This window comes from Protofrankia sp. Cj5 (genome assembly GCF_917627405.1).
In the GTDB taxonomy this organism is placed as follows: Bacteria; Actinomycetota; Actinomycetes; order Frankiales; family Frankiaceae; genus Protofrankia.
In genome coordinates this window covers 1-46923 of record NZ_CAKJTO010000031.1, presented here as the reverse complement: position 1 = coordinate 46923, position 46923 = coordinate 1, and the positions used below count along the sequence as shown (strand labels likewise).

The following is a 46923-nucleotide window of genomic DNA, read 5'->3' as shown; positions in this document are numbered from 1 at the left end:
GAGTGTCCCGTCCATGAAGGCGGTCCGCGCCAGCGTCGTCCGGGTGATCTCGGCGGTGACCGCCGGTGGCGGTGAGCTGGCCGGGGATGCTGCCGAGGGACGCCGCGCGACGTGCACGGCCACCGCGCCGGCGGCGAGGACGAGCGCGGCCACCACCGCGCCGGTACCAAGGCCGGTGCTTCTCTTCATCGGGCCGCACCATCCCCGCGGGCGGCTGGCCCCACCTGCTGCTGGCAGGTCCGCAGGGCCGACGCCAGGCTCGGGTCGTCCTTGAGCCGGGCAGCCAGCTGATCACCGATGCGCAGGTCACCGGTCACCGGATCGGGGTCCGGATATTCCGGCACGCCGTGTCCGCGCAGACACTCCGCAAGCCTGCGCCGGGCCTGGACCATCGCCTGATCGGGCCTTGGCGCGTCGACAGCCGCCGGCAGGTACGGGCGGCACCTCTCCTGGCCGGTGGCGAGTACGTCGATGTTCGTACGTTCCTTGTCGATCTGCGGCATGCCCTCGACGTTCAGCTGGTCGAGCAGGGTGACACCGTTGCCCAGCAGGCAGTCGCGGTACCGCCTGAGCTGAGCGCCGCGGTCGGCACTGGCCTGGATGGCCGGCGGCGAACCGGTCGAGACGGACACCACGCGCGGTGTGCCATCCCCGTCAGCGCAGCCGGCCAGAAAGGCCACGGCCGCCAGTACGACCGCGGCCACCGGGGCGATCAGCGGACTGCGACACCGGCCCCTGGCCGGACTTTTCGTGTTCGTCATGGCAGGGATTGAACACGGACGGCTATAAAATCACCGTCAGCGATGATGCTTACCCAGTTCTTATACGGATTCGTTCACCATCTCCGCAGGGCCGCGGACCGGTCGAGGGGAGAGCTCTTATGCGGGTGCTGGTCGCCGAGGACGAGGAGCTGCTGGCCGGCGCCATCGCCGAGGGCCTCCGCCGGGAGGCGATCGCGGTCGACGTCGTCTACGACGGCGCCGAGGCGCTGGCATGGCTGGAGATCAACGACTACGACGTCCTGGTGCTCGACCGGGACCTACCGATCGTGCACGGCGACGACGTGTGCCGCAGCCTCGTCGGGTCGCACGCGGCCACCCGGGTGCTGATGCTCACCGCGTCCGGCGAGGTGAGTGACCGGGTCGCCGGCCTGTCCCTCGGCGCCGACGACTACCTGCCGAAACCGTTCGCCTTCCCGGAGTTCGTCGCCCGGGTGCGCGCCCTGGCGCGGCGGGCGCGGCCCGCCGCGCCCCCGGTGCTGCGCCGGGCAGGGGTCGAACTTGACCCGGCACGCTGGCAGGTGACCCGGGACGGTCGCTTCGTCGCCCTGTCCCGCAAGGAGTTCGGGGTGCTCCAGGAGCTTCTCCTCGCCGACGGGGCAGTGGTGAGCGTCGAGCGGCTCCTGGCGAAGGCCTGGGACGAGAACATCGATCCGCTGACCAACGTCGTCCGGGTGACGGTGATGACGCTACGGCGCAAGCTCGGCGAGCCGCCGCTGGTGGAGACCGTCGCCGGAGTGGGGTACCGGCTGCCATGACCAGACTGTCTGTCCGCACCCGGCTGGCCCTGCTCATCGGCTGCCTGGGACTGGTCGTGGGCGGGGTGACGCTGCTCGTCGCCTACCTGGCGGTCGACCACGCCATCGCGCGGCAGCCGATCGATGTCCCCGCCGCGGTGGAGACGATGCCGAGCCCCGAGGAGGCCCCGCAGTTCAAGGCCCAGCTGCTGGCCACGGGGCAGGACATCCGGGAACGGCTGCGCGCGCAGACCCTGGGCCCATTGGTGGATCACGGGCTGGTCCTGACGGCCGGGCTGGCCGCCGCCAGCCTGGCCGCCGGCTGGTTCGTCGGGGGGGTGACGCTGCGTCCGTTACGTCAGATCACCGCCACCGCACGCCGGATCGCGGATCGTAGCCTGCACGAGCGGGTCGCGTTAACCGGTGCCCGGGACGAGTGGTGGGAGCTGGGTTCCGCGATCAACGCCATGCTGTCCCGGCTCGACGCGGCCTTCGCGGCCCAACGGCAGTTCGTCGGCAACGCCTCGCACGAACTCAAGACGCCGTTGGCGATCAATCAGACCCTGCTCGAGGTGGCGATGGGCCGCTCCGACGCCCCGCCCGAGCTGATCCGTCTCGGCGAGATCATGCTGGAGGTGAACGCCCGGCACGAACGGCTGGTGGACGGGCTGCTGGCCCTGGCTCGGGCCGAGCACGGCATCACGGACCCGCGGCCGGTTGACCTCGCCGAGGTCGTCGGGGGCGTGCTCACCCTGCTGCGGCCGGATGCCGATCGGCTGCGGCTGCGGGTCACCGCCGAGGCCAGCCCAGTCGTCGTCGACGGCGACCGCGTCCTGCTTGACCGGCTTGTGCAGAACCTGCTGCAGAACGCCATCCGGCACAACGTCGCCAGCGGCTGGTTACGGCTCGCCGCCGGCCCTGTCGACGGCGACGCCCGGCTCACCGTGGTCAACAGCGGCCCGGTCATCGCTCCGGCGAACGTGCCCGAGCTGTTCGAGCCGTTCCAGCGTGCGGCGAACCGCGTGCACTCGGCTCGGGGCACCGGCCTGGGGCTGTCAATTGTGCGATCGGTCGCGCAGGCCCACGGCGGCACGGTGAACGCCGTCGCCCGCAACGAAGGCGGCCTGGAAGTGGTGGTGACGATCCCCCGCAGCCGGCAACAATCAGACAGCAATGATCAAATGGATTTAATAACAGATCAACTATAGCGAGTCAAGACACGAAACCTCGTGACTACTCCCGCTCTCTACCTTAATGAAGGATTAACCGTGTCAACCGGCCCCTTCGTAAGGGAGAGCAACGAACATGGCAACGAGCATCAAGCGAGGGCTCATCATCGCGCTGGCGGCGATCGCCGCCTGCCTCGGCGTCGGGCTGGGGGTGGCTAGCCCGGCCAGCGCGACTGGCAAGAACGGGGCGCTGGAGGCTGGCGAACTCGGCCTCTACTATTTCACGGGCCAGTCAGGGTACCTGTTTGACCTGTACCTGTCCGACCCGGACTTCAGCAACGACGTGTTCCCCGGAACCAGCATCAGCGCCAACAACAACACCGAGTCCTGGCGGAACCTGGACACCTACTGGTGGCGTGTGTTCACCGGCGCGAACTACACCGGTTCAGGCCTTGACCTAGCTCCGTTCTCCGCCTACAACTTCCCGACGACGTTCTTCAACACGATTTCGTCAGCGTACTACTACACGCCCTGACCACCTGTTTCGGAGTGACCGCCGTTCCGCCCATTGATGCTGGGCGGAACGGCGGTCAGCGTAATGGTAGCGCCGCGACCGGCAGCGCACAGCCTGCCCGATCCACACCGTCGTTCTGGAGACGAATCTATGGCCTTGAAGCGCCGGTGCACCGGAGCCGGTACCGCGCTCGCCGCGCTGCTGGCGCTGGCCGGCTGCGCAGCCCCAGCAGCCAGCACCGAGCCAGCCGAACCAGCCATCGGCGCGGTGCCGCAGCTGCTGGAAAGCGTGGCGCTACGGCTGCCGGTGGAAGATTACCTGCCCAGCCGGGAACAGAACGAGCGCCTCACCAAAGCCAATCTGGCGCTGATCCAGCGGTGCATGAGCCGGTTCGGTATCACGTACGACGTCAAGCCGGTACCCAGGGGCGACTACGGCCCGATCAGCCTGACCGATCGGCGGTACGGCATCACGGACGCCCCGTTGGCCCGGACCGCCGGGTACGGGTTCGGTCCGCGAGACCCGGCGCTGCAGCCAGCACCGGACAGGCCGAGCATCGGAGCCGACGGCCAGACCGTGTTGTCCGGTCAAGGACGCTCGATAGTCAACGGGCTGGCCGTACCGGCGGGTGGGTGCGTCGGCGAGGCTGACCGGACCCTCAACACGTCCGTGCCGGCAGCCACCGACCTGCGCGAGGGCCAGACGACGCAGCTTCGGTCCTTCGAGGAGTCCAAGACGGACAGCCGGGTCAGAAAAGTTTTCACCGCCTGGTCAGCCTGCATGAGCGAGTCGGGGTACCATTACGCCGATCCGCTCGCCGCCGCCGGGGATCCTGCCTTCAAGGGGCCGCCGAGCCCCACTCAGATTTCCGTCGCGCTCGCGGACATCGCCTGTAAGGCCCGGACGAATGTGATCGGTGTGTGGTTCACCGTAGAATCGGCGTATCAACGGCGTGCTATCGCCGCGGATACCCGTGGTTTCGCCAATATTCGTGCCGCAATCGCCGCCCGTGACAGCGCGGCCGCGAAGGTAATCAGCCCGTAGGAAGCGTCCGGCGGCCCTGCCGGCCCGGTGGACGCAGCGGCGGGGATTTCCCGTGCCACCCAACCATCGGCATCCCCAGTGCCGCGGCTGTTGACGGCCGCGGCATTCTCCGGCCAATTCGGCTGACCGGCAGCTCTGGCACCAGCTGGCACCCTCCTGCTTCAGGCCCACGGACGCCTGCCGCATTTCCCGGCTACGGCGTGTTTCGGGAGCCGGCGTTCGACCATGCAGCCGAGTCCAGGTGGTTCCTGGCAAGGCCGCGGGCCACACGGAATACGGATGAGTCGTATCGGTGTGGCCGAGAACGCGGCCAGGGGCCGCCTGGGCGTGGCGAGCCGGACAGCCAGCTTTCGCAACACGCCCTCATACGCCTGACCAGCTACCGCGAGATCGCCCGCGGGCCGCGGCCCATCGCCGCGGGCAGCACCCGTATCCCACCCATGCTGGTGAATGTCCCGCCGCCTGTCCCGCCAGGACCCATCGACGGCGGAATCGAACTGGTGCCCGGTACCCGATCCCACCGTCAACCAGCTGCTGGCTGGTCTCTGGGCCAGTCGATCTGCAGGCCCAGCCGAACCAGTTCCGCGGTGTTGACAGCGCCGGTCTTCGCCCGCACCCGTCGCATGTATGTATCCACCGTCGAAACAGCGATGCCGAGTTTTCTACCGATTTGCGAGTAGGTGAGTCCGTGGGCGAAGTGCGCGAGCACATCCTTTTCCCGAGAGGACAGTTGCGCGAGCTCTGTCAAGTTCCGCCCCTTAGAGCGTGTTTGAGACCGGGCTTTCGATCAGTGAGCCGCGTCCAGGCGCCCCCTGGCAAGGCGGCAGGCCGAAGCGATACCGGATGAGTTGTATCGGTGTGGCCGACAACGCGGCCAGGGGGCGCCTGGACGCGGCGAGCCGGAATGACGATCTCAAACGCGCTCCTAAGAGCGACCGGCAATAAGAGAGTGGACCAAGGAATGGGATTGGGGTGCGTGCGTCGCGCGGCGGCGGCGGGAGTCACCCTGGCGTGCCGAAGGCCGGGATTCTCGCACCAACGACATTACGGTCATCTCGTTTATACCGCTTCATGCATAACCCTTTCGACTGGACGATCCGGACCGGCGGGAAAATCGATCACCGATCTCAACTCGCTGGCGTCGCTGTTTCTACCGGGTGAAACCACTGGAAAGCGGATCCACCGCTGCTTGCTTCGCGAGTGGCCGGCTTGGGCCGGAAGGTCCGTGCGACAGTTCATGGCCAGCCGATAATCCTGGCTCCGCACCCCCAGCCGCCGCCCGGCCAGCTCCATCTACCGGCGGCTGTTTCTCGCATCATAACTGTACTTATACATGTTCATCATAGCTCGTGTTTGAGAAGCGGGATGCCGGTGCCCCTTGGCCTGGAGCAGTGTTCCGAATCGTCTTCTCCTATCCGGTAAATCCCCAGCCGTCTTCGGGCGCGCCTCTTCCCCTGGACTTCGGGCCTGGCCTGGCCTGGCCAGGCCAGGAAACCAGGGTGATAGCAGCCGTGGACCTGGGCCTGTGAGCTGGCGCGATGCTATGGCGCGACTGTTGACATGATTGCCGTCCAGGCCGGTGCGCCAATACCGTCAACATAGCTTGACAAGCTATAATGATCTTTTTGCTGTTCGCTCAGTGGACCCGCCACCCACTATTCGACTGGAGTGACAGCCAGCGGGGTGACCACCCGAAAGGGCGCTCATGGCTATGCGGACGAGGCGGTACGGTTGACGCTCGCAAACAACACAATGCCTTGGCCTCGACGCATTGATTCACTTTTGATTAAGATCAAAAGTGAATCGGGCAGCCGGAAACGGAATCGACATACTCGGCCCATACAGCTGAGCACACGGTGACAGCATCGCGCCCGGACCGCTACCGGCTCGAATAGCCCGGCAACGGCCATAATCGTTGGCGAGGGGAGGAAGCTCCGAAACGTCCGCGCGGGTCGCGCTCGGCGCCCGTCAGAGCTGCCGTTTGCGGGCATGGGTGAGCACAACGCTGCCGGCACCGTCCGGGCTGCGCCGGTCGGACATCGCGATGAGAGGCGCGAGCGGCACGGCCGCGTTCCAGCCGGCCCGGCCACCCCTGGCCGACAGCGTGAGGTACAGCCGTTCGGCCCACGGTGACCGGAACATGTAGGTCTGGCGGACCACAGCCATGCCACAACCACTCAGCAGCTCCGCCAGCTGATCGCCTGAGTAGGTGCGTTTCACCTGATATTTCTCCCGATGCTGGGCCACCAGCCGCGGCCACCGGTGCGCCTGGGTGAGCGCGTCGGCGGACATGACAAGATCCCCGTCCACCGTGAGCACCCGAGCCATCTCGGTGAGCGCGGCTGGGCCGTCGTCGAAATGCTCGATCGCGCAGACCGACATCACCACATCGAAGGAGGCGTCCGCGAACGGCAGGTGAAGGGCGTTCCCCTCGACAAGGGCAGGACGCCGGCGCAGCCCGCGGCCGAAGTCCAGCTTACCCCGGTCAAGATCAATACAGACGGCCCGGCCCCCACGGCGGACAGCCTGACCGGCCCAGTACCCGTCACCGCCAGCGACGTCCAGAACGGTTCGCCCGGCTAGGTCGCCCACCCACGCCAACAACGTGCTCACCTCACGGCGACGAATGACGTGCATCTGATGACCGGCGTAGGCCAGGACATGACTACGCAGTACGCTCACCGGCCACCTCGACGAAAGCTGCCTTGACAAAGCATCACTGCGCGGGCTCCGCCGGAGTGAAGCGCGGCCCGCCCCGCGCGGGCGGGCGGGCGGACGGGCTCGGCATCCCAGGCCAACCTCCCTGTTCTCGGCGCTAACCGCACTACTAGAGCAACATGATATGCAAACGGAAAGTATCCTAACAAGACCCAGTCGCACCTATGACAACCTCTAAGTAACGAACCCACTCCGTATCCACATCTGGAGGGACGATTCCGGCTCGCAGGGCTTCCAGCACGCCCGGCTCGTAGAGACGACGCAGCGCGCCCGCCAGCGACACCGGGTCGCCAGGCGCCGCGAGCAGTCCGTCCACACCGTCGCGCACCGCCCCGGCCAGCCCACCGACCCTGGTCGCCACCACCGGCAGACCGTACAGATGGGCGAGGCCAACGTTCTGAGTCGCCGTCCCCGAGCGGTACGGCAGCACGAGCGCGTCGGCGGCGGCGAACAGCGCGGGCACCTCGGCCGCGGGCACATACCCGGGACGCAGCTCCACTCGCGCCCGTAGACCACGATCGACGACGATCGCGCGGAGGCGGTCGAGCCCCTCCCAGAACTCCCCGGCGACGGTCAGGCGCACCTCCGGCGGCCCCATCGCCAGTGCCCGCAGCAGAACATCCAGGCCCTTGTATGGCCGGACCAAGCCGAAGAACAGCAGCCGGTGATGCCGGTGTCCCCCATCGTCCGCCCCGCCGGCAGCGGTGGCCTGTCGCCCCGGCCACAGATGTGGAGCCAGCATGGCGACCGAGACCGGCCGATCCGTCAGCGTGCGGGCCTGGTCCGCCTCGGTCGGCGTATGCACCACGACCCCCGACACCCGCCTTAACAGGGCGCGGGCCAGCGCCTCATCCCCGGTACGCCGCTCATGCGGCAGCACGTTGTGGCACAGCGCGAGAACGACCGGCCCGCTCCCCGGCCGGAGAGCGGCAAGGATGCCCAGGTAGGCCGGTACCTGTATCGGGGTGACCAGCACAAAGATCACAACATCGACATCATGGCGCAGCCGCCGCCCCAGCCGTACCCACGAGTCCGGGCGTCGCCACGACAGTGGATAGCTCGTGGCCGCGAAAGGCTCTGTCTCAGGGTGGCTCACCCGCTGGTGGCCTGGGTAGAGCCGGACCGGGTACTGCCGCGACCATGACTCGATCCGCACCCGGTGGCCGCGCATAGCAAGCCGGCGTGCCAGCTCCGTCGTGTGCTGGGCCACACCTCCCTTATAAGGGTGGGCCGGACCGACGATCACGATCCGCGCTGGAGCGCTCCCGGGCACCGCCGGCCCGGTCAGCGGCACCCCCAATAGCTCAGGTGGCTCAGGTGGCGGAATGGTGATCGGCATCCCGGCGGGGGCGTCCTCAGTTGTCACTGCGCGAACGGACTATCAGGTCGCCGATCAACGCCAGGACGACGATCTGGAAACCGACCAGGATCGCCAGCAGCGTGGAGGTGGTGACCCGCAGGTCGTAGCGAACGAGGTCAACGACGAGCTTCACGAAACCCAGCCCCATGATCCATAAGGCGATCGGCATCAGCACCCTGATCGGGTCGAAGTACATGACCATCCGCAGCACCTGCAGGATGTACCGGCGCGCGTCCCGGAACGGGTGGAACTTGCTCGTGCCCGACCGCTTCGCGTAACCGATCGGTATGTAGTCGACGGGGTGCTGATTCGCCAGGAAAGCCATCGTGATCGTCGTGACACAGGAGAATCCGGGCGGCAGCAGCCGCAGGTACGGAAGGGACACATCCCGCCGGAACGCCCGCAGACCCGAGTTCAGATCGGGAATCTTCATCCCGGTCAGACGCTGCGCGAGCATCCGGATGAACCACTTGGCCGGCACCCGTGCCCATTTGTGCGTCCCCTGCTCGGTGGTGCGCGCGCCCACGACCTGGTCGACCTCGGGGTTGGCGACAAGGTGGTGGACGAACTCCGGAATCCGCTCGTTCGGATAGGTCATGTCCGCATCGGTCCAGACCACGATCGTCCCCCGGGCATCCTGCGTGCCGATGCGGCGTGCGGTACCCGATCCACCGTTGCGGCGAAACGAAATCAGCCGCATCCGCGGGAAGCGGCACATCGCACTACGTAATAGGACGACGGAGTCATCGGTCGACTTGTCGTCGATGACCAGCACTTCATAGCTGTAGTCGCTCGCATCCATGGCGGCGGTGATCCGCTCCAGCTCATGGAGAATATGATCTTGTTCGTTGTAACACGGAAGAACGATGGTCACGTATGGCGCGGCAGCCGCCTCCGCCACCGGTCCGCCGCTGGATCGCTGCCGGTTCACGGTATGTGTATCCGCGGCCACGGTGCTCCGCTCCGGAGCACTCGCGGCCGCGGCACCCGTAATCGGGACACCCTGCGTTGACACGTGCGGACCGACAGCCGCGCAAACAACGACAGGTGCATGGAGAACACTGACACTCACGTCGACGCCGCTCCTGAAATTCAGCCGGAAACCATGCGTTCACCGGTATCACCGGTATCACCGGACCGCTCACGGATCGTCGGGCTGAATACCCCTCGCCTCCCTTGTATGCGCTTGGCGCCCAGGGTTGCACGGCCTGCCTGAACACCGGCGAAGGAGGCCTCTTCAGTGTCGCCGCGGCACCCTGATCACACCGTCGTCAGCCGGCCGGCACCCCCTTGAGGCCACCGGGCGCATGAAAGACGCCACGGTCGCGCCTCCTTCGTCCTACTAGCGTCCTACTAGGCTTACCGACCATGAGTGGGCTCAGTGATCGTCTCGGCAGTCATCTCAGGACACTTGACCGGCAGTTCGTCAACGACTTTCGCGAATACGCCCGAAACGTCAGGGCACTGCGCGCCGGGCGGGAGACGTCCGCGCGCTCCTTCACGGCGGGGCTGCGCTACCCAGTCGCGCATGGGCAGCCGATCTGGACCGGATCGCCGACCGTCATCGAGGGGCACGAACGTATCGAGTTCGCCGAGGGGGCGGCCCTTCGGATCGGCCTCGGGCCGTTCGGGATCTCGACCCGGCGGGACGTGTCCGTGCTGCGGATCCATCCCGAGGGACGGCTGCGCTGCGAGGGCGTCGTGTCGGTGCAGCGCGGGGCGCGCATCGTGGTGGATTCCGGCCTGTTGCAGCTCGGCCACAACACCAATATCAACGGCTTCGCGAAGATCCTGGTTCGGGAACGGGTGAGTATCGGCGCCGGCTGCAATATCTCCTGGAACACCCAGATCCTCGACAACGATTTCCACCCCATGACCGTGGACGGGGTGGAGCAGCCGATGAGCGCCCCGGTGATCCTGGAGGACCGCGCCTGGATCGGCACCGGGGCGATCATCCTGAAGGGCGTGACGATCGGCGAGGGCGCGGTCGTCGCCGCGGGCGCCGTGGTGGCCCGTGACGTCCCACCGAAGACGATCGTCGCGGGCTCGCCAGCCAAGGCCGTCGGCCCGGTCGATTCCTGGCGGTAGTCCGCCGCGGGCCGCCAGCCGAATCATGAGAGAGAACGACACATCCCCAGGCTATCACCGAAAGTATCTTTTCCGATACTTAGAGTTGTTAGACTGTCTGGCGTCGATCAGATGAGAACGAATCGGGGCCGGTATGAGCGTCATGGGTGTGCGGGAGGCCGCGAACAGCCGGAAGGCCCCAGCCTCGTGTCCGCTCTGATCCAGGCCCGGCCCGGGGCCTCGGCAACCACAACGGATGAATCAGCCGGTGGTGACGCTGGTATCGAACGCTTCGGCCCGCTGCCGGCACTGCGCCGGACCCCAGGCCACATCTGGCTGGTCACCAGCCTTTTCGGCCTGCTGCTCGCATCCTGGTCCGTGCTGGTGCCGCAGTACCACGCACCGGACGAACCGAACCAGGTCGACGCGGTCATGCGACTCGTCCAGGGCGATGGCTGGCCGCGGCCGGGCAACGCCTTCGTGACGGCCGACGGAGTCGGCGCCATAGCGGCGTCACCATTCGGTAGCCACGCATACCCTTACCAGCTGACAGTCGATCCGATCCCCGCGCGGGACGCGGTACCGCGTCACCTGCGGCCCGCCTGGGACAAGCTTGCCACCGCCGGGCAGCCGCCGGGTTCCATCCAGCAGATCGTCCAGCATCCGCCCCTGTACTACTGGGTGAACGCGGCGATCCTCACCACGCTCCCCAGCGGCGGAGACACCCTGCGCTGGGATGTGACGATCGGCCTGCTACGAATGATCAGCGTGTTGATGCTGACGCCACTTCCACTGATCATCCACGCGACCGCCCGCCGCCTGCGCCTGCCCCCGGCCGCCGCGACGGTCGCGGCGCTGACGCCCTTCGCCGTGCCGCAGCTGCTCCACATCGGTTCCAGCGTCAACAACGACAATCTGCTGATCCTGTTGGGCGCGCTGGTCACGGCGGCGGTCGCCCACATACTGGGCGGAGACACCTCGGCGCGGACCGCGACGTGGACCGGGCTCCTCACCGGCCTGGCGCTGCTCACGAAATCCTTCGCGGTGGTGCTGGTTGTCATGGTCGGCGCCGCGTACGTGGCTGTCCGGCTACGTGGCACCCGCCTGCCCTGGCGGTCCATCGCGCTCTGCGGCACGATGATCATTACTGCCGGTGGCTGGTGGTGGCTGGTCAATATGATCAGATGGGGTACGTTCCAGCCGAGCGTGCCGGGCTTCCCACCTGGGCAGTACGTCGGATCGGACTGGACCGTCTACTGGAGCTGGATGTCAACGGGCCTGCTGGGCCGCTGGTGGGGCTCGATCGGATGGTACGAGGTCGAGCTGCCGTTGCCGCTGGTACTCGCCGCCTCGGGTGTCGTGATCGGGCTTGCCGCCTGCGCCGTGATCCGCGCTTCCGGCTGGACGAACCGGAGCAGCCTGCTGTTCATGCTGTGGCCGACCTTCGCCCTGCTGGTCGTCGTCGGAGCCGGGGCCGCCGTTCATGTGGCACGCACCGGACACATCACGGGGATCTCCGGCCGGTACCTGTTCATGGGCATCAGCGGAGTAGCCGTGCTGGTCGGCGCCGGAAGCACCGCCTTCGGGCCCCGCTCTGCCCGCTGGATGCCGCTCGCGCTCCTGACCGCCGCCGCCGGCATGCAGACAGAGTCGATCAAAGCGGTCGTCGACTACTTCTGGCGGCCGCGCGCGGGCGGTGCCATTGACGCCTGGCAGGCGATGGCCGCCTGGTCACCGTGGCCGGCGGTAGCGGTGGCGGTCTGCTTCGCGATGACCGCCGTCCTCACGGTCGTGACCGCGGCGGCGCTGGCACGCGCCTGCCGTGAACGGACGGGCAGCCTCGCCCCCGTGGCAGCACCGGCCGGGCCAGGACTGCCGCCGGCCGGACCGGACACGCTCTCCACCGCCGGGATCGAGCTGATCGATACCCGCCGGCTCAACGCGTCCGTTCGGCAGTGCCAGGGCCCTGAGCTGCCACCGGTCGTGTCGTTGTCAGGAAATGTCACGATGCTCGGGCGGTCAGGTAGCCGGTGGCCCCTGCCAGCGCGCGGTGCCCGCCCCGCCAACGACCGCCCCGCCAGCCCGGCGGCAGCAAGCCAGAATGACGACCTGAAACAGGCCGAAGGTGGTGCGGGCCCACCCAAAAGGTAAACACGTGCGCGTACGCTGCGGATAGAGGCAGTGTCCGAGGCCAGGGCATAGCAAGATTATTACCAGGAGGGCACGGGTGTCCCTGTCATCCTCGCCACCCCGCGGGTCCGCGGACCTGTCCGCGCCGCTTACTCCCGCCGACCCGCCCAGCCTGGGTCGCTACGTGTTGCTGGGCCGCCTCGGCGAAGGTGGTATGGGCACGGTCTACCTGGGGCGCGGACCGGATGACCGGCTGGTCGCGGTCAAGGTGATCCGAGCGGAATTCGCCCGTATCCCCGAGTTCCGGGCGCGGTTCCGCCGGGAGGCCGCCCTCGCCCAATGGGTCGCCCGGTTCTGCACGGCCGAGGTTCTCGACATGGTGGACCCCAGCGACGCCGCGCCCTACCTGGTCACCGAGTACATCGACGGTCCCACCCTGACGCAGGCCGTGGCCGCTGGCGGTCCGTTGCAGTCGGCCGATCTCGAACGGGTCGCGGTCAGTGTCGCCGCCGCCCTCACCGCCATCCACGCGGCCGGCCTGATCCACCGGGATCTGAAACCGTCCAACGTCCTGCTCTCACCGCTGGGGCCACGGGTCATCGACTTCGGGATCGCCCGCGCCGTGGAGGCGGAAACAGTCATCAGCAAGGAACTGCGCGTCGTCGGCACGCCGGCCTTCATGGCCCCGGAACAGGCCAGCGGGGGGCCGGTCACCGCGGCCGCCGATATCTTCTCCTGGGGCGGGCTCGTCGCCTTCGCGGGAACCGGGTCGTACCCTTTCGGGGCAGGCTCGACGGACGCCCAGCTCTATCGGGTCGTCCACCATGAGCCGAACCTGGACGGCCTGCCCGACATGCTGCGCGACGTTGTCAAAGCGGCGATGCACAAGGCTCCCGACGCGCGACCGAACGCCCAGGAGCTGCTGATTCGCCTGGTCAACCTGGGTACGGTCGCCAAGTCCGACCCGCAGATCACCCAGTTCGTACGGAACGCGCCAGCATCCCCAGCACCGCTCCAGACAACGCTGCCGGACGACAGCGCGGCCAAGGAACCACCGGCACCGGTACCGGCCAAACCACCGACACCAGCACCCGTACCAGCCAAACCACCAGCGACGGTCAAGGCAACCGTGCCGGCACCAGCCGTACCAGCACCACCGGCACCAGCCAAACCACCCGCACCACCAGCACCAGCACCAGCACCAGCACCAGCACCAGCCAAACCACCCGCACCACCGGCACCAGCACCCGTACCAGCCAAACCAGCGGCGACCAGAACCGCCGGTGGCCGGCTCACGATGCGCCGGCCGCCCGGCCCGGATGACGATCGGCGCCGGCTCCAGCTCCGCTGGCACGCTCCGCGCACCAGGGTGATGGCGCTGGTCGCCAGCGCCATCACCCTGGCGGTCGCCGCCGCCATCACGATCACGGCGGTGATGTCCTCCGGCGGAGCCAGGACCGATGTCCGGGGGCGGGCCGATGTCGCACGGAAAGTCGCGGCGAACGCCGACGCGACCCGCGCTGTCGACCCCGCGCTGGCCGCCCGGCTCAGTCTTGCGGCATATCGCATCTCGCCAGTTCCCGCGGCGCGGGCCAGCCTGATCACATCGTTCGCGGGACGGTATGCCACGCCGCTGACCAGTCACACCGGATCCGTCCTCGGCGGAGCGCTCAGCCCCGACGGCAACATCTTCGCGACCGCGAGCGCGGACCGGACCGTCCGGCTCTGGGACATCACCAGGCCGACCCGACCGGCCCTGCTCACGGTCATAACCGGCCACACCGACTGGGTCCTGGCGGTCGCGTTCAGCCCGGACGGCCGCACCCTGGCCACCGGCGGTTTCGACGGCACCGCCAGGCTGTGGAACGTCACCGATCCAAGCCATCCGGCGGCCCAGGCGACCTTGACCGGGCACAACGCGCATGTCCGGGACGTCACGTTCAGCCCGGACGGGCGGCTGCTCGCGACCGCCGGGGACGACAACACCGCCCGTCTGTGGGACGTGACCAACCGGGCCCGGCCACGGCAGCTCCAGGTGCTCGCCCGCCATCAGAGCTGGGTACAGGACGTCACGTTCAGCCCCGACGGGCGGCTGCTGGCGACCGCGAGCGCCGACAACACCGCCCGCCTGTGGGACGTCAGCAACCCCGCCCAGGCGGTCCCGCTGGCCTCCCTCAACGGCCACACCAACTTCGTGTGGTCGGTCGCCTTCAGCCCGGACGGGAACACCCTGGCGACCGGGAGCTACGACGGCACGGCCCGGCTATGGGACGTGCGCAATCCGCGGGCCCCGACGAACCGAACAACGATCAAAGCGGATCCCACCTGGGTCTACGACACCGCGTTCAGCCGCGACGGCCACACACTGGTCACCTCCGGCTGGGACACCACCGCGCGCCTGTGGGACGTCTCCGATTTTGATCATCCGCTGCCGCTAGGGACGATCAGCGGTCAGACCGACTGGGTCCAGGGAGTCGTCCTCAGCCCCGACGGCCACACGTTGATCACATTCAGCGACGACCGGACCGCGCGTATCGCGAACATCGACCCGGCCGCGCTCGTCGCCCAAGCCTGCGCCGACAGCGGCAACCGCCTGAGCGCCGCCGAGTGGCGTGAGCACATCCCTGACCTGCCCTACTCCGGAATGTGCTAGGGAACTACCTCTGGTAACCAGGTTTCTCGATATCAATCACCAATGGTTATCGGTAACCGGTACCGGTTACCGATAACCACGCAGCAGCAACCTGGCAGCCCGCAGTCGCGGATCAGCGACCCTGCTCCTGAGCGCGGCGCCCGCCGTACGGGCCGCGTGTATCAGCGCCGGCTCGTCAACAGGCGGCCTGTGGGGCCTTGCGACGCGCGCGAGAGGCCACGACCGCGAGCTCCTGGCACCCAGCGCCGCCCGCAGCTGTTGTGCCGCGCCGCGCTCGGCTTCCAGCGCGCGTTCGGCCTGAGCCAGCGCATCGAGCAGGCTGAGCTCGCGCGCCGCGTGCTCGGCCAGGGTCGCGTCGAAACGCGCCCACTCCCGCTGCCGGCGCCGGGCCGCCTCAGTCATCTCGTCCTGCATGCGGATCACGTAAAGATAAAGATCCAGACGGTTACGTTCCATCCGGGTCAACAGGCTGTTGCGGACCCAGGGAATCAGCAGCTCCTCCACCCGGGCTGCCCAGGACGCCCGCCGGTCCACCACGACGCCCAGGCCGAAGATCGGTGAAACCAGGTGAAAACGCAGTTCAGGCCGATCCGCGATGAAATCCTCCACCGCGGTGCGGACGCCGTTGCGGGGACCGCCTTCGGTCAACGCCCAGGCGAACGCGCCTTCGCCGCGGAAACCGCCATGTACGGCCTCCGCGCTGTCCAGCCGTACGCCGTGATCCCACGAGTAGGGCTGCCGGTCACGCCGCGGGATCCGGCTGGGCACGTAGTACTGGTCACGACGGCCCGCGGGCCAGCCTACGTCATGCAGGATGACCAGCGGAAAATGGCTGCCGCCGTGGGCGCGGACCGCCTCGTCGACAGTGCGCAGCTCGGCGGACACCGTGGGGAAGTTGTGGTCACCGTCGATCAGATAGGCATCGGCCAACGGAAGTCCGTCAAGGGCCTGCGGGCTGTAGCCGCGTACCGTCACGACCTCGACGGTCTCACCCGAGTCGGGGAGGCCACGAGGATCGGGATCGACGATCAGGAGCCGGCCACCACCGTGACGTCGCAGCATGTCCACGAGCAGGGAGCTGGTGACACCGCTTTCCGAACCGATCTCAACGACGCTGCGTGCCCGCACAGCCTCCACCAGCGGCAACCACACCTCACGGAGCTCGGCGAGGGAATGCAGCAGCAACGGTTGGAGCGTCCGCTCGGTGACAGCTTCAACGGTGCCGTCCGAGGCATCGCCGGCACCGGGTTCGCCCGCGCGGGGAACGGGCTGATCCCCACGTGGCCCGCCGAACCACGGCGACGCGTCGGTGACCGGGCCAGCACCCGATCCGGCCGCGCCCGCGGTGTCTTCGCCCGCGCTGCCTTCGTCAGCAATGCCTGCACCCGCGCCGCCGTCGTCCGCGGTGCCTTCGTCAGCGCCTTTGTCCACAGTGACCTCGTCCACAATGACCTCGCCCACTCGTCCGCTCGTCCGTTCGTCCACGGCGACCGGTCTTACCCCACATCAGTATCTTCAGCCTGATACGGAATCAGGATGGGAGCGGTCAGAAACGGCCGTCGAGTTCACGCAGCAGCCGGCGCGCGGCCCGGCGCGGCAACGGCGTCGCCTCGGCCGAACGGGGGGCGAGCGTCAACGGGCCGGAACCGATCGCCAGCCAGCCGAAGGCCATCTCGACATCGATGGCGTATGTTGCCGCGAGATGCGCCTGTGACACCGGATCGATGACGTAGATGAGCTGCGGGTCGTCGCTGTTGACCTCGATCAGATTCGGCTGCAGTACCCGCGCCCCCACCAGATGCAGCCGCTCTTCCCCGACCACCGAGGTCATCGTCACCAGGTGGGGCTCGGCCAGGTTGTTGAGGTGGAAGGACAGCCGCAGCCAGTCCAGCCGCATCAGACCACGCCGGCCGGCCGGGTCGATGCGCACCCGGCGGACACCGACCCCGTCGACCCGCAGGCGCACCCACGACAGCCCGTCCCGAGCGGACCGGGTGAGCGCGGACTCCTTCGGGCCGTTGACGAAGTCGCTGCCGGTGTCGACATAGACCTCGACGGGCCCCGCGGCAGCCTCCGGGGAGACCTCCGCCGCGTCGATCCCGGCATTCGCCGCTAGCCCACTGACAACGGCAAGGGGCCGGTTCGCCACGGCCGCGACCCCGGCCGGCCAGTAGAGCTCCTGCATCGGGATCTTTTCAAGATCAGCGGCTGTGAGATACGGCATCCGGCGCAGCAGGTCAGCGGGCAACAGCCCCTCGGACACATCCGAACCGAAGTTGTCATCGTGCGCCCAGACGCCGAACGCGAGCGCCTCCTGAGAGGTAGGCCGGGTCACGAACCGCGCGAGCGTGCGCAGCGCCGCCGACCGCGCCCCGTCCTGGAGAAGGGACGGCATCAGCGTCTCCGACCGGCGGTAGCGCAACCACTCCCGCTGGTAGGCGAGTACCCCGTCCTGGACGGCAACCCGCTGCGCGACCTGCGTGCGGGTGGTGTGGTCGGGGCCGAGCAGCGGGTTGTGGTCCTCGTCAAAACCGATCAATGAGCCGGTATCGGGCATGCAGAGCTGCTCGAGCACCTCAGGACTGCGCATCACCTGGCTGAACAGGGCGTCGGGTTCGCCGCCGGAGGCGACATAGCCCTCCAGGCGCAGCCCGGCAAGACGGTGCGCCTGCGAGCCCGAACTCGTCGCCAGGTAGAGGCCCACGACCTCCACCTCGCGGCCGCAGGCATGCAGCAGTCGTTGCAGCAGCGCCTGGATGGTGCCGCCCCAGCCGAGATCGACGACGACCACCGTGCCCGCCGTGCCGAGATGGGAGTCCAGGTAGCGCAGGAAGCGCTCCCGCAGCCGGCTGGCGGTGAGCACGATCTCGCCACGCACCCGCTCGTCACCGCACAGGATCTCCAGCGTTTCGGAGAGCAGGCCCGGGACGTCAAGGCGCCGGCTGGCCAGCGCGGACAGTCCCGCCACTTCCTCCAGGCCCACTCCGAGCTGGCGCAGCAGCTGGCCGACGCTCGGCGGGTGCCGGCGCGCCAGGAACCCCCGCAGCTCCTCGGGGGTGCCCTCGTAGACGTTGGCCAGCGCGCACACGTGGCGCGAGGCCCACAGCGTGGACGCCTCGATGCCGACGTCACCGGCCGGCTCTTCGAGCACCCGGGCGAGGAACGCCCCTTCGCGCATCAGGCAGTGGACGCGGTCGACCCCGTACTCCCGCGCCCGCTGGGCGGCCCACTCACCGAAACCGGTGAACACCGGGCCGAAGACGGTCGCACCGGTCTCCCAGTGCCGGCGCAGGCCCGGGGGAACCGCGGCGGCGTCGGCACGGTGCAGCGTGCGGGCGCGAAGCGCGGTCATACCGTAGTCGCCGGCCACCGGGTCGATCGCGGTGTCGGAGGTTGGTCCGCCGCGCAGCCCTTCCAGGGTGAGCGTCGCCGCCAGCTCGCCCGAGTACTTGGGGTAGTGCACCGCGATGATGCCGTGCTCCCGCGCGCCCTCGACGTCCGCCACCGGGTTGTCACCGAGGTGGATGACCCGGGAGGGCGCCACGCCCGCGGCGGCCAGCACATGGGTGAACAAGCCGTCGCTCTTGCCCACACCAGCGTCGCTGGAGGTGAGGATCCGGGTGAATCTGATCCCGGCGAGTTCTGGCCGGCGGAGCAGCCGGCGGAGCTGCTCCGGGGAGAAATAGGTGTCCGAGACCAGGTACACGGGCCGGCCGAGCTTGGTGATGACGAGCTCGGCGAGCTCGGCGACGGCGAGGTCGGCCCGGCAGACGTCACGCTCGAGGTCGACCTCCATGGTGATCATGTCGTCAACGTCGCCGCTGCCGGGGATGGCGGGCATGAGCACCGACCAGATTTCGTCGAGACGTGCCTCCAGCGTGCCCCGCGCCGCCTGCGCGTGTTGGCGGGCACGGGTCTCCGCGTGCACCCGGAGCTGAGCGAACTGTCCCGCGCTCACGGCCGGCGGCAGCAGGCCGGCCGTGACAAGACGGCGCCCGAGCAGCAGGAAGGCATGGGTGGGTTCGGGAACCAGCCGGAACAGCAACGTGTCGAACACGTCCAGGGTGAGGACCTCGGCCCCACCGGACTCCAGCTGGGACCAGACCTCACGAATCCGGACGTCGGTGAACACGGGCGTCCTCCACCGGCAGCCACCACGGCCGCCTCCGACGGGCCGGCTGGTGCCCGGGTGCTTCTCGGACGGCGGCCGGCCAGAGCTGAATGAACGGGCCGATACTATGGATCGGCTCTGGGGCTGTGGCCACCGGAGTGCCCTACCCGCGAGTACCTCGCTTCGAGATATCTTGCGTATGCCCTGCCGGGTTATACCCCGCGCGGCCGGTACGGCAGGTCGTTTTCAGCGAATCAGTACCGATTTTGCCACATCTTGGCGCGGCTCACGGAAGGTTGTCGGTGTCGAACCTGGTTGACGAGTGGTCCGCACCCGCGACCCAGCGGGACGGCCGGCGCCCCGGCACCCGGGGGCGCGACGGGCAGGAGTCGCGGATGCTCGCGCGCCGCAGCCGGGCCCAGACCCGGGTCCGCTGGGAACTGCTGCGCAACCTGATCCGCAAGGACCTCAAGGTCAAATACAAGGGGTCGACACTCGGTTTTGCCTGGTCACTGGCGAACCCGCTGCTGCTGCTGGCCGTCTACACCCTTGTCTTCCAGGTCATCATGAGCGCCGGAGTACCCCGGTTCGGGGTGTACCTGATGTCCGGCCTGCTGATCTGGAACGCCTTCTCGGCGAGCGTGTCATCGGCATCCGGCAGCGTGGTCTTCAACGCGAACCTCGTGAAGAAGGTCCGGTTTCCGCTGCCGGTGCTGCCGCTTTCCGCCGTCGGGTTCGCCCTCGTCCACTTCGTTCTCCAGCTGATCGTGCTTTTCGTGGTGGTCGCGGCGCTGGGCTACAGCTTTGTCGGCCTCCAGCTGTTCCTGCTCCTGCCCGCGTTCGCCATAGCAATGATCTTCACTGTCGGCCTGTCCATGCTCGTGTCGGGCCTCAACGTCCGCTACCGCGATACCGAGCATCTCCTGGAGGTGGCGCTGCTCGCGTGGTTCTGGCTCAACCCGATCGTGTATCCGGTCGGGCTGATCCACAAGCTGCTGCGCGAGTGGACGTGGATCTACTTCCTCAATCCGATGGCGACGGTGGTCGCGACCTTCCAGCGAGCGATCTACAAAGGGCCGTCCGTGAACCCCGCCACCGGGCAGGGCATCCTCGCCGACCCCGGGTACCTCTTCTACCTTGAGCACCTTGCCATCGCGGGCGTGATATCGCTGGGCCTGCTCTGGTTGGGCATACACGTGTTCCGCAGGATGCAGGCCGACTTCGCGGAAGACCTCTAGAGACGGGCGACAGACGTGTCAGCGCAGCAGTCACCGGCTGAACCGGCCGTCATCGAGGCGTCGGGGAACATCGCCGTGACCCCCGCACCGCCGGATACGCCATCGGTCGGCGACGCGGGGGTGAGTACCCCAGTCGTGATCCAGGCGACCGGCGTGGGGAAGAAATTCGTCTCCTACCACCGGCGGGCGACCAGCCTGAAAGAGCTGTTCGTGCGCCGCGGGCGCACCCATGGAGACGACTTCTGGGCGCTGCGCGACATCGACGTGGAGATCGGGCGCGGCCAGACCGTGGGGCTGGCCGGGGCGAACGGCTCCGGCAAGTCCACGTTGTTGAAGGTGCTGGCCGGAATCCTGCGCCCAACCCAGGGCGATGTCTCTGTCACTGGAAGGATCGCCTCCCTGCTGGAGCTCGGGGCTGGCTTCAACGGCGAGCTCACCGGCCGGGACAACGTCTACCTGAACGCGTCCCTGCTGGGCCTGTCCCGCCGCGAGATCGACCGGATGTTCGACTCGATCGTCGACTTCGCCGAGCTCCCCCACAAGATCGATGATGAGGTCAAGCACTACTCGTCCGGCCAGTACGTCCGGCTTGGGTTCGCGGTGGCCGTCCACGTGGACCCGGACGTCCTGCTCGTCGACGAGGTGCTCGCGGTCGGGGACGAGGCGTTCCAGAAGAAGTGCCTGGCGAAGATCGACGCTTTCCGGGCCGAGGGCCGCACAATCTTGTTCGTCACCCACTCGCTGGATCTGATCGAGAGCATGTGCGACCGCATCCTGGTCCTGGAATCCGGATCAATGATCTTTGACGGCGCACCGGCCGTGGGCACCCGGCTACTGCGGCAGCGGCTCGGCAGCCTGTCCTCGGACGGCCCGGTGCCGCACGAGTTCGCCGTTGCGCGGCCCGTCTCGGTGACCTTCAGCCGCGACCCGGGCGGGCCGCCCCAGGTCCAGTTCAACCCCGGCGACAGGCTTACCGTCAGCATCGCCCTCGACGTCACCGAGCACGCGCCGGAACGCCTCTACCTGCACACCTATGCTCTCGGCCCGCATGAACTGCCGGTCTGGCTGATGGAGACGCCGCCAGGTGGTGTGCCCTGCGCCGCCGGCACCCTGACCGTGGACTTCACCGTGCCAGCGCTGCCTGAGCTGCTCGGCGCGTTCGCGATCAGCGTGCACGTCTCCGACGCCGCGACCGGGGCCGAGCTCACCAGACGGAGGTTCGAGGACCTGTTCGGGATCAACGGATCGCAGGCCGGTGGCCTGCTCAAAATCGACTACGAGACGGGAGCCCGCCCATGAGCGCCCCGGGGACCGCGGCCGCTGGCGCTGGCGACGCGCCCCGGGCACGATCGCGTCGCCTCCAGCCCGTCAGCGCCCAGGACAGCGGCACCCAGAACGGCGGCACCCAGGACGGCGGCGCCGGGCCGCTGGCGACCGTTGTGATCGTCAACTGGAACGGCGCGCATCTGCTGCCCGCGTGCCTGGACGGGACAGCCAAGCAGGTGACCGACTTCGCCTTCGAGACCTGGGTGGTCGACAACGCCTCGCGGGACTCCTCCAGGACCCTGCTGGCCGAGCGCTACCCATCGGTCCGGCTCGTCCCGTCCGAGGTGAACCTCGGCTTCGCCGGTGGCAACAACCTCGCGCTCCGGATGATCACAACCCCCTACGCCGTCCTGCTCAACAACGACGCCGTCCCCGAACCCGACTGGTTGGCCAACCTGCTGGCCCCGTTCACGGCCGCCGGCGGTGAACAGCTCGGCGCGGTCACCGGCAAGGTGGTGTTCCTCCCCCGCTTCCTCCGGCTGCGGCTGTCGACCGCGACCTTCACGCCGGGTCCGCACGACTCCCGCGCGCTCGGTGTCCGGATCTCGTCGGTGACGGTCAACGGCCGGGAGGTCCTGCGCGAGGTCCTGTGGGAGAAGCTGACCTTCGGCGCGGAAGGCGGCGCGGCCGCGCCGTTCTTCTGGACCCGCGGCGACGGTGAGCTTTGTGTCCCGGTGCCCGAGGGCGGCCCGGTCACCCTCGGTTTCACCTGGTCCAGCGAGGCCCCCAAGCCGGTCACACTGAGCTGGGACGGCGGCAGCGCCACCCTGGCCACCGACACCGAACCGTCCACCGTGGAACTGGCCGTCCCCAGTGACGTGACCCGCGTCGATGTGATCAACAACGTCGGCGGGATCGTGCTGCGGGACGGCTACGGTGCCGACCGCGGCTACCAGCAGATCGACAGCGGACAGTTCGCCGAGGCCGAGGAGGTGTTCACCGCCTGCGGTAACGGCATGGCCATCCGCACGGAGCTCGGGCGGGAACTCGGCTGGTTCGATGACGACTTCTTCCTCTACTACGAGGACACCGATCTGTCCTGGCGCATCCGCGCCCACGGGCACACCATTCGCTATGTCCCGGCCGCGGTCGTACGGCACGTGCACTCCGCGTCAAGCGTGGAGTGGTCGCCGCTGTTCGTCTTCCACACCGACCGTAACCGGTTGCTAATGCTCACCAAGAACGCAAACGCCCGGATCGCCGTGGGCGCGGTCGGCCGCTACCCGCTCACAACCGCCTTGATGGCCATCCGAGCGGTCCGCCAGGCATGGGCCGCCCGTAGCCGGCCCGCGCTGCGGCCGACCATCCTGCGGCTGACAGTGATGGCGTCCTACCTGCGGCTGCTACCGGTGATGCTGGGCCGGCGGCGCGCGATCACGCGCACCGCGGCGGTAGGCCACCGCGAGCTGGAGACCTGGCTGGCATCGCGATGACCACACCAGTGCCCACGCAGCGCAACCAGCGCAACCAGCGCAACCAGGAAGAACGGAGCCCCACCACCGGCCACAGCGGCCGGCCCGGACCAGCCAGCGGGCTGCGGGCCGCCGTCTACAACAGGTTCTGGCACTCGATGGGCGGCGGGGAACGCCACAACGGGATGATCGCTCAGGTGCTCGCCGCCGAGGGTGCCCAGGTGGACATCCTCGGCCATGCTGAGGTCGACCTGACAGCTATCGCCGAGCATCTTGGGCTCGACCTGTCCGGCTGCCGCTACCGCCTGCTGCCCGACCGGGGCGACGAGGCCATAGCCGAGCTCAGCGCCGACTACGACCTGTTCGTCAACGGCTCGTACATGAGCCGGCTGATCCCGCGCTCGCGGCATGCGGCACACCTGTGCTTCTTCCCGACACCGGCCGATCACGATGCGCCCGGATGGCGCAAGGCCGCCATCCGGGTATGTGGCCCGCTGCTGCGCGGCGTCCGTCCAGCCGTTGGATACGGTACCGGCTGGTACCCTCCGGAAGGAGGGCGGCGCAGACAGTGGATCTGGACGAACGGCGCGGGGGTCCTCGCGGTTTCGGCCGGCGGCGAACGGGAGCTGCGCGCTGACATCGGCCGGCCCGGGGCGACCGGCATGGTACGGCTGCGCGTTCAGGACGCCCACGGTGAGCTCCTCGCCTCCGTGGAGATCGACGAGTCGTTCAAGCCGGTCGCGGTGCCGTTGCCCGCGTCATCCGCCGGCAGCGAGCTGACGCTGGTCAGCGACACGTTCACGCCGGGTTCCACCACCGCGGGCATCCCCGCGCCGGGCACCGTCGCGCCGGGCATCCCCGCTTCCCGGGACCTGCGCCAGCTCGGCGTGGCGGTCAGCCGGCCGCGCGTGACCGACCAACGCGACGGTGCCCGGGCCCTGCTCGCGTCGCGTTTCCCCTGGCTGCTGGCCAATCCGCGCGATCTGGGCTACCTCGACTCATACGACGTCGTGATGGCAAATTCGGTCTACACCCGGAGCTGGATCCGCCGGCTGTGGCATCGTGACGCGGCCATCCTCTACCCGCCGATCCAGGTGGAGCGTCTCGTCCCGGCTGAGATCCGGGAACGCGCGGTACTGACGGTGGGGCGCCTGTTCGCGCCCGGTCTCGGGCACGCCAAACGCCAGCTGGAAATGGTCGAGTGGTTCGGCGGGCTGTACCGTTCGGGTGCGCTGCCGGGCTGGCGGATGCACGTCGTCGGCGGCTGCGAGGAATCCCAGCTGCCCTACCTGGACAAAATTCGTGAAAGCGCCCGTGGCCTGCCGGTCGAGATCCATCCGAATGCGCCGCGCCATGAGGTCGAGCGCCTGCTGTCCACCTGTTCGATCTTCTGGTCCGCGACCGGGTACGGCGAGGACCCCGACCGCAGGCCATGGACGGCGGAGCATTTCGGGATGACCACGGTCGAGGCGATGGCGGGAGGCTGTGTACCAGTGGTGATCGACCGGGCCGGCCAGCGCGAGATCGTCCGGCATGGGCTCGACGGCCTACGCTGGACCTCCCCCGAACAGCTCGCCTCGTTCACCCGGCGCCTCGCCACCGAGGACGGCATGCGGGCTCGCCTGGCCGCGAGCGCCGTGGCCCGCGCCCAGGAGTTCTCGGACGCGGCGTTCACCGACCGCTGGCGCGAGATCGCCGCTCGGCACCAGCTCTACGCCCGCCGCGCCAGCCCAGCCAGCCTGTCCCCCGACCCGGAAAGCCGAGACCGAAAGGATCGCGGCTGATGCGGGTCATCCTGGACGGCACGCCGTTACTCGGCACCCCCACCGGGATCGGCCGCTACACGGCCCACCTGCTCGCCGAACTGCCCGGCCTGCCCGGTCTGGACGTGGCAGCGACAGCGTTCACCTGGCGCGGGCTGGAGAATTTCGCTTCCGCCCTGCCACCAGGTGTACGCCCGGCCGCGCGCCGGGTTCCGGCCCGGATCGTGCGCGAGGCGTGGGCACACGGGGAACTGCCGAAACTGGAGTGGATGACCGGCGCGGCCGACGTGGTACACGCTACGAACTTCGTGCTGCCGCCACCGCGGCGGGCCCGCGGCGTGCTGACCATCCACGATCTGGCGTATCTGAAGCTGACCGGCACGGTCTCCACGGCCTCCGCACGTTATCGCGAGCTGGTTCCGCGTAGCCTGCGCCGCGCCGCCGCCGTCATCACCCCCAGCCAGGCGATCGCGACCGAGGCCATCGACACCTACCGGCTGGATCCGGAGCTGGTGACCGTGACACCGCTCGGCGTGGACGCCTCCTGGTTCAGCGCGTCGCCGCCGGCTGACCGCTGGCTTGCGGCCCATGGCCTGCCCACCACGTACCTGCTTTTCGTCGGTACACGCGAACCGCGCAAGAACCTCCCCACCCTGCTGGAGGCGCTCCGCGGCCTGCACGCCGAAATCAGTGACGCCCCACCGCTGGTCCTGGTCGGGCCCGCCGGCTGGGGACCAGATCTTGATCTTTCTCGAGTGCCGGCCGGGACGGTCGTCAACGCCGGCTATCTCCGGACCGACGAGCTTCGCCGGCTGGTCGCCGGGGCCAGCGCGCTGTGCTTCCCCTCGTTCTACGAGGGGTTCGGCCTGCCGCCGTTGGAGGCGCTGGCGGCCGGGACCCCGGTGGTCGCGGCTGACATCCCGGCGGTCCGGGAGGTCGTCGGACCGATGTCCGGCAACACCGTGCGGCTGGCTCCACCGATGGATGCCGACGCGTTCACCGACGCCCTGATCGGCGTCCTCAAGGACGACATGGACCCAGAGCCGGGACGGGCGCACGCCCGGACCTTCACCTGGCGACGCACGGCCGAACGTACCGCCGCCGTCTACCGCTCGATCGCCTGACGCCCGCTAACCAGCGCCTACACATGCTGGTTCCTAGCCTGGCAGGGTGCCGATTCCTAGCCTGGCAGGGTGCCGATTCCTAGCCTGGCAGGGTGCCGATTCCTAGCCTTCAGTGCCGCCGAGGTCTAGCATGGGAAGATGTCGATCTCCAGTACCGAAGACCCTGGGCCGGGCCGGGGCAGCGAGATACGACCCCCGTCGCCGGCTTCGTCCTCCTTCCGGCGCAACCTCCTGTCGGTGCTGCTCGAGCTGATCGATTCCGAACCCGTCCTGGTCATCAACGGTGCCCGCACAGTCGGCAAGAGCACGCTGCTGCGGCGGCTCGCCCTACATCACCAGAGCGAGGTCGTCGACCTTGATGACCTCGCGACGCGGCAGGCCGTCACCGCCGACCCGACCTTCTTCGCCGCGGCGCCGTCCCCCGTTCTCGTCGACGAGTTCCAGCACGTCCCCGCGCTGCTGGACGCAATCAAGGCGGAACTGAACCGCGATCTGCGGCCCGGACGATTCGTCCTCACCGGGTCAACCCGTTATCTCACGATGCCGACGCTGTCCCAGTCCTTGGCGGGCCGCGTCCATGTCACCACCCTGTGGCCGCTGGCGCAGGCAGAGCTGGAGCGGCCGGACAGCTATTCGCTCGACGACGGCCTGCCCAGCCGCCAGCAGCAGCCCGCGACCTTCGTCGACCAGCTGATGGACGATCCGGAATCGCTGGTCGCCATCCGCTCGCCGGCACTGTCCCGGGACGACGTGACCCGGCGCGTGCTGGCCGGGGGATTCCCGCTGGTGCTGGGGCGTCCAGAAGGCCCGGCCCGCAGCCGCTGGTTCCGGGACTACGTGCGGACAGTTATCGAACGGGACGTCCTGGAAATCCGCAGAATCAGGCAGCGTGGCCTGCTACCGCTTATTCTGCGGCAGCTCGCGGCACGTACCGGCGGGATACTCAAGGCATCGGACATCGCTCGGGCGGTCAAACAAGATCAAAATCTTGTCGGGGACTTCATCCAGCTTCTGGAAACGGTGTTCCTCGTCCATCGGCTGCCGGCATTCGGTCGAACCCTCAACAGCCGGGTCACGGCCAGTCCCAAGGTGCACCTCGTCGACTCCGGGCTGGGTGCCTACCTGCTCGGTCTCACCGAACGCCGGCTGGTCGCCCGCGACCCGGCGGCCCTCACCGAGTTCGGGCACCTGCTGGAAACGTTCGTCGTGAACGAAGTCATCAAGCAGGTGGGCTGGTCACAGACATATGTCGAACCCGCGCACTTCCGCACGAGCAGCGGGCAGGAAGTCGACCTCGTCATCGAGGCCGACGACGGACGTGTCGCGGCGGTGGAAGTCAAGGCCGGGTCCCGGGTGCCCGGCGAGGACCTGCGTGGCCTGCGGGTGCTCCGGGACAAACTCGGGTCACGCTTCGCCGGGGGCGTCGTCCTCTACCTCGGCGAGCGCAGCTATCACGCTGACGACCAGATTTCCGTGTTGCCGGTCGACCGTCTGTGGACGTGACGGTGATCTTACGGCAACCTGCCACCGACCCGGCGGACCGAAGGCGACGCGATCACGGTTTCCGTGCGCCGCCGACGGCCGGGATCCCCGGGGCACTTGTGGCATTCGCCGTGCTCGCCGGGCTGGACGCGGCGGTGGTCGTGGCGGTGTGGCCGACGCTTGCCCGGCCGCTGTGGTACGACGAGGCATGGCGGGCCTACCACATCAGCGCCTATCACATCGGTGTCGGTACCGGTTCTTTCGACACCTTGAGGACGGCCAACGCGCCGCTGTCACTCGGCTGGCTCGCGGTCGAGAAGCTGGCGGTCGCCGTCGGCGGAAACACCGAAAAGATCCTGCGGGTACCACAGATCATCTCACTGATCGCATTGTCGCTGGTCACCTATACCCTGGGCCGCTGGTGGTTGTCACGGCCCGCGGCCACGATCGTCGCCGGCCTGCTGACGATCAACGGCGGGCTGCTCGTCTACGGGATGCAGCTGAAGTCCTACCTGCCGGAGGCCACCTGCGCGGTGGCCGCGGTGTACCTGTGGCTGCACGCGCGCCGTGCCGCGGACTCCGGCGGTTCGCCGTGGCGGGCGCAGCTGGGCATGGCGGGGTGCGTCGTCATGACCGTCACGTCCCTGTTCGTCCTTGTTCCCCTGCTTCTTGTGGACGTGGTGGACGCCGGCCGGGCACTGCGCGCCCACCGCCTTCGCCCGGCTCGCGTGGTCGGATCAGCCCTGGTCGGCGTTGTTGGATCCCTCCATCTCGCGCTGTTCGTCCTGCCGCAGAGCTATCTGACCACGAATCCGTACTGGCGGAATTTCTTCATCACCCGGGACAACGCAGTCGCCCAGCTGCGGAGCGCCGGATGGGAGTTACCACGCGACGCGTTCACGGCGGCGATGACCCGTCCGGACGGGCAGTTCGGCTCGCCGTTCACAGGGTCACCGCTGCTTACCGATCCCGACCACCGGCTGCATGTCTGCGTAGTCGCGGGGGCGCTCCTGTGCTGGACGATCGGGGTGTACGCCGCGGCGCGGGACCGGGCCGGCCGGGCGCTGCTGGTCACCCTCGGCGGAGCGCTACTGCTGATCGCGGTGGCCGCGGCACGGGGACAGTGGCCGATCGGATTCGTCCGGGCCAACCTGTTCATCCTGCCGTTGCTGTACGTGATCGCAGGTATCGGCGCGTCCGCCCTGATCAGCCTCGCCTGGTCGCGCATCCGCCAGGCATGCCGGTCGCGGCGGTGGTGGCGGTCGGTGGTGGTGATCCCCGCAGCGGCCGTCCTGCTGGCGACGGCGATGACCGCCACCCTGGCCGTCACGGCGGTGAGCGCCCAGCGGATCCGCCAGATCCGAGCCAGCGCGGACAGCCCCCTGCTGCTGGGAGACATGCGGGAGCTGGTCGCCACCGGCGAACGGACCGCCAGGCCGGGAGACGTCCAGATCGTGATCCCCGGGCGATGGGATGAAAGGCAGTGGTACAAGGCTCAGCAGTACTACGTGTCGTACTACGACGGTTATCCGGCGCCCACCGCGCCGACGACGCCGGTCACCGAGATGAACACCCTGGTCCTGCCCCCGCTGGGCTGGGCCGCCTCGATACCTCCCTTCCTCGCCGCGCGTCCGGACGCCGGTGCGCTGTACCTGGTCACCTACAACCTGGTCTTCCCGGACAGCCTCCGCGCCCTTGACAGCACACTCGCCGGGCTCGGTTGGTGCCCGGACGGCTCCGGTCGGCGGTCCTGGCCGCTGACCGGCCAGATCACCCGCTTCGTCCGCTGCCCACTGTCCACGGCCGGACCCGCGGCGTGAAGCCCGCCAGGTGTTCCGGCGCTACCGGAGCGCATTATCGATCTTTGTGCTGGCATCCAGCAGGGCCGCCTGCGGGTCCGCTCCCTGGCTGAGAACGCTCTGGACGGAGGAGTAGACCGCCTGGCTGATGGCGGGGTAGGCGGGCCAGCCGGCGGGACGGGACACAACCCTGGCCTGCAGCCCGGCTACTACCGCGTCATCACGAGTTTCCGGGGGTGCGTTGCGTGCTTCGTCGCGTACCTGCCGGTTGATGGGGATCTGGGAGAGATTGAGGAGAATGCGCTGCGCATGGACGTCGGTCAGCCAGCGAATGAAAATCTTGACAGCGTCGAGGTTGCGGGTGCGCGGGTTGACGTAGAGGCTCCAGCCACCGGTGGTGGAGAATCCCTGACCGGTCTGCCCGGCGAACGTCGGCAGCGGTGCCACGCCCACCTTTCCCTTTTCCTTCAGAGCGCCCATCCTGGCCAGCACGCCGCTCCAGCCGCGGAGAAACATCGCCTGGCCGGACGCGAAGAGCTGGGTGGTGTCGGGCTCCTGGTAACTCGTCGCCTGTGACGGCGTGATCCCCTGTTGGATGAGGTCCCGCAGGAACCTCAGCGCCTGTAGCGCCTGCGGGGAGTTCAGGGCCGCGCGCGGTCCGGCCGGGTCCAGTGTGCTGCCCCCGGCATCAGCCAGAATCTCCGTCCAGACGCAGGTGAGGCCCTCGTAAGCGGCACCCTGCCAGAGGTAGCCATAGGGGGTGCTGTCTTTGTTCCGGTCGGCGGCATCCTTTTCAAGTTCCTCCCAGGTTGTCGGTGGTGTCACCAGATCCTTCCGGTAGAACAGCATTCCCTGATCCTGGAAAAGCGGCACAGCGAAGATTTTGTGCTGGTAACGGGCCGCCGCAAGCAGGCCGGGATCGATACGTTCCCAAAACGCCCGGTCGAACATGTCGTCGAGGCTACGGGCAATGTTCTGGTGAGCGAACTCCGCCGGCCAGATGACGTCTCCCATGTAGACGTCCGGACCATCCAGCCCGCGCAGCCGCTGGAGCAGGTCGGCTCGGTTGACGTCGGTGTCCACCGTGCCGAATTCGATGTTCACTTTGATCGACGGGTAGGCGTTCTCGAATGCGTCGACAAGAATCCGGCGATAGTCGTTCTGGTGCTGGTCGACCGAGCCCGCGTACCAGGTGATCGTCGTGGGCCCACCGCCATCCATACCCGGTCGGGGGCCACGTGATGAGCACGCCGATCCGGCGAGCAGAACGGCCGCGGCCACAAGCAATATCCGGGCACGCGCCGGCCGGCACCGCTTCATGCTGATCGACATACGCCACCCTTCCTATGATCAACGACATACCTGCCGGTAGGGCATACCGGGAACGATCACCGACCAGTCCGCGGGGGCGATGGCGGGCAGCGGCCCGGCGCACAGCCGTGCCCGGACCCGGGCCGGGTCGGTATCCCACAGGACGGGGGTGCCGTCCTGGTCCGCGGTGGCAAACGTGCGGCCATCACCGTCAGGCCGGAAAGCCACCGCCATGGTTCCTACGGGGCCGGTCAGCGTGGCGACGGCGGTTCGGTTAGGCAGGTCCCACAGATGGATGAGCCCATCGACGCCCACGGCAGCCAGCAGCGTTCCGTCACGGTTGATCGATAACGCGGCGATCGGCTGGTTGTTGGTGCCGGGAAGGGTCGCGACAGGGACGCGGGCACGCACGTCCCACAGCTCCACGGTGCCGTCATCACTCCCGCTGGCGAGCGTGCGCCCGTCCGGTGTGAACGCCAACGCCTCGACCGGCGCCTGGACGCCCCTGGGGTAGAAGACACGTGGCTGGCTGTCTTCCGTTGTCAACGCGCTGTCTCCCGCTGCCGACGCTCCGTCTTTCGTTGTCAACACGGCGATCACACCGTCATCGCCGCCGGTCGCCACCGACATCCGCCCATCCGCTCCGGTATGGACGGCGGCCGCGTTGACAGCCCCCGCGTGCATGGATCTCAGCTCTTTGACGACCGTCTTTCTCGCGGCGTCCACCATGACGACGCGGTTCACCCCGACGTCGTTCGCCCCAGCGGGCACCACGAGGATTCCGGTGCCGCTGAAGGCCACGGCCCGCACCGGGCGGATGGGTACGCCGGGCATCGGATCGGTCGGGCCGGTGGTACCGCCGGCGGGCGGGCCCAGGTCCCACTTCCCCACAGTGTCGCCGGAGGTCGGCGCGGCCAGCACCGTGCCAGCCGCATTGAACGCCATCCCGAAGGCCGTACCGGGGCCGTGCCCCGGTGGGCTGTGCGTCCCCCGCAGCTCCGCACGGAACACCGGCTCCGAGCCGCCCTCCGCCGTGTCCCACAGCAGCGGGATGTGATCCCTGCCGGCCGTGGCCAGAACACCGCCCGGCCCGAACGTGGCCGCGCCGAAGACCTCCGGAAGGCCGCTGTCCGCGGGCCCGGAGACGGTCCACAGCCTTACCAGGCTGTCAGCTCCGGCTCCAGCGAGCGTGTGGCCGTCAGGGCCGAAGGCCACGGCCAAGACGTCGCCAACAGGTCCGGTCAGCGCGGTCAGCAGGGTCAGTGGAGCCAGGTTCCACAGCCGGACCGACGCACCGCCCCCACCGGTGGCGAGCCTGTTTCCGTCCTTGCTGAACGCGAGCGTCTGGACAGCGCCGTCAGACTCGGTGACCTTGGCCACCGGGGTGTGAGACACGCTGTCCCACACCGTCACCACCCCGGTGTCGCTCCCAGTCACCAAATGGCCACCATCGGGACTGTAGGCTATCGACCGCACCGATCCGGCGTCACCCGCAACCCGCTTGCTCATACCGGATAGCAGATCCCAGAAGGTCACGGTGCCGTCCGAGCCCGCGGCCGCGACGCTCCGGTTGTCCGGCGCGACCGCAACGACACCGTTGAGCAGCGCCGAGCCGGACAGCGTCGTTTCCCGCTTCCCCGAGGACACGGTCCACACACTCACACCGGCGGAGTCGGCGACGACAAGAGCGTGGCTGTCGGCGGTGAACGCGATGCCGTTCGGGCCGACCGCGTCCTGAAGCGTCGCGATGCGCTGCCACGTCTGGGTGTTCCACAGCCAGATGCCGTCGGGGCCGGCTCCCGCGAGTACGTTCCCGTCCGGGCTGAAAGCCACCGCGTAGACGGCGCCTCCCGCCACGCTGATGCATCTGGTCATCTTCCGGTCGGGCATGGCCCACAGGCAGATCTCGCCGTCGTGCTCGGCCGTGGCCAGCATGGCACCGTCGGCGCGGAAGGCGAGCCCGTGCACCGTTCCCCCGGGCGGTGCCAGCGTTGTACTGCTGTAGCCGGCCTGCGCTGACAGCAGGCTGCCACGGGCCTCCGGCAGTCCCGGATCGATGCTGTACGCCTCGATGCTGAGCTGGAGCGCGGTAACCGGGTCCCGGGTGCGCAGCTGGTCGGCCTGGGTGATGAGCGCACGGGCGACGGCGAGCTTCTGCTGCCGAAGCGCCTCGTGCCGCTGCCTGCTGGCGTCGATCCACTGATAGGTGGCGATGAGACCGCCGACGGTGACGAGAAGCATGAGCGTGGCCAGCACCGCGCCAGCACGCCGGCGGCGGTTTCGGCCCTGGCGGCGGCTGGAGGTGAGAAACGCGCGGATGGTCGCGGTGATGGCGTGCGTATCCAGCGTGGCCTCGGCGTGGGATGCCCGGGGGAGACTCCACAGGTGGCTCGCGGGCTCTCCTTCCCGCTGCCATTCCTCGGCGGCGGCGCGTGCCTGCGCGGCCAGCCGCAGTCGGTCGGTCGCGGCGGCGACGGTATCGGCGAGGGGCGCCCAGACGGTGAGAATCTGCTCATGGGCAAGGTCGATGGCCTGCCGGCCGCCCTCGCCGCGGGTATCGTCCGCGTGGATGGTGAGCAGCCGGCGCTCGACGAACGCGTTCAGCTCGGTCCGGACCTGCTCAGGCAGCTCGTCAAGGTAGGCGCGGCAACGGCTGGCCTGACCGTTCGCATCGAAGGTGACCAGCCGCGCCAGACCAGCCAGCACCTCGGCCTCGCCGCGGCCGGTGGCGGTGGTAGCCGCGGCCAGGGCCGCGTCGGCCTGCCGGATGAGAGCTCCTCGCACACCGCCGAGACGGTCGTACAGGTCACCGGACAGGGCCCCGCCCCGCTCGACCCCCTCAGCCAGTTCAGCCAGGACGAAGGCAAGCAGGGGAAGCGCCTCCCCGCTGCCGGTGTCGGCGACCAGGCGTCTGCACAGGTCCTCGTCAACGGTGATGCCGGCCCGGCGCGCCGGCCCGGTGATGACCCGTTGCAGCATCTTCGGTCCCAGCGGTGTGACCAGGAACGGATCCTCAATGGGCAGGCCGGTGTCTTTCGCGAGTCCCACCAACGGGTCGAGATAGTCCGACCGGACGGTCGCCACGGCGCGTACTGGGCCTCCGGTGGCCTCCAGCAACACCGTCGCAAACCGTCGGCGTTCCGTGTCGGCGGTACGGGTCAGGAGCTCTTCCGCCTGATCCACAACAATCAGGAGATAACGGGCCGACCCCGCGGCGAGGAGATCGGCAACCAGGCGGGTGATGCCTCCTGGCCGGTCGACGGTGTCAGCGACCTGGCCGGCCGTCCAGAGCAGGCCACGCGCGCGACCGGCGGACGTCAACAGCCGAACCAGTTCCACGCCCGGATCAGTGTTCGGGCTGGCCGCCGGCACCAGCGGCGCCAGCACCAGCCAGTCCGGATCGGCCTCCAGCAACGGCGCCAGCCCAGCCCGGACCAGTGACGACTTCCCGCACCCCGAGGGGCCGACAACGGGCAGCAAACCCCCACCCGCGGAATCAGCCGGCGCGCGTAATCGTTCGGCGAGCCGGCGGCTCTCCGCCGTGCGGCCAAAGAACATCCGCGCCTGCCCCGCGGTGAATGCCGCCAGCCCCGGATACACCACCTGCTCGGCCGACGTGGCGACACCGGCCCCATCCATCCGGCGTAACGCTTCCAGCAGCAGCGCGCGGGCAGCCGTCCCGTCGCCCTCCAGCACGGCCTGTTGGGTGATGGCGCTCGATAGCAGGGGGCTCGACACGGCCGGCTCGGCCAGCAGCGGCAGAATCCGCAAACCGGTCGCCAACGCGGCCCCGATCTCCGCCGCGCACCACTCCGACTCGCGAAACTCCTGGGTCACGACCGCGAGGAGCACATCCGTGTGGAACAGTTCGTCGAACAGCCGCTGCCGCCAGGCATCCCCAGTGACCATCCCGTATTCGGGATCCCCACTGAGGAATATCCCGTGCCCCTCCTGCCGCAGCCAGCCGGCGACCCAGGACGCAACAACGGAATCTGCGCTGGCATGGCTGATGAATACCTGCGCCACCACTCACCCCCAGCATCACGGGCATCAGCATCATGTCACACAACCCCGACGGCGTAGAGCGCCTGGCAATATAGGGGTGTAGATCAAAAAACGGGATTGGGATGCGCCGCACCCCTATTACCGGTCGCTCGTCGTCGAACGTGTCGGTCATCCGACACATTCTGAACCGACTGGCCTGGAGACAGGAACGTACGGCCGGTTCCGGGAGGCCCAGGCGCCAGTTCTCGGGCCGGGAAATACCGCCTCCGCTCTCCGCGGACGGCCGAAAGAACCGCCTTCCGCCAGTCAACGGATCCAGCCACCTGGCACACACGGCGCAGGCGGACAACAGGCGCGGAACAGCGTCCGCGTGTACGCCCAATCATGCGGCCACCAGGCCACCGGCGACGGGCAGCGCGAACGTCGGCGGACCGGCCCGGACCGGCCCGGACCGGCCCGCGGGCCGCATGCCTGCACCACGCCGGTCCGGCGGGAGACGGCATGCATGCGCTGCCGGCTGCTGGCCGCTGGCCGCCGCCAGCAGCCGGCAGCGGCCGGATCAGCTCAGGGCGTCCGGCTCAAGCTTGGTGAACAGCGCGCCGGACCAGCTCAGGGTGGTGCCAGCCGGTACCGGTTGCCGTTCCCAGCGGTCCAGGCTGATGCCGAGCACCTCCGCAAGCCGAAGGCAGGTGAACGGCAGGAAAGGCGCGAGCGCGGTCGTGATTCCGGAGATCGCCTGAATCGACACGGCCAGGCTGCGCCCGGCCCGGTCTGGATCAACCTTGACCGTCTTCCACGGCTCCTCGCGGTAGAGGTAGGCGTTCACCTCGCCGGAGATGTCCATGGCGGCCCGCAGCGCCGCCCTCAGTTCCACGCGTTCGATCAGCTCGCCGACGCGGGCCAGGCCCGCGTCCACCGAGGCGATCAGCTCGGCGTGCACGCCGTCGAGCTCGCCGGCTGCCGGCAGCCGGCCGTCGAAACGCTTGCCGATCTGGGCCATCACCCGGTTGACGAGATTGCCCCAGTTCGCGATCAGCTCGTCGTTGATCCGCCGAATGATGTCCGCGTCCGTGATCTCGGTGTCGTTCTGTTCGGGCAGCACCGTCGCCAACGAGTAACGCAGCGCGTCCGGCTGGAGCCGATCGAGGTACTCGCGGACCCCACGCCCGATCCCGGCGGACTTCGACGCCTTCGCGCCACCGAACGTCACGTACTGGTTTGCCGGGACGTCGGTCGGCAGGTCCAGCCCACCGTAGCCGATCAGCATCGCGGGCCAGATCACCGTGTGGAACGGAATGTTGTCCTTGCCGACAAAGTAGTAACTGACCGCGTCCGGATTCTGCCACCAGTCACGCCAGGCCTGCGGGTCGCCCGTCCGGGCCGCCCACTCCCGGCTCGCCGACAGATAGCCGATGACCGCCTCGAACCAGACATAGATGCGCTTGCCCGGACCGAGCTCGTCCGTGGGCAGCGGCACACCCCAGTCAAGATCCCGGGTGATCGCCCGGTCGTGCAGACCGTCCTTGACGAACTGCAACGACCAGTTCATGACATGCCGGCGCCAGCCCTGGCGCGTTTCCAGCCACGCCAGCAGGTCATCGGCAAGGGACGACAGCCGCAGGAAGAAGTGTGTGGTGGCCCGCTTCTCCGGGAGCGCACCAGTGATCTTGCTGCGCGGATCCAGCAGGATGTCGGGGTCAAGCGTGCGGCCGCAGTTCTCGCACTGGTCACCACGAGCCTCGCTGTAGGCGCAGAAAGGGCAGCTGCCGACCACGTACCGATCCGGCAGGAACCGACCAGCCTGCGGATCGAAGAACTGGACGGTCTCCCGCGGCGTGATGTAGCCCGCCTCGCGGAGCCGGGTGAACACCTCCTGGACAACCTCACGATGGTTGTCGGTCATCGTCGACGTGAACAGGTCGAAGCTGATCCCGAGATCATCCCAGATACGCAGGAACTCCGGATGGTAACGATTGACGATCTCGACCGGCGACACGCCGTCAGCATCGGCACGGACAGTGATCGGCGTACCGTGGGTGTCGCTCCCGGACACCATGAGGACCCGGTTTCCCGCCATCCGGTGATAGCGCGCGAAAATGTCAGCCGGCAGGTAGGCACCGGCGATGTGCCCCAGATGGGGCATGCCGTTGGCATATGGCCACGCCACCGCGACCAGGACAGGTCGGCCCTGCCCCGCGGGGGCGATCAAGCTGCTGGTCTTGGTGGTCACGCCCCAACGGTAGCGTCCCGGACCAAAGAACCGGATCCCGCGCCTGTCCGAGCCCGCCGACGCCCGTGAAACGCCCGGCTACCCGCGCAGGGCGTCACCGGACTCGGCGAACGCGGCGGCCAGCGCAACCCGCCACGGACGCGGCGGCGTCAAGCCCGCGTCCGTCCATGAGCAGGACGACAACACCGAGTAGGACGGGCGCGGAGCCGGCCGGGGGAACGCGCCCGTCGTCGTCGGCCTGACCTTCGCGGGGTCCAGCCCGAGTTCGGAGACGACCGCCCGAGCCAATCCGTACCAGGTCGTGTCGCCGCCGCCGGTGCAATGATAGATCCCCGGCCTGGCCCCGGATGCCGCAAGCTCGATCAGCCCCGCGGCGAGATCCACCGTCCAGGTCGGTGACCCGCGCTGGTCATCGACCACAGCCAGGGTGTCGCGCTCACGGGCGAGCTTCGCGATCGTCCGGACGAAGTTACGCCCGGACGCGCCGTAGACCCATGCCGTCCGCACGACGTAGGCGGCCGGGCACAGTTCCAGCACGGCCTGCTCGCCGGCGAGTTTGGTCCGCCCGTATGCCGAGCGCGGCGCGACCGGGTCATGGGTCTCGTAGGGCTTGTCCGCCATGCCGTCGAAGACGTAGTCGGTGGAGATATGCATCATGGTCGCGCCGGCCTCGGCACAGGCGACCGCCAGCCGCGCCGGAGCGGCGGCGTTGGCGGCATAAGCACCCGCCTCGTCGGCCTCGGCACCGTCGACGTCCGTCCAGGCCGCCGCGTTGATCACCACGAGACCGCCCTGGACCTTCGCGGGCCGAGCCTGGTCCGCGACGACCGCCCGGACCCGGGCCGCATCGGTGATGTCGAGCTCACCACGGGTGAGACCCGCCCAGGCCTGGACCCGCTCATCGGCCTCCAGTAACCGGCAGAGATCCGCTCCGAGCTGACCGCCGGCTCCCGTCACCATCACACGCACCAGGCAAGTGTGGCAGACCTCGCCGGCCGGTCACCGCCGGCCCGCATGCTCGCCCGATCCCGCGCGCCCACCCGGCATGAACGAACCGCTATGCATGAACCGGCATGGATGAACCGGCGTGGACGCGATCCTCTCAGAGCGGGTGTGAGATCGGGCTTTCGATCAGCGAGCCGGAATGACGATCTCACACGCGCTCTCAGTGCGGCCGGGACATCATGGCTGGCCATGATATTACGATCATGATGTCGGGGCGACTGAGACCCGGGAGTGGTCGCCGAGCATGAGCCGGTGTGCCCGCGGACGGGCATCCGACGGAACGACTTCGACATCCCGGCCGATCAGCGAGTCCTCAATGCGCCCGATGCCACGAATCGTCGCCCGTTCCAGCACGATCGAGTACTCGATCTCGGTGTTTTCGATCGCGCACGAATAGTAGATCGAGGTAAAGGGACCGACGTAGGAGTCGACAAGCGTGGTGCCGCGGCCAATGATCGCCGGTCCGCGCACGGTGGACCGCACCAGCGACGCGCCCTCCTCGATCACGACCCGGCCCACTATCGTGCTGTCCTCGTCGACCATGCCGCGCACATCCGGCTCAAGGGACTCCAGCAGGTGGCGGTTGGTCTCCAACATGTCGTCAAGCCGCCCGGTGTCCTTCCAGTACCCCTCGACCAGGTGCGGCGCGACCTCGTGGCCCCGGTCCACCAACCATTGAATCGCCTCGGTGATCTCCAGCTCGCCTCGACCGGACGGCTTGATCGCCCGCACCGCGTCGTGGACGGCCGTCCCGAAGAGGTAAACCCCGACGAGCGCCAGGTCGCTCGGCGGCTCCACCGGCTTCTCGACGAGGCGGATCACGCGGCCCTGGGGACCGAGCTCCGCCACACCGAACGCGGACGGGTTGGAGACCTTGGTCAGCAAAATCAGCGCATCCGGCCCGCTGCGCCTGAACTCCGCCACAAACCCGGCGATACCACCAATGATCAGGTTGTCACCGAGATACATCACGAACGGCTCGTCCGCAAGAAAGTCGCGCGCGACGAGGACGGCGTGCGCAAGACCCAGCGGTGCCTCCTGACGAATGTAGGTGACTTTGATACCCAGCGCGGAACCATCACCGACGGCGGCCTCGATCTCCGCCGCGGTATCTCCCACGATGATCCCGACTTCGGTGATACCCGCCTCGGCGATCGCCTCCAGCCCGTAGAAAAGGACTGGTTTGTTGGCCACCGGCACGAGCTGCTTGGCTGACGTGTGGGTGATCGGGCGCAACCGCGTTCCAGAACCACCCGCGAGAACAAGAGCTTTCATGATCCGAACCTTACCGCGCGCCCCGCGGCGGCCGGAAAGGCAGCCGAACCACCGTGGATGGCCGGGCCGCCGGCTCCCGCCGAGCTCCCCGAACGCATGAAAAGGGACATGATCGCACCGCCTTTGGTTACTTTTGGCCGCCCCGCCATATGGCTCGCCCATATGGCGGGGCACCACTGCGCGCATGCGTCACGCGCCTGGCGGGTACCTTCAAGCGACCAGGACCACGCATGGCCACGGCACGGCTGACGCCCGTCATGAGGTCGGCGGCAGCGAATGCGTCCGCGCTCGCCGGGCGGCACCGACCGACAGCTGAACGACGTACATGACCGTGAACCGGCACCAGGTCACGGCGGGGGCGGAGGTGCGGACACGGTGACCGCTCCACGTGACGTCCAGGCGGGCCCACCAGCCGGTCCGCCGCCGTCCACCCACCAGCCAGCGGCGGACGAGCCAGCGGCGGACGACAGCCCACGGCAACGTTCCCTGCTCCAGAAACTGGCCCTCGCCCTCGCGGGCGTCGTGTCGCTGTCAATTCTCCTGGTGAGCAGCGCCGGTTACATCACCTATCGCTATCTCAACGCTCAGATCACCAGGGTGACCCTCGGCCTTGACGACGACGAGGCCCGGCCGCCGCGGGCCGCCCCGGGGACTGAGAACTTCCTGCTGGTCGGATCCGACAGCAGAGAGGGCACCGGCAACCAGTACCAGAGCGAAGAGATCATCTCCGGGCAGCGCTCCGACACGACCATGCTTGCGCACCTCGACGCCAACGGGACAACCACATTGGTGTCATTTCCCCGGGACACACTCGTCACTATTCCCGGACACGGGCGTAACAAGCTGAACGCGGCGATCACAATCGGCGGACCGCCATTGCTGATCAGGACACTCGAAAACCTCACCAACATCAAAATCGACCATTTCGTGTCGATCGACCTCGCCGGATTCAAGGCCATGACGGACGCCATCGGTGGCGTCACCGTCTGCGTACAGCCGTTGCCGGATGGCAGTACCTCGAACCTGCACGACGAGTGGTCCCAGTGGCATGGTGTCGTGGGCGAGAACCATCTCAACGGCGAGCAGGCCCTGTCCTTCGTCCGGCAGCGCTATGGTCTGCCCGACGGGGATTTCGACCGGATCAGGCGTCAGCAGCAGTTCATCAGCACCGTCTTCCAGAAGGCGACCAGCAGCGGCGTGCTTGCCAATCCGGCGAAGCTGGAGAGCCTGCTCGCGTCCGCGACGGGAGCGCTGACCGTCGATGACCACACCAGCATGAGCGACCTGCGCAACCTCGCGACCAGGCTGCGCGACATGTCCGCCGACGCGATCACTTTCGAGACGATTCCTGTCCGGGAGCCCGCCCAGGCCGATGGCGCGAACGCCGCTGGTGAGCTCCGGCGCTACGGCTCTGTCCAGCTCTACGACCCGGAGCAGCTCGCGGCGTTCCTGGCCCCGCTGCGTGGACGCGGCGGCCCGGCACCGAACCCCGCTGAGACCCCGGGGGCGCCGAGTACGCCCGCGCCGCCGGAGCCGGTGGCCCTCCCACCGGCATCGGTCACCGTCGACATCCTCAACGGCACCACGACCAGCGGGCTCGCGATCAGCACAGCGAGAGAGCTCACGGCGGCCGGGTTCCGAGTCGCGACCGTCGGACGTGCCGAGAGCAGGCACACGGCGACCTCGCTGGTGCGCTACGGCCCGGCCGGGCTCGCGGCGGCACGTACGCTGGGCATCGCCGTCCCCGGAGTGGAGCTGCGCGCGGACCGGTCCGCGGGCAGGCACGTCACGCTGGTGATCGGCGCCGACTTCCACGGCATCGACGCACGGGCGGTGGCATCCGCCCAGACGGCGGCAGACAACCCGGCACCGGGCGGGACAGGCACCGGGAACAGCGTCCCAACGGCGGGCCCGACCCCCGCGGCGCCCGCGGCGCCTGCGCTGACCGCCACCGAGCTGACCACCCGCTGCACATTTTAGAGCGCCCGAGAATAGGACTGTCCGGCTCGCGGCTCCCCGCATCCCGCCCGGCCGCGTTGTCGTCGGTCGGCGCCCAACACCGCCAGTGGCTGCCTCCGCCGCCTCGCGACGCACGCACCCCAGCCCCGCCCTTTGACCCACACCCCTATTGCCGGACGATCTCAAACACGCTCTCAGCGGTCGCCGGAGATATCCGGATCACAGTTCTCCACGCAGGTCCGGAAGCCGCCGGGACCGCCAGCCCGTGCCAGCCGCAAGCGCGCCACCAGCCGACGACCGATAGCGACGATATTCAGTAATCGCACTGTTACCATTGGTCGTTTCGTGCACCCAGTGGTGTGGTGGCGTGCGTCTCATGGCAACGTCAGACTGGGTTAAGAGCGCCCGGCAATAGGGGCGTGGATCAAGGAGCGGGGCTGGGGCACGTACATCGCAAGGCGGAGGAGGGAGTCACCCTGGTCCTTGGGGTGTCGACCGACGACAACGCAGCGAGGTGCGTGCCCCAGCCCCGCGACGCCGCGTCCCTGTTGCCGGTCGCTCTAAAAGCGCCCGGCAACAGGGCGTTCGATCAGGGAGTGGCGTCCGGGTGGATGGATCGCAAAGTGAAGGAGGGGTGCGCCCTGGTTCTGGGCGTCGACCAACGAGCCGGGGCACCCGCGCATCGCGCGGCGATGGATGGGCAGCGATGACGCGAGGTGCGCACCCCGGCCCCGCAATACCGCGCCCCCTGTTGCCGGCCGCGTTATCAAGCGCCGCACTATCAAGAACAGTGCGGGTTCGCTCGTCGACCCGGCACCGCGCGATCGCTCCGGTCAAGGAGGCTCGAGAAAGCCGGTGAGTGGCAGATCCATGCGCCGGCTGGCGTTGCCGCCAGAGCTGAGCCCACGGCGTCCGCTGAACCTGCGGCGCCGCCCAGGCCGCTCACCGCTGCGGACACTGTCCGTCAGCGCGGCGGCCGTGTTGTCCCTGGTGGTTCTCGCGGTCAGCTCTGTCGGGTGGGCGGCATACCGCTACTTCAACGATTCGGTCACCGGGGTGACCTGGTCACCCAGTGGCGAGCGGCCAGCCGAGCGACCGGGCGAAATGAATATCCTGCTTCTCGGCGACGACAGCCGAGCAGGCACCCACGGTGAGTACGGCCAGGTCGACGGAGTCCGCTCGGATACCACGATCATCGCCCATTTCGGCACGGACGGTTCGGTCACCCTGGTGTCATTTCCCCGAGACACCCTCGTCACCGTTGCCGCCGGCATCACCCAGACCCCCCGTGACGGCAAGGACAAACTCACCAACGTCCTGTCCTACGGCGGCATCGAGGGGCTCACCCGCACCCTGGAAAAACTGACCAGCCTCAAAATTGATCATTTCATCTCGATCGATCTGGCCGGATTCAAGACCATGACCGACGCGGTTGGCGGGGTGGACGTGTGCGTCGCTCAACTGCCCGGAGGCGGCACGACCAACCTCCACGACAACTTTTCCCAGTGGCGCGGAAAATTCGGGATCAACCATCTCAATGGCGATCAGGCCCTGGCTTTCGTCCGTACCCGCCATGCCCTGCCGGACGAGACCTACCGCGTCGCCCGCCAGCAGCAGTTCCTGTCCAAGCTCCTCGACAAGGCGACCAGCGCGGGTGTATTGACCAACCCCGTCAGGATCACACAGCTGATCGGCGCCGTCGGCGGGTCGCTCAAGGTCGACAACGACCTCACCGAGAACGGCGCCATGATCAAAATTGCCCAGCGGCTGAGCGACCTCGGCGCTGGAAAGCTCACATTCATCACCATCCCCACGCACGTGCCGCTGCGATCCGAGGGCGCCAGCGACGACCAGGGCACGATTCCCCCCCACGGCAACGTGCTGTTCTATGAGCCGGCCGGGCTCGCGCGGGTCCTCGCGCCGCTGCGGCCCGCAACCGGCGACGACACCCTCACCACCACCGGCGCTCCGGCCCTGCCGCCAAGCCAGGTGACCATCGCCGAGGTCCGCAACAGGACCGGGCGGTCGGGCCTGGCCGCGCAGACGACCACGACGCTCGGCGCGATGGGGTTCGCCGGATCGCTCAAACCCACCACCGGCGCGGCGGGGCAGGTCAGCACGGAGATCCGCTACCCAGCCGGGCAGGAGGACGCGGCACGCACACTGTCAGGCCTGATCGCCGGGTCACAGACCATCGCGGACCCGAGGCTCAGCAACGGCCTTGTCGTGATACTCGGCACCTCGTTCACGGGCGTGACCGGCCCGCCGACGACACCGGCGGGATCCCCCGCGATCCCCCCGCGGACGCCCTCCGCCGCTGGCGGCTCGGCTGCCCCCGGCTCGGCTGCCCCGGGCACCGCGGCCACGCCGGCTCCGGCGCCCGTGATCGCCCCGGCGGACACGTCCTGCACTCCGTGAGCGCGGTACACGCCGCGGATCCTGGCTCAACTAAGAGCGCCCGAGGATAGGTCGTTCGATCAGTGAGCGGCTCATCCGCGCCCGATCCGGCAAGGCGGAGGAGGGAGGCGCCCTGGTGCTGGGCGCCGACTGACGACAACGCGGCCGGGCGGGACGCGGGGAGCCGCGAGCCGGACAGTTCTATTCTCGGGTGCTCTAACGTGAACGTCCAATGACACCATCGACCTCCCCGCTGGGACGCCTGCTCGACGGCGTTGTGAGCCGTGTTCTGGATGCCCCGCTTGCCGTCATGCCACCGGACGCGCTCAGCCACACCGACACGGGCACGGGCACGGGCACGACCGGCCCGGCGAACACGACCGGCACCGGGGCCGTCGACGGCCTCGCCGCGCTGCTTGCCCGCAGGCTGCGCGCTGACCCGGCACGCCCGCTGCTGACGTTCTACGACGATGCCACCGGTGAGCGGACCGAGCTGTCCGCGACCACCGTCGACAACTGGGTTGCCAAAACCGCGAACCTGCTCGTGGACACCCTCGGGATCGGTCCGGGCGACACGATCCGCATCGTGCTGCCACCGCACTGGCAGACCGCGGTGATACTCCTCGCGGCGTGGTCCTCAGGCGCGTGCGTGAGTATCGGCCGGCCGGAGCCAGCTACCGACACCCCCCCGGTGGCGATCTTCATAAGAGAAAATGATCTCGATACCCCACTCGCAACGGGCGACGAGGCCGATGTGGTCGCGCTGTCACTGCGCCCGATGGGCGGCCGGCTCCTGCGGCCCGCGCCGGGGGCGCTCGACTTCGCGGCGGAGATCCTCGCCCACGGCGACCGTTTCACGCCACCGGGGCCACCGGCGAACCAGCGGGCCCTGGTACGGATGGCCAGCTACTACGCGCGGGCCTGGGGCCTGGCCGAACGCGACCGTGTTCTGACGACGGCGGGTTATGAGACGCCCGAGGGGCTTCTCGCCGGGCTGCTGAGCCCCCTGGCCGCCGGAGCGTCGCTGGTCGTCTGTCGAAACCTTGACGACGCCCTCCTTGAGCGCCGGATCACCACCGAGCGCGTCACGGCTGTCTGCGGGCCGATGCCCAGCACCCCCACGGGCATCCGGCGGCTCAGCGTGCCGTCGCGCTGAGCCCATCCGGCGGCGGATACCCGGCAGGAGCCTGTCCCGCGATCCTGGCTGCGGGTGGCCAGCCGTGTCCAGGTGGTTCCTGGCCCGGCGGAAGGCCGAACCGATACCGGACGAGTTGTCTAGCGACTCCGGCAATCCGCGTGCGTCCCAGTTCACCGCGTCCGGACACCGGGTACAGACGGGAAAGGTGTCCGGCCCGCGACCTCCTTCTCCCCCGGGCGCTGGAACTCCCCCAGCAACCGCGTTCCCGACCGCTTCTCCGGCTTGACAGTCACCGTGGCACCGGCTCTGACACCGGCAACGTCGGCAGCTGTCCCTGCCCATGACCGCCTGGAGGCCTGACCGCGATGATCGAGCCGACTGATCCGCGCCTGAGTGTCATCGGTACCGGTTACCTGGGCACGACCCATGCCGCCTGTATGGCGGAACTGGGATTCGACGTGGTCGGCGTTGATGTGGACCCGGTCCGGATCAGCTCTCTCGCCGCTGGCGAGACACCGTTCTTCGAACCGGGCCTGGAGGCGCTTGTCCGCAAGAACCTGGAGTCCCACCGCCTGCGTTTCACCACGTCCGTGGCGGATGCCGCGGCTACCGCGGACGTCCACTTCATCTGTGTCGGGACTCCCCAGCTGCCTGGGGCGAACACCGCCGACATGCGCCACGTCGACGCCGCGTTCACCGGGCTCCTGCGGTCGGGAATCCGGCCGGGGGCGCTCATCGTCGGAAAATCCACCGTGCCTGTCGGCACGGCCATGCGGCTGGCGCGACGGCTCGACTCCGAGGCTCCCGGCGTGGAGCTCGCGTGGAACCCGGAGTTCCTGCGTGAGGGCTTCACCATTGACGACACGCTGCGGCCCAGCCGTCTGGTCTTCGGCCTGCGTCCCGAGCCGGCCAAGGCCCAGCGCGCCGAAGCGCTCCTGCGGCGCGTCTACGCCACGCTCATCAACGCCGGGGTGCCGGTCGTCATCACCGACTACCCCACGGCCGAACTCGTCAAGCTTGCTTCGAACGCGTTCCTCGCAACCAAGATCTCCTTCATCAACGCCATGGCAGAGATCTGCGAGGCCACTGGCGGGGACGTCACCGCGATGTCCACCGCGATGTCCTACGACAGCCGCATCGGCGGGCAGTTCCTGCACGCCGGCCTCGGTTTCGGTGGCGGCTGCCTGCCCAAGGACATCCGCGCCTTCCAGGCCCGCGCCGATGAGCTCGGCGTCGGCCAGGCGCTCGGCTTCCTCGCGGAGGTCGACGCCGTCAACTCCCGCCGCCGCGCCAGGACCGTGAGCCTGGCCATCCAGCTATTGGGTGGGATGGCTGCTGGCAAAAAGATCGCCGTCCTCGGCGCGGCGTTCAAGCCCAACTCCGACGACATCCGTGACTCGCCGGCCCTTGACGTCGCGGGCGCGCTGCACCGCGCCGGTGCCGTGGTGACCGTCTACGACCCGGCGGCAATCCCCAACTGCCGCGCGGCCCACCCGCAGCTGACCTACGCGGACAACGCCGTCCTTGCCGCGGCCGGCGCCGACATCCTCCTGCACCTCACCGAGTGGAGCGAGTTCCGTGAGCTCGACCCCACGGTGCTCGCTCCGGTGGTCGCCAGCAGGATTGTCGTCGACGGCCGCAACGCCTTGGACCCAGCCGCATGGCGCGCGGCCGGCTGGGCTTACCACGCGCTGGGCCGGCCCGCCTGACGACGAGCCGCGGCCGGCTGCCTCGCGGCGGTCTCGGCCCGTGGTGTCCGGGCGCTCATGTCCAGGTGGTGACTTCGCCCAACGTGCCGCTCGCCACGTCGTAGACAAAACCCCGGACTGACGTGGACGCGCTTAGGAAGGGGCTGGAGCGAAGACGCGAGACAGATACCCGGATGCTCGCCTCAAGATCGGTGAAGGCGTGGACAGGCCACGCCGGCCGCACCCCCACGTGTTCGAACAGTTTTTCCCGAAAACCGTCATCCGTGATGGTCATCATCCCACACTGGGTGTGCTGCAACAGAATGATCTCCGTCGTGCCGAGCTCGTGCTGGCTGACCGCCAGCGAACGGATCACATCGTCGGTGACCACACCGCCGGCGTTGCGCAGGACATGCGCGTCGCCTTCCGCGAGGCCCAGCAGCGCATGGACGTCCAGCCGGGCGTCCATGCAGGCCAGGACCGCCACAC

31 protein-coding genes and 1 pseudogene are annotated in these 46923 nt (G+C 68.6%); 18 read left to right on the top strand and 14 right to left on the bottom strand.

Annotated features, from left to right (window positions below):
* A pseudogene (locus tag MJ777_RS09265) lies at positions 1–189 on the bottom strand (hypothetical protein); the annotation flags it as partial.
* The gene (locus tag MJ777_RS09260; protein ID WP_239375207.1) at positions 186–704 is read right to left on the bottom strand and encodes a hypothetical protein; all 519 of its coding nucleotides are present in this window, start codon (positions 702–704) and stop codon (positions 186–188) included. The gene MJ777_RS09260 and the pseudogene MJ777_RS09265, both read right to left, overlap by 4 nt.
* Before the next feature lie 176 nt (positions 705–880).
* Between MJ777_RS09260 and MJ777_RS09255 the strand changes: the two genes are divergently transcribed.
* The 4 genes from MJ777_RS09255 to MJ777_RS09240 all read left to right on the top strand — a co-directional run bounded on the left by MJ777_RS09255 (position 881) and on the right by MJ777_RS09240 (position 4243).
* Positions 881–1537 (top strand): response regulator transcription factor, encoded by a 657-nt coding sequence (locus MJ777_RS09255; protein ID WP_239375204.1) that lies wholly within the window; start codon positions 881–883, stop codon positions 1535–1537.
* Positions 1534–2724: a HAMP domain-containing sensor histidine kinase gene (locus tag MJ777_RS09250; RefSeq protein WP_239375201.1), complete on the top strand. Its 1191-nt coding sequence runs from the start codon at positions 1534–1536 to the stop codon at positions 2722–2724. The genes MJ777_RS09255 and MJ777_RS09250 overlap by 4 nt, the downstream gene beginning before the upstream one ends.
* 97 nt (positions 2725–2821) lie before the next feature.
* Positions 2822–3220: a peptidase inhibitor family I36 protein gene (locus MJ777_RS09245; protein ID WP_239313275.1), complete on the top strand. Its 399-nt coding sequence runs from the start codon at positions 2822–2824 to the stop codon at positions 3218–3220.
* Between the two features lie 129 nt (positions 3221–3349).
* A complete protein-coding gene (locus tag MJ777_RS09240) occupies positions 3350–4243 on the top strand; it encodes a hypothetical protein (RefSeq protein WP_239345921.1) in 894 nt (297 codons plus the stop codon).
* Positions 4244–4766: 523 nt separating this feature from the next.
* Here the strand turns inward: MJ777_RS09240 and MJ777_RS09235 are convergent.
* From MJ777_RS09235 to MJ777_RS09220, 4 genes are all read right to left on the bottom strand, one after another.
* On the bottom strand, positions 4767–4991 hold the full coding sequence (locus MJ777_RS09235) for a response regulator transcription factor (protein WP_239313536.1): 225 nt from the start codon (positions 4989–4991) through the stop codon (positions 4767–4769).
* Between the two features lie 1220 nt (positions 4992–6211).
* Complete coding sequence (locus tag MJ777_RS09230) at positions 6212–6925, bottom strand: class I SAM-dependent methyltransferase (protein WP_239313533.1); 714 nt, start codon at positions 6923–6925, stop codon at positions 6212–6214.
* A gap of 178 nt (positions 6926–7103) precedes the next feature.
* On the bottom strand, positions 7104–8300 hold the full coding sequence (locus MJ777_RS09225) for a glycosyltransferase (protein ID WP_239375198.1): 1197 nt from the start codon (positions 8298–8300) through the stop codon (positions 7104–7106).
* 16 nt (positions 8301–8316) lie between these two features.
* Positions 8317–9252, bottom strand: a complete 936-nt coding sequence (locus tag MJ777_RS09220) for a glycosyltransferase family 2 protein (RefSeq protein ID WP_239345933.1) — start codon at positions 9250–9252, stop codon at positions 8317–8319.
* A 437-nt stretch (positions 9253–9689) separates the two neighbouring features.
* Between MJ777_RS09220 and MJ777_RS09215 the strand changes: the two genes are divergently transcribed.
* The 3 genes from MJ777_RS09215 to MJ777_RS09205 all read left to right on the top strand — a co-directional run bounded on the left by MJ777_RS09215 (position 9690) and on the right by MJ777_RS09205 (position 15171).
* Complete coding sequence (locus MJ777_RS09215) at positions 9690–10409, top strand: DapH/DapD/GlmU-related protein (RefSeq protein ID WP_239311052.1); 720 nt, start codon at positions 9690–9692, stop codon at positions 10407–10409.
* Positions 10410–10595: 186 nt separating this feature from the next.
* Positions 10596–12539, top strand: coding sequence for a DUF2142 domain-containing protein (locus MJ777_RS09210; protein WP_239375195.1), 1944 nt, complete (start codon positions 10596–10598; stop codon positions 12537–12539).
* Between the two features lie 76 nt (positions 12540–12615).
* The gene (locus MJ777_RS09205) at positions 12616–15171 is read left to right on the top strand and encodes a WD40 repeat domain-containing serine/threonine protein kinase (protein WP_239375192.1); all 2556 of its coding nucleotides are present in this window, start codon (positions 12616–12618) and stop codon (positions 15169–15171) included.
* Between the two features lie 66 nt (positions 15172–15237).
* Here the strand turns inward: MJ777_RS09205 and MJ777_RS09200 are convergent, their stop codons facing one another.
* Together MJ777_RS09200 and MJ777_RS09195 are read right to left on the bottom strand one after the other, a co-directional pair.
* Complete coding sequence (locus tag MJ777_RS09200) at positions 15238–16632, bottom strand: class I SAM-dependent methyltransferase (RefSeq protein WP_239375189.1); 1395 nt, start codon at positions 16630–16632, stop codon at positions 15238–15240.
* Between the two features lie 85 nt (positions 16633–16717).
* Complete coding sequence (locus tag MJ777_RS09195) at positions 16718–19303, bottom strand: haloacid dehalogenase (protein WP_239375186.1); 2586 nt, start codon at positions 19301–19303, stop codon at positions 16718–16720.
* A 281-nt stretch (positions 19304–19584) separates the two neighbouring features.
* Here MJ777_RS09195 and MJ777_RS09190 point away from each other — a divergent pair, with 281 nt between their 5' ends.
* The 7 genes from MJ777_RS09190 (at position 19585) to MJ777_RS09160 (ending at position 29447) form a co-directional block, all read left to right on the top strand.
* A complete protein-coding gene (locus tag MJ777_RS09190; protein ID WP_370651638.1) occupies positions 19585–20520 on the top strand; it encodes an ABC transporter permease in 936 nt (311 codons plus the stop codon).
* Positions 20521–20595: 75 nt separating this feature from the next.
* Entirely contained in the window at positions 20596–21819 is a 1224-nt protein-coding gene (locus tag MJ777_RS09185) for an ABC transporter ATP-binding protein (protein ID WP_239311061.1), read from the top strand.
* Positions 21816–23279, top strand: coding sequence for a glycosyltransferase family 2 protein (locus tag MJ777_RS09180; protein WP_239375183.1), 1464 nt, complete (start codon positions 21816–21818; stop codon positions 23277–23279). The genes MJ777_RS09185 and MJ777_RS09180 overlap by 4 nt, the downstream gene beginning before the upstream one ends.
* Positions 23276–25042 carry a glycosyltransferase gene (locus MJ777_RS09175; RefSeq protein ID WP_370652683.1) on the top strand — a complete coding sequence of 589 codons (1767 nt, stop codon included), beginning with the start codon at positions 23276–23278 and terminating at the stop codon, positions 25040–25042. Before MJ777_RS09180 ends, MJ777_RS09175 begins: the two co-directional genes overlap by 4 nt.
* The gene (locus tag MJ777_RS09170) at positions 25042–26145 is read left to right on the top strand and encodes a glycosyltransferase family 1 protein (protein WP_239345913.1); all 1104 of its coding nucleotides are present in this window, start codon (positions 25042–25044) and stop codon (positions 26143–26145) included. Before MJ777_RS09175 ends, MJ777_RS09170 begins: the two co-directional genes overlap by 1 nt.
* A 138-nt stretch (positions 26146–26283) precedes the next feature.
* Positions 26284–27648, top strand: a complete 1365-nt coding sequence (locus tag MJ777_RS09165; protein WP_239345912.1) for an ATP-binding protein — start codon at positions 26284–26286, stop codon at positions 27646–27648.
* A 2-nt stretch (positions 27649–27650) separates the two neighbouring features.
* A complete protein-coding gene (locus tag MJ777_RS09160; RefSeq protein ID WP_239375180.1) occupies positions 27651–29447 on the top strand; it encodes a hypothetical protein in 1797 nt (598 codons plus the stop codon).
* Positions 29448–29468: 21 nt separating this feature from the next.
* On the opposite strand, the gene MJ777_RS09155 is transcribed toward MJ777_RS09160, so the two are convergent.
* From MJ777_RS09155 to MJ777_RS09135, 5 genes are all read right to left on the bottom strand, one after another.
* Positions 29469–30758 carry an extracellular solute-binding protein gene (locus tag MJ777_RS09155; protein WP_239375177.1) on the bottom strand — a complete coding sequence of 430 codons (1290 nt, stop codon included), beginning with the start codon at positions 30756–30758 and terminating at the stop codon, positions 29469–29471.
* Between the two features lie 18 nt (positions 30759–30776).
* The gene (locus MJ777_RS09150; RefSeq protein ID WP_239375174.1) at positions 30777–34763 is read right to left on the bottom strand and encodes a TIR domain-containing protein; all 3987 of its coding nucleotides are present in this window, start codon (positions 34761–34763) and stop codon (positions 30777–30779) included.
* A gap of 538 nt (positions 34764–35301) precedes the next feature.
* Positions 35302–36972, bottom strand: a complete 1671-nt coding sequence (gene metG / locus MJ777_RS09145; RefSeq protein WP_239375171.1) for a methionine--tRNA ligase — start codon at positions 36970–36972, stop codon at positions 35302–35304.
* Positions 36973–37050: 78 nt separating this feature from the next.
* The gene (gene rfbD / locus MJ777_RS09140) at positions 37051–37932 is read right to left on the bottom strand and encodes a dTDP-4-dehydrorhamnose reductase (RefSeq protein ID WP_239345931.1); all 882 of its coding nucleotides are present in this window, start codon (positions 37930–37932) and stop codon (positions 37051–37053) included.
* A 246-nt stretch (positions 37933–38178) separates the two neighbouring features.
* A complete protein-coding gene (locus MJ777_RS09135; RefSeq protein ID WP_239310760.1) occupies positions 38179–39252 on the bottom strand; it encodes a glucose-1-phosphate thymidylyltransferase in 1074 nt (357 codons plus the stop codon).
* A gap of 375 nt (positions 39253–39627) precedes the next feature.
* Here MJ777_RS09135 and MJ777_RS09130 point away from each other — a divergent pair, with 375 nt between their 5' ends.
* The 4 genes from MJ777_RS09130 (at position 39628) to MJ777_RS09115 (ending at position 46455) form a co-directional block, all read left to right on the top strand.
* The gene (locus MJ777_RS09130) at positions 39628–41232 is read left to right on the top strand and encodes an LCP family protein (protein WP_239375168.1); all 1605 of its coding nucleotides are present in this window, start codon (positions 39628–39630) and stop codon (positions 41230–41232) included.
* Between the two features lie 834 nt (positions 41233–42066).
* Positions 42067–43629: an LCP family protein gene (locus MJ777_RS09125; RefSeq protein WP_370652682.1), complete on the top strand. Its 1563-nt coding sequence runs from the start codon at positions 42067–42069 to the stop codon at positions 43627–43629.
* 211 nt (positions 43630–43840) lie between these two features.
* Positions 43841–44764: a TIGR03089 family protein gene (locus MJ777_RS09120; RefSeq protein ID WP_239375165.1), complete on the top strand. Its 924-nt coding sequence runs from the start codon at positions 43841–43843 to the stop codon at positions 44762–44764.
* Between the two features lie 347 nt (positions 44765–45111).
* Positions 45112–46455 carry a UDP-glucose/GDP-mannose dehydrogenase family protein gene (locus tag MJ777_RS09115; protein WP_239375162.1) on the top strand — a complete coding sequence of 448 codons (1344 nt, stop codon included), beginning with the start codon at positions 45112–45114 and terminating at the stop codon, positions 46453–46455.
* A 55-nt stretch (positions 46456–46510) separates the two neighbouring features.
* Here MJ777_RS09115 and MJ777_RS09110 read toward each other — a convergent pair.
* Positions 46511–46923, bottom strand: a 413-nt coding sequence (locus MJ777_RS09110) for a carbonic anhydrase (RefSeq protein ID WP_239375159.1), incomplete at its 5' end; no start/stop codon positions are given.

Coding starts and splice junctions, on each gene's coding strand:
- MJ777_RS09255 (WP_239375204.1), top strand. CDS start 881: ATGCGGGTGCTGGTCGCCGAGGACGAGGAGCTGCTGGCCGGCGCCATC.
- MJ777_RS09250 (WP_239375201.1), top strand. CDS start 1,534: ATGACCAGACTGTCTGTCCGCACCCGGCTGGCCCTGCTCATCGGCTGC.
- MJ777_RS09245 (WP_239313275.1), top strand. CDS start 2,822: ATGGCAACGAGCATCAAGCGAGGGCTCATCATCGCGCTGGCGGCGATC.
- MJ777_RS09240 (WP_239345921.1), top strand. CDS start 3,350: ATGGCCTTGAAGCGCCGGTGCACCGGAGCCGGTACCGCGCTCGCCGCG.
- MJ777_RS09225 (WP_239375198.1), bottom strand. CDS start 8,300: ATGCCGATCACCATTCCGCCACCTGAGCCACCTGAGCTATTGGGGGTG.
- MJ777_RS09215 (WP_239311052.1), top strand. CDS start 9,690: ATGAGTGGGCTCAGTGATCGTCTCGGCAGTCATCTCAGGACACTTGAC.
- MJ777_RS09180 (WP_239375183.1), top strand. CDS start 21,816: ATGAGCGCCCCGGGGACCGCGGCCGCTGGCGCTGGCGACGCGCCCCGG.
- MJ777_RS09175 (WP_370652683.1), top strand. CDS start 23,276: ATGACCACACCAGTGCCCACGCAGCGCAACCAGCGCAACCAGCGCAAC.
- MJ777_RS09170 (WP_239345913.1), top strand. CDS start 25,042: ATGCGGGTCATCCTGGACGGCACGCCGTTACTCGGCACCCCCACCGGG.
- MJ777_RS09165 (WP_239345912.1), top strand. CDS start 26,284: ATGTCGATCTCCAGTACCGAAGACCCTGGGCCGGGCCGGGGCAGCGAG.
- MJ777_RS09155 (WP_239375177.1), bottom strand. CDS start 30,758: ATGTCGATCAGCATGAAGCGGTGCCGGCCGGCGCGTGCCCGGATATTG.
- rfbD (WP_239345931.1), bottom strand. CDS start 37,932: ATGGTGACGGGAGCCGGCGGTCAGCTCGGAGCGGATCTCTGCCGGTTA.
- MJ777_RS09135 (WP_239310760.1), bottom strand. CDS start 39,252: ATGAAAGCTCTTGTTCTCGCGGGTGGTTCTGGAACGCGGTTGCGCCCG.
- MJ777_RS09120 (WP_239375165.1), top strand. CDS start 43,841: ATGACACCATCGACCTCCCCGCTGGGACGCCTGCTCGACGGCGTTGTG.
- MJ777_RS09115 (WP_239375162.1), top strand. CDS start 45,112: ATGATCGAGCCGACTGATCCGCGCCTGAGTGTCATCGGTACCGGTTAC.